The following is a 56,032-nucleotide window of genomic DNA, read 5'->3' as shown; positions in this document are numbered from 1 at the left end:
GCTTCTGCCCGCGCCCGCGCGAGGCCCGGCGCGCGCTTGGCGAGCCACACGCCGTGGCGCACGGGCCAGCGGCGGTAGGCGGGATCGACGCCGAGCTCGGCGGCGGCGTGGTGGGCCCAGTAGGGATCGAACAGCGCCTCGCGGCCCAGCGCGACCAGGTCGGCATCGCCGGCGGCGAGCACGGCCTCGGCCTGGCGCGCGTCGACGATCATGCCGACGGCCTGCGTGAGCACGCCGGCCTCGCGCCGGATGCGTGCCGAGAACGGCACCTGGAAGCCCAGGCCGCGCGGCACGGGCAGGGCCCGCGTCTCCTCGGTGAGGCCGCCCGAGGAGCAGTCGATGACGTCGACGCCGCAGTCACCGAGCGCGCGCGACAGCACCACCGAGTCGTCGAGACTCCAGCCGTCGAGCGTGCCGTCGACCGCCGAGAGGCGGCAGAACAGCGGCTTGTGCTCGGGCCAGGCGGCGCGCACGCGGCGCGCGATCTCGAGCGCGAGCGCCATGCGCTTGTCGCGGCTGCCGCCATAGGCATCGTCGCGCCGGTTGGCATTGGGCGAGAGGAAGCTCGCGACCAGGTAGCCATGGCCGAAATGCAGCTCGACCACGTCGAAGCCCGCCGCGTCGGCGCGCCGCGCGGCATCGACGAAGCGCTGCACCACGGCCTCGATCTCGTCGAGGCCGAGCGCGCGCGGCGCCGACCAGCCCGGGCCGGCCGCGAGCGCGCTCGGGCCCAGGCGCTCCCAGGGCTCCTCGTCGGCCGCCATGGTCTGCGCACTCAATGCCGCGCCGCCTTCCCACAGCGGCTCGCTGCCCGACTTGCGGCCCGCGTGCGCGAGCTGCACGCCGATGGCGCCGCCCTGCGCGTGCACGAAATCGACCACGGCCTTCAGCGGCGCGACCTGGCTGTCCTTCCACAGGCCGAGGTCGGCGGTGCCGATGCGCCCGCGCGGATCGACCGCGGTGCTCTCGGTGAGGATCAGCCCGGCGCCGCCGAGCGCGAACTTGCCCAGGTGCACCAGGTGCCAGGGCGTGGCATGGCCGCGCTCGGCCGCGTGCTGGCACATGGGCGAGATGACGACGCGGTTGGACAGCTCGAGCCCGCGCAGGCGCAGCGGCTGGAACAGCAGGGGAAGCGGATCGGACATGGATGAATCAGGAAGAGGACCTGGCCGGCCGCGTGCCGAGCCAGGTGCCGCCCATCACGGCGGCGAAGCCGAACAGGTGCCAGACGGTCAGCGTCTCGCCCAGCAGCAGCGCCGCGAAGCCGACGCCGAACACCGGCACCCAGTAGAGGAACACGGCGGTGCGCGCGATGCCGATGACGGAGATGGAGCGGTTCCAGATCAGGTTGCCGGCCGCGGTCGCGGCCACGCCCGAGAACAGCACCAGCACCCACGGCCACGCGCCCGGAAAGAGCTGGGCCGCGCCCAGCCGCGAAGGCCCGAGCGCGACATGCACGATCAGCATCGCGGTGCCGATCAGGTAGATGACCCAGCTCATCGACAGCGGATCGAGCTGCCGCGCGAGCCGCTGCACGCCGACGCCGCCGACCGCGAAGCTGATGACCGACAGCGCGAGCATCAGGTCGCCGAGGCCGGCATGCGAGAGCGTGGCGCCCGGATGGCTCAGCACCACGGCCGCCACGCCCGCGAAGCCCAGCGCCACGCCGAGCAGGCGGCGCGGCGTGAGCGGCTCGCGGAACACCAGCGCGGCCATCAGCGCCGACACCAGCGGGCTCAGCGCCATGATCAGCGCGCCGTTGGTGGCGGTGGAGCGCTGCAGCCCGTGCGCGAACAGGATCTGGTTGGCGTACACCATGAGGAAGGCGCAGCCGGCCATCGCGGCCAGCTGGCGCGCGCCGAGCAACGGCAGCCCGCCACGCCGCCACAGCACGACGGCGCTGAGCGCGACGCAGGCCACCGCCATGCGCAGCGCCGCCAGCGGCAACGCCTCGAAGGAGGCAGTGAGCGCCTTCACGGCCGAGACGTTGACGCCCCACAGCACCATGGCCAGCAGCATCCAGCCCTGCACCGAGGCCGGCGTGGCGACCGGCGCCGCCGCGCTGCGCTTCACCTCAGCTTTCCAGCGCGTTCCACATCTCGATGTCGCGCTCCGCGGTCCAGATGCGCGGATGCACGTGGCCCGTGGCCTCGTCGTAGGCGCGCGTCACGTCGAAGGGCATGCAGTGGTCGAAGATCACCCAGTGGCCATAGGTCGGGCGCAGCGCGGCCACGGTCTCCTTGTAGATGACGTTGAGCGTCTTGCCCTGCGCCACGCCGTTGTTGACCAGCGTGTAGACGTCGGAGATGAAGGCGCGCGTGGAGGCGATGGCCTTGCGCACGTCGGTGGCGTTCTCGAGCGCGGCGCCGCGGCCCGGCACCAGCTTCTCGAAGCCGAAGCCGGCCAGGCGGTCGAGCGTCGTGGGCCAGTCGCGGAAGTAGCAGTCGCCCGCGTAGGCGGTGCTCTGGTATTCGACCAGGTCGCCCGCGAAGCAGATCTTCTGGTCTTCCAGGTAGGCGATGGTGTCGCCCTTGGTGTGGCCGCGGCCGACCTGCGCGATCTTCACCTCGAGCTTCTTGCCGAGCCACACGCTCATGGTGCCGTCGAAGGTCATGGTGGGCCAGGTCAGGCCCGGCGGCACCGACTCGACGTTGCGGAACAGGCGCGGGAAGCGGCCGATCTCGCTGGCCTTGTCCTGCTCGCCGCGCTCGACGATGAGGTCGTAGGTGTCACGGCTGGCGATGATCTGCTCGGCGCCTTCCTTGAAATAGGCCGAGGCGCCGAGCACGCGCACCGCGTGGTAGTGCGACAGCAGCACGTACTTGATCGGCAGCGGCGTGACCTCGCGGATGCGGCGGATCACGTCCTGCGCCATCGCGGGCGTGGCCTGGGTGTCGACCACCATCACGGCCTCGTCGCCGATGAAGATGCCAGTGTTCGGGTCGCCCTCGGCCGTGTAGGCGTAGGCGTTCTCCGAGAGGCGCGTGAACGAGACCTTCTTCTCCTCGAGGTCGGCCTGGCTGGCGAATTTCTTGGTGGCGGGTGCGGTCATTGGTTTTCCTTGGGAAGGGTTGGACGTTGGGGTCAGTGCGTGCCGAGGTAGGCCGACTTCACCTTGGGGTTGTCGAGCAGCTCGCGGCCGGAGCCCTCGAGCGTGATGCAGCCGGTCTCGAGCACGTAGGCGCGGTCGGCCACGCCGAGTGCCTGCTTGGCCATCTGCTCCACCAGCAGGATGGTGAGGCCCGAGCTGCGTAGCTGGCGGATGGCATCGAAGATGTCCCGGATGATCAGCGGCGCGAGGCCCAGCGAGGGCTCGTCGAGCAGCAGCAGCCGCGGATCGCTCATGAGCGCGCGCGCGATCGCGAGCATCTGCTGCTCGCCGCCCGACAGGGTGCCCGCGGGCTGGTGCTGGCGTTCCTTCAGGCGCGGGAAGCGCGCGAACTCGCGCTCGATGCCGCGCTCGACGAAGGCCTTGTCGGCGCGGCGCGAGTAGGCGCCGAGCATCAGGTTCTCGCGCACGGTCTGGTCGGGGAACACGCCGCGGCCCTCGGGCGACAGCGCCACGCCCAGGCCCACGCGCTGGTGCGGCGGCACCTGCGTGCAGTCCTTGCCGTCGATCAGCACGCGGCCCTGGGCCACGGGCTCGAGGCCGACGATGCTCTTGAGCAGGGTGCTCTTGCCGGCGCCGTTGGCGCCGATGATGGTGACGACCTCGCCCGCGCGCACTTCGAGGCTCACGCCCTTGACGGCCTCGATGGCGCCGTAGGAGACCTTCACCGATTCGATCTTCAACATGATGGTGGGGGTCCTTTCGCTCAGGCGGGCTGCGGCTGCAGGCCGTGCGGCGCGCGATCGGCCTCGTCGTCGTCGACGCCCAGGTAGGCCTCGACCACGCGCGGATTGGCCTGCACCTCGGCCGGCCGGCCCTCGGCGATCTTGATGCCGTAGTCGAGCACGATGACGTGGTCCGAGATCGACATCACCAGGTCCATGTGGTGCTCGACCATCAGGATCGAGACGCCGCACTTGCCGATGCGCAGCAGCAGCTCGCCGAGCTCGGCGGTCTCCTGCGGATTGAGGCCGGCGGCCGGTTCGTCGAGCAGCAGCAATTGCGGCTCGGTGGCCAGCGCGCGCGCCAGCTCCACGCGCCGCTGCAGGCCGTAGGGCAGGCTGCCCGCGGGCCAGTGCGCGAGGTGGCCGAGGCCGACCAGGTCGAGCAGCTGCAGCGCGCGCTCGCGCGTCTCGCGCTCCTGCTTGCCGGCCGTGGGCCAGGCCACGAGCGAGGACAGGAAGCCGTTGCTCATGCGGCTGTGCCGGCCGAGCATCACGTTGTCGAGCACCGAGAGCTCGGCGAACAGCCGCAGGTTCTGGAAGGTGCGGCCCATGCCGAGGCAGCAGATGGTGTGCGCGGGCCGGCCCACGATGTTCTCGCCGAGGAAGCGGATCGCGCCGGCATCGGGCTGGATCACGCCCGTGAGCATGTTGATCATGGTGCTCTTGCCCGCGCCGTTGGGTCCGATCAGCGCATGGATGTGGCCGCGCTGCAGGCTGAACGACACGTCCTGCGCGGGCTTCACGCCGCCATAGGACTTGGTCACGCCCTGCACCACCAGCAGCTCGCCCTCGCCGCCGGGACCGATCTGCCCCGGCACGCCCTGGCCGCCGGCACCCTCGCCGCGGTGGCGCGAGCGGCTCACCCACTTGTCGACCAGCCCCACCACGCCGCCGGGCATCACGTAGAGCGCGAACAGCAGCAGGAAGCCGTAGAGGAAATGCTGCGCCGAGGGCCAGCGCGCGAGCAGCGCGTCGGTCAGCGTGAGCAGCACCGCGCCCACGATCGGTCCGTACATCGAGCCCGCGCCGCCGAACAGCACCAGCAGCAGGATGAAGATCGACAGGTGGAAGGTGATGAAGTCGGAGTTGATGTACTGGTTCTGCTGCGCCACCAGCGCGCCCGCGATGCCGCAGGTGACGGCCGCGACCACGAAGGCCATGACCTTGGCGCGGTAGACGCGCACGCCCACCGACGACGAGGCGATCTCGTCGGCCTGCAGCGACAGCAGCGCGCGGCCGAAGCGGCCCTGCAGCAGGTTGCGCAAGAGCAGGTGCAGCGCGGCGCTCAGCACGATGCCCAGCACCACCCATTGCGTGGTGTCGAGCGGCGCGCCGTTCCAGGTCAGCGGGCGGATGCCGTAGATGCCCTGCGCGCCGCCGAACACGTCGGTCCATTCGCCGACCAGCTTCTCGACCACGATGCCGAAGGCCAGCGTGACCATCGCGAGGTAGGGGCCCTTCACGCGCAGCGAGGGCAGCGCGATCAGCACGCCGCACAGGCCCGAGATCACGGCCGCGAGCAGCAGCGCGAGCCAGGGGTCCATGTCGGTGCGCGAGGTCAGGAGCGCAACGCCGTAGGCGCCGGCCGCGAACAGGCCGGCCTGGCCCAGCGACTTCTGCCCCGCGTAGCCCACCAGCACGTTCATGCCGGCCGCGCACAGGTAGTAGACGCACATCATGAAGGCGATGCGCAGGTAGTAGTCGTTGCCGAGCAGCGAGACGATGCCGATCAGCGCCGCGGCGACCGCCACCACGGCCAGGGGATGGACCAGGCGCTTCATACCTTCTCCACCGCGCGGCTGCCGAACAGGCCCGTGGGCCGAAAGGCCAGCACCAGGATCACGAGCGCGAACACCGCCACCTCGCGCCACTGCGCCTGCCAGAGATTGACCATCGACTCGAGCACGCCGAGCAGGAAGCCGCCGATGACGCAGCCGCGCGGATTGCTGAGGCCGCCGATCATCGCGCCCGAGAAGCCCTTGAGGCCGACCGTGAGCCCCATGAACAGCGAGGCCTGCGCGATCGGCGCGAGCAGGAAGCCCGACAGGCCCGCCAGCGCCGAGCTGACGACGAAGGCGCCGATCATCATGGCGTTGGTGTTGATGCCCATGAGGCTGGCCACGTTGCCGTTCTGCGCCACCGCGCGCATGGCCTTGCCGACCATGGTGCGGTTCATCACGCGGTCGAAGCCGAACATCACGACCACGGCCACGCCCAGGGTCAGCAGCTCCTGCGGCCGCACGCCGACGCCGAACATGCGGATCACGGTGTCGCCCACGGGCGCGGGCACCACCACCGGCTTCGGGCCCCAGATCGCGAGCCCCACGCTCTGCAGGATCACGCCGAAACCCAGCGTGCTCATCACCCAGGCCATGCCCGGGCGGCCCGCGAACGGACGCACGCCGAGCACGTAGAGCAGCCAGCCCAGCAGGCCCATCACGCCGAGCGCCGCCAGCAGCGCGAACAGCTGCGCGCCGGCGCCGGGCACGGCGTCGCCGAAGGTGGTGGAGGCCAGCGGCTTGCCCAGGACCAGGAACAGGGCGCTCATGCCGATGAAGGCGCCGGCCGAGACGAACTCGCCGTGCGAGAAGTTCAGCGTCTTGGTGGTCGTGAACGTGATGCTGAATCCCAGTGCCACCAGCGCATAGGCACCGCCGACGGCGAGCCCGCTGATGAGCGCCTGCAGGAGCGCTTCAACCATGTGTGTATCTCCGTTGCGAGGCGAGGCCGGGCGCCGCGCGGGCGCGTCGGCCTCGCTTCTTTTTTGCTCTTACTGCTTGAAGTCGGCCGGCTTCAGGCCCTGGATCAGCGCGTCGCTGTAGGGCAGCAGCTTGCCGTCCTTCCAGCGGATCCAGACCAGGTCCTTGGCGGTCAGCGCCTCGTGGTTGGTCTTGCTGAAGGGCTTCTCGTAGGTCTTGAGCACGCCCTGCACCGGGGTCTTGAGGTCTTCCAGCGCGGCGCGCACGGCGGCGCCGTCGGTGCCGTTGGCCTGCTTCATCGCCTGCGCCAGCAGCAGCACCGAGTCGTAGCCGTGCAGCGCGAACGAGAACGAACCCGGTGCCTTGAGCTTGCTGCCGATGCGGTCGAAGAGCTTCTGCTGCGCGGGCGTGCGGGTCTCGCTCACGGTGCGCATGAAGATCGGCTTCTCGGCCAGCGCCTTGCCGGCCGCGTCGTAGAAGGTGATGTTGTCGGCGGCCCAGGAGGTCAGCGTCAGCGGGAAGTAGTTGATCTTCTCCATGCTGCGCACCAGCTGCGCGATCGGCGTGCCCTGCGCCCACACCACCACGGTGTCGACGTTGGCGGCCTTCATCTTCGACAGCTGCGAGGTCATGTCGGTGTCGCCGACGCCGAAGCGCTCGGTGGCCGCGATCTTGATGTCCTGCAGCTTGGCGATCTCCTCCATGTCCTTGAGGCCGCCCTGGCCGTAGCCGGTGGTCTCGGCCATCAGGCCCACCACCTTCGAGGCGGCGGTGTTCTTCTTCACGTAGGCCATCAGCGCGGCGACCTGCTCGCGGTCGACCATCGAGACGCGGAACATGTAGTTGTCGGCGCCCGCGCTCATCGGCTTGGTGATGTCGGTGCCCGAGCCCACGTTGCCCAGCACCGGGATCTTCTTCTGGTTGGCGATGTGCTTCCACGCCATGGCGTTGCCCGAGTTGGTCGGGCCGAACACCGCCACCACCTTCTCGTTGTCGATCAGGTCGCTCATGTTCTGGATCGACTTGGGCGGCGCCGACACGTCGTCGCGCGTGACCAGCGTGAACTTGCGGCCGAGCACGCCGCCGGCGGCGTTGAGGTCGGCGATCGCGGCCTCCATGCCGAGCACCGCGGCCTGGCCGCTCTGCGCCGAGGGCGAGGCCGAGAGGTCGCCGTTGTAGCCGAGCTTGATGTCCTGCGCCGAGGCGCCGGCGGCGAAGGCGCAGAAGGCGGCGCTCGCGAGCAGGGTCTTGTACAGACGGAAGGTCTTCATTCTTTGTCTCCTGGAGGATTGACGGTCGGGAAAGCGAAAAGCGAAGGCGGGCTCAGACCGCGAGGAAGCCGCCGTCCACCGGCAGGGTGACGCCGGTGACGTAGCGCGACATGTCGCTCGCGAGGAAGATCACCGGGCCCACGAGGTCCTCGGTCTGGCCGACGCGGCCCATCGGGATGCGCGTCATGAAGGACTCGAGGCGCTGCGGGTTCTCGCGCGTGGCGGCGGTCATCGGCGTCTCGATCACGCCGGGCGCGAGCGCGTTGACGCGCACGCCGAAGGGCGCGAGCTCCTGCGCGAGCGACTGGGTGAACATCTTGATCGCGCCCTTGGAGGGCGAATAGCCGAGGCTCGCGCCCTGCCCCGCGTAGGCGGCGATGGAAGCGATGTTGATCACCGCGCCCTTCGTGGCCTTGATCGCGCCGAGCCAGGCGTGGGTGACGTTGAAGGTGCCGTGCACGTTGACGTCGAGCGTCTTCTTCCAGTTGGCCGCGGCGTTGGGGCTGGCGGTGCCTTCGCGGATGATGATGCCGGCGTTGTTCACCAGCAGGTCGATGGCGCCGATCTCCTCGCCCACGCGCAACGCGAGCGCATGGCAGGCCTCGGGCGAGGTCACGTCGAGCACGAAGGACCAGGCCTGGCCGCCTTCGTCGCGCACCAGTTGCGCGGTCTCGCTCACGGTGGCCTCGTTCATGTCGGTGACGACGACGCGCGCGCCGGCCTGCGCCAGGCCCAGCGCGAGCGCGCGGCCGTTGCCCTGGCCGGCGCCGGTGATCAGCGCGAGGCGGCCTTCGAGCAGGCGCGGCGCGACGTGGGGAGGAAAGGCCATCGGGAAGGTTCCTTCTGTGATGAATGCGTGGTTGAAGGGAAGAGGACTCAGGCGGTGCGGCGCACGGGCACTGCTTCGCGTTGCTCCACCTGCAGCGTGGCGGCCGCCGTGGCGCCCTGCGCCACCTGCAGGCCCGCGACGTAGCCGAAGGTCAGTGCCGGGCCGAGCGTGATGCCGGCGCCCGGGTAGTTGCCGCCCATCACGCTGGCCGCGTCGTTGCCGACCGCGTAGAGGCCCTTGATCGGCTGGCGGTTGGCGTCGAGCACGCGGGTCTTCTCGTCGACCACCAGGCCGGCGAAGGTGCCGATGTCGCCGATCACCAGCTTGATCGCGTAGTAGGGGCCGTGCTCCAGCGGCGCCACGCAGGGATTGGGCGTGACGTTGGCGTCGCCCTGGTAGCGGTTGTAGGCCTTGCTGCCCTTGCCGAACAGCGGGTCGTCGCCGGTGCGCGCGCCGTCGTTGAATTCCTTCACCGTGGCCTCGAGCACCTCGGGCGCGATGCCGATCTGCTTCGCGAGCTCGCCGACGCTGGCGCCGTGCTTCAGGTAGCCGCTCTTGAGGTGCCGGCCGATCGGCAGCGGCGCCGGTGCCACGCAGCCCAGGCCGTAGTCGCGCAAGGCCTTGTGGTCGCACAGCAGCCAGGCCGTGACCTCGGGCTCGCCGGCGCAGGCCTTGACCATGGCCTGCACGAAGTCGTGGTACGAGTTGCCTTCGTTGGCGAAGCGCCGGCCCTTGGGCGTGACCGCGATCACGCCGGGCTTGGCGCGGTCGATGAAGTGGGGCATCACGCCCTTGGTGCCGTCGGGGCGCGTGGTGACCGATGCGGGCACCCAGGCCGCCGCGTGCGGAATGGTGCCGTCGACGCGGCCGCCCACGGCTTCGGCCAGGCGCAGGCCGTCGCCGGTGTTGGTGGAAGGCGATGGCGAGTAGTGCTCCTTGCCGGTGGGCGCATGCGGAAACAGTTGCTTGCGGCGCTCCACGTCATAAGGAAAACCACCGCAGGCCAGCACCACGCCGCGCTTGGCCACCACGCGCATGCTCTTGCCTTCGTGCTGCACCACCGCGCCGGAAACGCCGTCGTACTCGACCACGAGTTTCTTCACGGGCGACGACAGCCACACGGGAATGTCCAGGTCCATCGCGGCCTTGGCCAGCCGGCCGGCCAGCGCATTGCCGTTGGTCAGCGTCATGCCGCGCCCGTGGCCCAGCACGTCGAGGAAGTGGCGGGTCAGCCGCTTGGTCACGTACCAGAACGAGGTCGGCGACTTGAAGGCCCGCATGAAGTGTTTGATCTCGGGGCCCGAGCCCAACATCATCCCGAACACGGTGAGCTCGGGCAGCGGCGGCGCCAGCAGCTTCACGCGCTTGCCGAGTTCGCGGCCATCGAACGGCCGCGTGACCATCGAGCGGCCGCCCTGCTGGCCGCCGGGCGCTTCGGCGTGGTAGTCGGGAAACACCGCCGGCATGTCGAACTGCACGCAGGTGTTGCGCGTGAAGAAGTCGATCGCCTTCGGGCCCATCTCGAGGAAGGCGCTCACGCGCGCCGCGTCGAAGTGGGTGGTGGTCTCGTGCTTCATGTACTCGAGCGCGGCGCCCGCCGGCTCGTGGATGCCCTGCTCCGTGGCCAGGCGCGTGCCCGGGATCCACAGCCAGCCGCCCGAGCGCGCGGTGGTGCCGCCGAAGCGCGGCTCCTTCTCGACCACCAGCACCTTCAAACCCTGCGACGCCGCGGTGATCGCGGTCGCCATGCCCGAGGCGCCGCTGCCGACGACGAGCACATCGCATTCCAACGTGTTCTGTTCCATCTCTGCCTGTCTGCCTTGTTTCTGTAGGACTTAAGTTGCGGCGGAGTGTAGGCAGCGATGTTGATATGGTCAAGTCGTTTAGTTACTATCAGATGATCAGTCATCGTCGATTGATCACGACAATATCAGTAGAAACCCTGATGGCTATACTCGCCCCCACTCTCAACCCCCACGCCGGGCGCCCCATGGAAAAGCCGAGACGTGGCATCCAATCCGTCGAAATAGGAACCCAGTTGCTCGTCGCCCTCGGGCGGCATGTCGCGCCCATGGCCTTGCGCGACCTCGGCAAGGCCGCCGGCGTGCCGGTGGGCAAGGCCCATCCGTACCTCGTGAGCTTTCTCAAGGTCGGCTTCGTGGTGCAGGACAGCGCGGGCCGCTACGAGCTGGGCCCGCTGGCGCTGCAGCTCGGGCTGGCCAAGCTGCAGCGGCTCGACCCGATCAAGGAGGCCTCGCCGCTGATCGAGGCGCTGGCCTCGGAAACCGAGCAGAGCATCGCGGTCGCGGTCTGGGGCAACTTCGGGCCGACCGTGGTGCGGCTCGAGGAACCGATCCATCCGCTGCACGTGAACCTGCGCACCGGCACCGTGATGTCGCTGGCCTACACGGCCACGGGCCGGCTGTTCGCGGCCTACCTGCCGCCCAAGGTGGTCGAGAAGATGATGGTGGACGACCTCGCGCGCCTGCGCGGCCCGGCCGGCGGCCGCGGCACCGAGGAGCTGTCGCAGTCGCAGCTCGAGGCGCTGCTGGTGGAGACGCGCATGCACGGCATGTCGCGCACCTTGGGCCAGCCGATCCCGGGCATCGACGCCTTCTGCGCGCCGGTGTTCGACTCCACGCACAACATCGTGCTGGGCATCACCGCGATGGGTCCCGAGGCCACCTTCGACAGCGACTGGGAAGGCCGCGTGGCGGTGCCGCTGCGCGCCTGCGCGCTCGAGATCTCGCGCCGGCTCGGCTACGTGCCGGCCGAGAGCAGCGTCTCCCGCGGCTGAGGCTGTAGGCACCTGCCCACGCACGGTGCATCGGTTCTCTTGCAATGCGCGGCCCTCGCCGCGTGTGAATCTGCAAGCCATTCACTACACAGGAGAACCTTCATGAAAAGCCTCATCCTCTGGGCCTGCGGCGTGCCGATCACCGTGATCATCGGCCTCAAGATCTTCGGGATCCTCTGACGCGCGCTCGCCTTTTTCCGTTTGCTCTTCCTCTACTCCTCCGGTGCCTCGCGCACCGATGCGCGTCCCTCGGGGCGCGCTTTTTTTTGATGAGGATGCACCCTTCAATCCGGCAAGGGCCGTGCGGGTACTGAACGGGCTTTGCTCGCATTCGGCCTAGACTCCGCCGCATGCATGCTCACCCGTCGCTCCACGCCGCGCCGCCCCGTATCGGCGGCTGCGCCCCGGCGTGCGCATGGATGACGGCAGCGACCCCGCAAACGCTCGCACATTCCTGAGCCCGGCGGTCCACCTCTTTCTCTTCACCTTCAACGCAACTCATCGACCGCCGGGCCCTTGCCCAGCGTGACTGCGCTCCCATCACATCGAGGGGGCGCTTCGAATGGAGTGCGTCATGCATCAACCCCAGGCTCAGCGGGAGCACGTGCGTCCCGGCGGCGATACCGCATCCGGCACGCCTTTCTTCCAATCCATCCTCGCCGTCACCGACCTGTCGGCACGCAGCCTGCACGCGGTCGAACGCGCCGCCCGGCTCGCGGCCGACCATGGCGCGCTGCTCAAGCTCATGTACGCGCCCGCGAACCTCGCACCGCTCGCGCATGCCGAGGCGGCCACCGCGCTCGCGGGCCTGGCCCGGGCCATGGGCGCGCGCTTCGGCGTGCTGGTCAAGCAGGTGGCGGCGGCGGGCGGCGGCCTCGCGCAGATCGTGGACGAGGCGCGCCACGCCGACCTCGTGGTGCTGCGGCACGAGCGCGACCGTTCGCCCGGCGCCTTCTTCGCGGGCCAGCCCGTGGAGCGCCTGCTGCGGCAGCTGCGCTGCCCGGTGCTGGTGACGCGGCTGGCCACGCGGCAACGCTACGGCCGCATCCTGGTGGCGGTGGACTTCACGCCCGCGTCGCGCGCGCTCGTGAGCCTGGCCCATGGCCTCGACGCCGACGCTTCGCTGGAGCTGTTCCACGCACTCAACACGCTGCACGAAAGCAGGCTGCGCTATGCCGAGGTCTCGGACCACGCCATCCGGACCTACCGCCACGACTGCCAGCGGCAGGCGCGCGAACGGCTGCTCTCGCTGACCGATTCGTCGAGCGCGCGGCGCAACCGCGTGCTGTCGACCCTCGGCCGCGGCGACCCGGCGCGGCAGGCCACGGTGCAGCAGCAGCACGCGCGCGCCGAGCTGCTCGTGGTCGGCAAGCGCCGCGCCCATGCGCTGGCCGATTTCCTCCTCGGCAGCATCGCGCAGCGCGTGCTGTGCTGGGCCACGGCCGACGTGCTGGTGGTGCCCGGCGAGCGGCGCGAAGACGCCCCGCCGGTCGTGGTTTCGCGCAAGCTGCGCGAGGCCCGCTGACGGAAGACCCGCTCAGTGCGTGTCGCGACGCAGCTGCTGCACGTCCTCGTGCAGCGTCTGCGCCCAGGTGCGGCGCTCGCGGCTGTACGAGGACTGCGGCTCGCCGAAGCGCACGATGGCCAGGAGCGGCGGCGCGCGCAGCGTGTTCCACAGCGAGGTGGCGAGGTTGTCGTCGTCGATGTAGCGCGGCGCCTGGCTGGTCTCGCCGGTGGCGGCATCGGCGAAGCGCAGCGCGGCCGGCACCACGGGCGCGCCCGAGGAGATCGCGGCCTGCAGCAGATTGGCATGAAAAGGCAGCAGGCCGCGGCCGTCGCTGGTGGTGCCCTCGGGGAACACCGCGATCATGTCGCCGTTGCGCAGCGCGTCGGTCATGTGGTGCACCACGCGCAGCGCGTCGCGGCGGCGTTCGCGCTCGATGTAGAGCGTACCGGCGCCGCTCGACAGCGTGCCGATCAGCGGCCAGTGCTTGACGTCGGATTTCGACACGAAGCGCACGTGGCGCGCCGCGTGGATCACCGTGATGTCGAGCCACGAGAGGTGGTTGCAGATCAGCAGCACCGGCCCGTGCGCGGGCGGCGTGCCCTGCACGCGCAGGGTGATGCCCATGATCTCGAGCATGCGCGCGGCCCAGGCCTGCACGCGCGCGTTGCGCTCGGCTTGCGACAGGCTCGGGAAAGTGAAGCGGATGGTCCACCAGCCGCCGACCGCATGCGCGATCGCATGCAGCAGCCGGCGCAGTGCCTTGAGTGAATGCAGCATCGGCCCGACCGCCTTCTTCCTGTTGTTGTCGTCGTCGCGCGCCGTGAGGCGGCTCAGCCGTGCACCACGCGCCCGGCCACGAGGGTGTGGCGCACGCGGCCCTGCATGGCGTAGCCGCCGAAGGGCGTGTACTTGCCCTGGCTGCGCAGCGCCTCGGGCGTGACCTGCCATTCGAGGGACGGATCGAAGACGCACAGGTCGGCCGGACCGCCGACGGCGATGCGGCCGATGCCGGCGCAGGCTTCGGTCGCGGGCAGCAGCCGCGCGGGCGCGCTCGTGATCGCCTCGAGCGCGCGCGCAAGGCCCGCGCCGCTGCGCTCGCCCCATTGCAGCGCCAGCGGCAGCAGCAGCTCGAGCCCGGTGGCGCCGGGCTCGCTCTCGGCGAACGGCAGGTTCTTGGCATCGGCCTCGACCGGCGTGTGGTCGGACACCAGCGCGTCGATGGTGCCGTCGGCCAGCGCGGCCGAGAGCGCGTCGCGGTCGCCCTGCTGGCGCAGCGGCGGGCTCAGGCGCGCGCGGCTGTCGAAGTAGCCGATGTCGGTGTCGGCCAGGTGCAGCGAATTGATGCTGACGTCGCAGCTCAGCGGCAGGCCCTCGGCCTTGGCGGCGCGCACCAGCGCGAGCCCGGCGGCGCTCGAGAGGCGGCACAGGTGCACGCGCGCCTTCGTGCTGCGCATCAGCTCGACGATGGTGAAGATGGCGATGGTCTCGGCCGCCACCGGCACGCCCGAGAGGCCGAGCCGGGTGGCGAGCGCGCCGCTGGCGGCCACGCCCTTGCCGAGGTCGCGGTCCTGCGGGCGCAGCCACACGGTGTAGCCGAAGGTGCTCGCATAGAGCATCGCGCGCTGCAGCACCTGGGTGTCGGCCAGCGGCACATCGGCCTGGCTGAAGCCCACGCAGCCGCGCTCGGTGAGCTCGGCCATCTCGGTCAGCACGCCGCCGGCCAGGCCGCGCGTGAGCGCGCCGAGCGGGAACAGGCGCGCGCCCGGCAGCTTGCCGGCGCGGAAGGTCAGCATCTCGACCAGGCCGGGCTCGTCGAGCACGGGGTCGGTGTCGGGCGGGCACACCAGGCTGGTGACGCCGCCGGCCACGGCCGCGGCCATCTCGCTGCCGAGCATGCCTTCGTGCTCGTAGCCGGGCTCGCGCAGCCGCGCGGCGAGGTCGACCAGGCCGGGCGCGACGATGCAGCCCGCGGCGTCGATGGTGCGCTCGGCGGTGAAGCCCGCGGGAATGGCGCCGATGCCGACGATGCGGCCGTCGGCGATGGCGATGTCGGCCTGCTTGTCGGTGCCCGAGGCGGGGTCGACCACGCGGCCGTTGGAGATCAGTATGTTCATGCTTCGTTACCTGCGACGATGCTCATCACGGCCATCCGCACGGCGATGCCGAAAGTGACCTGCGGGAGGATGACGCTCTGGCGGCCGTCGACCACGGCCGAGTCGATCTCGACGCCGCGGTTGATCGGGCCCGGGTGCATCACGATGGCGTCGGGCTTCGCGAGCTGCAGCTTCTCGGGCGTGAGGCCGTAGGTCTTGAAGAACTCCTGCGACGAGGGCAGCAGCGCGCCGCTCATGCGCTCGTTCTGCAGCCGCAGCATGATGACCACGTCGCAGTCCTTGATGCCCTCCTCGAGCGTGTGGCACACGCGCACGCCCATGCCGGCCATGTCGCCGGGCACCAGGGTCTTGGGGCCGACCACGCGCACCTCGGCGCAGCCCAGCGTGGTGAGCGCGTGGATGTCGGAGCGCGCCACGCGCGAATGCAGCACGTCGCCGACGATCGCCACCGTGAGGTTGGCGAAGTCCTTCTTGTAGTGGCGGATGGTGTACATGTCGAGCAGCCCCTGCGTCGGGTGCGCGTGGCGGCCGTCGCCGGCATTCACCACGTGCACGTGCGGCGCGACGTGCTGCGCGATCAGGTAGGGCGCGCCCGACTCGCTGTGGCGCACCACGAACAGGTCGGCCGCCATCGCGCTGAGGTTGGCGATGGTGTCGAGCAGCGACTCGCCCTTGCTCGCCGAGGAGCGCGCGATGTCGAGGTTGATGACGTCGGCCGACAGCCGCTTGGCCGCGATCTCGAAGGTGGTGCGGGTGCGCGTGCTGTTCTCGAAGAACAGGTTGAACACGCTCTTGCCGCGCAGGAGCGGCACCTTCTTCACCTCGCGGTCGCTCACGCTCGTGAAGTTGGCGGCGGTGTCGAGGATGTGGGTGAGGATGTCCCTGGGCAGGCCCTCGATCGACAGCAGGTGGATGAGCTCGCCGTTCTTGTTGAGCTGGGGATTGCGCTTGTAGAGCATGGCTTACTTGCTTTCCTCGACCTGGAGGCTGAAGGCGCCGTCGTCGGCACGCGCCAGCGCCAGCGACTGCGAATGGGGCAGCGCGAGCGTGGTGGCGGCGAAGTCGGCCGCCACCGGCAGCTCGCGCCCGCCGCGGTCGACCAGCACGGCCAGGCGCACGCAGCCCGGGCGGCCGAAGTCGAACAGCTCGTTGAGCACGGCGCGGATGGTGCGGCCGGTGTAGAGCACGTCGTCGAGCAGCAGCACATCGGCGCCGTTGACGTCGAAGGGCAGCGCGGTCTGCGCGCTGGCCGAGAGGCCGCGGCGCGCGAAGTCGTCGCGGTGCATGGCCGAGGAGATCACGCCGGGCGCGCCGGCCAGGCCCAGGTCCTTCTGCAGCCGCTCGACCAGCCAGGCGCCGCCCGAGGTGACGCCCACCAGCCGGGTGTCGGGGCGCAGCAGCGCGCGGACGCCGGCCAGCAGTTGCGTGTAGAGCGCCTCGGCGTCGGGAATGGCGGGGGTGGAACTCACGGAAGACTCCTCAAGAATTGCTCCAGGATGATGCAGGCCGAGGCGGCATCGGCATCGCGCGCGCCCTGGGAGAGCGCCTCGGTGGTGCTGTAGCGCTCGTCGACCTCGAACACCTGCAGGTTGAAACGGCCGCGCAGCTGGCGCGCGAACTTCTGCGCGCGCCGGGTGTTCTCGTGCGCGGCGCCGTCGGGATGGAAGGGCACGCCCACCACCAGCGCGTCGGGCTGCCACTCGCGGATGCGCGCCTCGACCTGGGCGAAGCGGGCATCGGCGCCCTCGGCCTTGATGGTGGCCTGCGGCGTGGCGCCGCGCAGCAGCCGGTTGCCGCTCGCCACGCCGGTGCGCTTCTGGCCGAAATCGAAGGCCAGGAAGCTCTGGAAATGGGCGGGAACGGGAGGGGGAACGGGGCTGGAAGCTGGCGCGTCGGGCATGGCCGTGGCGTTCACGCATGCCCCGCGTCGGGCGAGAGCTTCCAGGCCTCCAGGCCCAGCAGCAGCAGCGCCTTGTCGTAGCGCTGGTCGATCGGGGTGTCGAAGATCACGGCCGGGTCGGCGCCGCCCGTGAGCCAGCTGTTCTCGGCCAGTTCGGACTCGAGCTGGCCCTCGCCCCAGGCCGCGTAGCCCAGCGAGACCAGCACCTTGCGCGGGCCGGCGCCGGTGGCCAGGGCCTCGAGCACGTCCTTCGAGGTGGTCATCTCGAGGCCGCCGGGGATGGTCATGGTCGAGGCGTAGACCGATTCCTCGGGTTTCTCGGACTCGGTGAAGACCGGCTCGTGCAGCACGAAGCCGCGCTCGGTCTGCATCGGGCCGCCCTGGAACACCGGGGCCTCGCCGATCTCGGGGCGCGCGAGGTGCAGCTCGATCTTCTCGAACAGCACCTTGAGGTTGATGTCGCTGGGTTTGTTGATGACCAGGCCCAGGGCGCCGCGCTCGCTGTGCTCGCACAGGTAGACGACGCTGCGGTTGAAGGTCTTGTCTTCCAGGCCCGGCATCGCTATCAAAAAGTGATGCGTCAGGTTCATCGGGGCAGAATCGGAAGCCATATGCCTCCGATTTTACTGGCCGTCGACAAGACCTACCCCAAAGGGCTCATGTGGTTCCGCCGCGACCTGCGCGTGGACGACAACGCGGCCCTCTACCACGCCCTGCGAAGCTGCCGCCAGGTGGTCTGCGTGTTCGTGTTCGACAGCACGATCCTCGACCCCCTGCCGCGGGTCGACCGGCGGGTGGAATTCATCCGCGAATCGCTGCTGGAGCTCGACGAGGAACTGCGCGCGCTCGGCGGCGGGCTGATCGTGCGGCATGCGGCGGCGGCCGAGGAGATTCCGGCGCTGGCGCGCGCGCTCGAGGTGCAGGCGGTGTTCGCCAACCGCGACGACGAGCCCGAGGCGCTGGCGCGCGACGCCGGCGTGTTCGGCGCGCTGGCCAACGCGGGCGTGAGCTTCCACACCCACAAGGACTCGACGATCTTCGAGCGCGACGAGCTGATGACCAAGACCGGCCAGCCCTACACGGTCTTCACGCCCTACAAGCGGGCCTGGCTGGCCAAGGTCGACGACTTCTTCCTCAAGTCCTACCCGAGCCGCGGCCATGCCGACGCCCTGGCGCCGCCGCCCGAGGGCTGGCGCGCGCCCGTGCCCTCGCTCGAGGCGCTGGGCTTCGCCAAGAGCAACCTCGGCACGCTCGAAATACCGACCGGCACGCGCGGCGCGGCGATCCTGTTCGAGGACTTCTTCGAGCGCATCGACCGCTACGAGGCGGCGCGCAACTATCCGGCGGTGCGCGGGCCCAGCTACCTGGGCGTGCACCTGCGCTTCGGCACGGTGTCGATCCGGCAGGTGGCGGGCGTGGCGCGCCAGCTCTCGCTGCAAGGCGACGCGGGCGCCGCAACCTGGCTCAGCGAGCTGATCTGGCGCGACTTCTACTTCCAGATCCTGGCCCACTTCCCGCACGTGCACGAGAAGGGCGAGTCGAAGAGCTTCCGCCCCGAGTACGACCGGATCCAGTGGCACCACGGCAAGCATGCCGACCAGCTGTTCGAGGCCTGGTGCCAGGGCCGCACCGGCTATCCGCTGGTCGACGCGGCCATGCTGCAGATCAACCAGAGCGGCTACATGCACAACCGGCTGCGCATGGTGGTGGCGAGCTTCCTGTGCAAGGACCTGGGACTCGACTGGCGCCGCGGCGAGGCCTACTTCGCGCTGCACCTCAACGACTTCGAGCTGGCCTCGAACAACGGCGGCTGGCAATGGGCCAGCTCGAGCGGCTGCGACGCACAGCCCTATTTCCGCATCTTCAACCCGGTGACGCAGAGCGAGCGCTTCGACCCCGACGGCAAGTTCATCCGGCGCTACCTGCCGCAGCTCGCGGGGCTGTCGAACGGCGCGATCCATGCGCCATGGACCGCGACGCCGGTGGAACTCGAGGCCGCCGGCGTGAAGCTCGGCGAGAACTACCCGGTGCCGGTGGTCGACCATGCCGAGGCGCGCGAGCGCACGCTGCAGCGCTACGCGGTGGCGCGCAGCAAGACGCTGGCGAAGAAGTAGCGCCGGCAGCCCCAAGGGGAAAGCCCGGAGGCTCCTCGCCGTCCGGGCTTTTTTCGTGGGGCGCGCGCCTCAGGCGGCCGCGAGCGTCGCCGTGTCGCTGGTGTAGGCCCGCACCAGCCGCAGCAGCTCTTCTTCGGAGTAGGGCTTGCCGAGGTAGTGGTTCACGCCGAGGTCGCGCGCATAGTCGCGGTGCTTCTCGGCGATGCGCGAGGTGATCATGATGATCGGCAGCTCGGCCAGCGCCGCGTCGCCGCGGATGTTGCGCGCGAGGTCGAAGCCGTCCATGCGCGGCATCTCGATGTCGGACAGCACGACCGCCGGGCGTTCCTGCTGCAGCCGCTCGAGCGCCTGCAGGCCGTCGGCCGCGAGCGAGACCCGGTAGCCTTCGCGCTGCAGCAGGCGCTGCGTGACGCGGCGCACGGTGATGGAGTCGTCGACCACCAGCACCAGCGGGATCTGCGGCACCACCGGCGCCAGCGCGGCGGCCGGGTCCTGGCCGTGCGGGCCGCGCGCCTCGGCGAGCGGGGTCGCGACCGCCGGCTGCGCCAGCGCGGCGGCCTGGCGCGCGCGCGCCTGTTCGCCATGCACCGCGGCCAATGCCACCGGGTTGTAGATCAGCGCCACCGCGCCCGAGGCCAGCACCGAGATGCCCGCCAGGCCCGGCAGACGCGCGAGCTGCGGCCCGAGGTTCTTGACCACCACTTCCTGGTTGCCCAGCACTTCGTCGACGTGCAGCGCCACGCGCTGCGCGGCGCTGCGCACGATCACGAGGGTGTTGGTGCGGCCCGCGATGTGCTCGCTGCGCGGCGAGGCCTGCAGCAGCGCGCCGCCCCAGTAGAACGGCACCTGTTCGCTGCCGAACGGATGGGTGTCGTGCAGGTAGGCCGACTCGAGGTCGGTGGCGTTCACGCGCTGCACCAGCTCGACCAGGTTCGACGGCACGCCGATCGACACCTCGCCGAAGCGCAGCATGACCACGTGCGTCACCGCGGTGGTCAGCGGCAGCACCAGCTTGAAGGTGGTGCCCTGGCCCGGCTGGCTGCGCGTCTCGATGCGGCCGCCGAGCGCGGCGACCTGCGCACGCACCACGTCCATGCCGATGCCGCGGCCCGCGAGTTCCGACACCTGGCCGGCCGTCGAGAAGCCGGGCCGGAAGATCAGCTCGGTGGCTTCCTCGGGCGTGAGTGCCTGGTCGGCCGCGAGCAGGCCCAGCGAGCGGGCCCGCTCGGCGATGCGCTCGTGGTCGAGGCCGGCGCCGTCGTCGCGGAAGCTCACCGACACGTCGTTGCCCTCGTGCGCGAGGTCGATCACGATCAGGCCGCTGGCGTCCTTGCCCGCGGCCTCGCGCCGCGCGGCATCCTCGATGCCGTGGGCCACGCAGTTGCGCAGCAGGTGCTCGAAGGCCGGCGTCATCCGGTCGAGCACGCCGCGGTCCATTTCGATCGAGCCGCCGGTGATGTCCAGGCGCACCTGCTTGCCGGTGTCCTTGGTGGCCTGGCGCACCACGCGGTAGAGGCGGTCGGAGATGCCCTCGAACTCCACCATGCGCGTGCGCAGCAGGCCGCGCTGCAGTTCGCGCGTCTGGCGCGCCTGCACGCTGAGGTCGTCTTCCGTCGCCTGCACCGTCTTCTGCAGGGTGCGCTGCACGGTCGCCACGTCGTTCACCGACTCGGCCATCATGCGCGTGAGCTCCTGCACGCGGGTGAAGCGGTCGAACTCCAGCGGGTCGAAGCCCTGCTGCGAATCCTTGGCCTGGGCCAGCCGCGACTGCATCTGGCTCTCGGCCTGCACCTCGATGTCGCGCAGCTGCTGGCGCAGGCGGTCGAGGTTGCCCGTGAGGTCGGCCAGCGAGCCGCGCAGCGAACCGAGTTCGGCCTCGAGGCGCGAGCGCGTGATGATGACCTCGCCGGTCTGCGCCATCAGGCGGTCGAGCAGCTGGGTGCGGATGCGCACGGCCTGGCCGACCGGCGCGCGCAGCGGCGCGAGCGAGGCGGGGGCCGGGCGCACCGGCGCGGGCGTGGCGGCCGACGCCGGCTCGGCGTCGGCATCGACCGCGGCGATGGCGTCGTTGGCGGGCTCGGGGTGCTCGGTGGGCACGGGCGCCGCGGTGGCCTCGGCCACGCGCTGCGCGAGTTCGACCTGGGTCGCGTCGTCGGCCGCGCGCAGCGCATCGAAGGTGGACTGCAGCGTGTCGAGCCGCACCAGCAGCTTCTCGATGTCGGAACGGTCGACGTGGCCCTGCGTGCCCAGCAGTTCGATCTCGGATTCCATGCGGTGCGCGCGCTCGCCCAGGCGCATCGCGCCGGCCAGCCGGGCACTGCCCTTGAGCGTGTGCAACGTGCGCAGCACCGAGGTGCGCGGCGCGCCGTCGTCAGGATGGTGCGACCACTGGCGCAGCGCCTCGCCGAGCTGCGGCAGCAGTTCGGCCGCCTCTTCCTCGAAGATCGGGAACAGGTCGACGTCGACCGCGTCGGCCAGGTCGATGGCGTCCTCGGTGTCGTCGAGCGCGACGTCGGCACCGCCCTGCGGCGGCACCACCACCTGCAGCGGCGCGCGCGGCTCGTCGTGCGCGAGTTCCTCGGCGTAGGGCGAGGGCATCGGCGACGCCGCGATGTCGCGCAGCGCCTGCAGCGTCTGCTGCGAGGGGTCGCGCAGCAGGCCGACCGCGAACTGGTGCAGCAGCCGGCGCAGCTCGTCGGCCGCGGCGACCAGCACCATGCCCTGCTCGCGCGTGCCGCTGCCCTGCATCTGCAGGTGCTGCAGCGCGGCCTCGAAATAGCGCGCCATGCCCGACAGGCTGTGGAAGCCGACCGTGGCCGAGCTGCCGGCCAGCGAATGGGCCAGCGCGATGGTCGAGTCGGCCACGCGTTCGTAGGGCTGCAGCGCCCACTCGCCGACCTCGGTGGCGAGCTGGCGCGACCACTCGTCGGCCTCGTTGAGGTAGACGTTGTAGAGCGCGATGCCGATGCGCAGCGGGCCGATCACCTTGACCTGGTCGTCGGCGCTGCCGCCCACGGCCACTTCCAGCGGTTGCACCGGTGCGGCCACGGGTTCGGGTTCGGGTTCGGATTCGGCGACGGGCGCAGCCTCGGCTTCGGCCTGCCCCGCTTCTTCGGGCTCGGCAGGCGCCTCCAGCGGCAGGGCCTCGGCCGCGACATCGACCAGCGCGGCGGTCTCGGGCGCGGCCGGCTCGGGCGCGACCGTGGCGGCCTGGGCGAACTCGGCCGATGCTTCCACGGGCTCGAGCCGGATCTCGGGGAAGTCCATCGGCACGGCCGTGCCGGCATCGCCGGCTTCGCGCAGCGGCAGCGGCTCGGGCGTCCAGTCGAGGTCGGGCAGCGCCGGCGCGGGGGCTTCGGCGCGTTCCGCCGAGGCTTGCGCGGCGTCGATCGACAGCGCGGAGGACGGCAGCTCGGACAGGCCGGCGGCCTCGATCGCGGCCTCCTCGGCCGGCGCGCTCGCCTTGGCGGTGGCGCCGATCGGCGCCAGGAAGTCGAAGTCGATGCCGTCGCCGAGCGCGGTCGGCAGCGGTGCCGGCGCGGTGGACGAAGGCTCGCGGGTCTCGAAATCGAGGAAGTCGGTGGAGACGAAGTCGTCGTCTTCCGGGCCGGCGGTGCGCGCCTCGGCCTGCGGCACGTCGGAGACGTCGGTGGCGTCGGCCGGTTCGAGCGACAGGTCCGGCAGGTCGGGCAACTCGGGCAGCGCGAGCGCGGCGGCGGTCGACAGCGAAGGCTGCGGCGGCAGTTCCTCGAGCGGCGCCGGCGAGGTCGGCACGGGATCGGCGGCAATCTGGCGCGCCGCGATCGCGAGTGCCTCGGCATCGGCCACGCGCGGCGGCGCGGTCGGCACCGGTTCGCCGGCCAGCAGGGCCTCGGCCAGGCGGCTGAACGGGGCCGACTGCCAGCCGTGCGGCGCCGAGGCCGCGATGTCCTCGACCCACAGGCCGAAGTCGCGCAGCGCCTGCTGCGTGCCGGCCAGCAGCTCGGGGGTGGCGGGGCGCTGGTCGGCGAGCCAGGTGTTGAGCACCTGCTCGAGCGACCAGGCGGCATCGCCGAAGTCGGTGAGGCCGACCATGCGCGAGCTGCCCTTGAGCGTGTGGAAGGCGCGGCGCAGGACCGTGAGCGCGTCGGTGTCGTCGGGGCGGCCGCCGAGCGCGACGATCGCGTTCTGGCCGTTGTGCACCACCTCGCGCGCCTCGTCGAGGAAGATGTTCTGCAGGTCGTCTTCCTCGAGCTCGGTGACCTCGGTGTCGGGCAGCGCGGCCGGGCCGACGATCTTGGCGGTCCAGCTGTCGGCCTTGCTGCTGAATTCCTCGATCGGCGAGGGCTTGGTCTTGCGCGCCGGCGTGGCCAGCGCGGCCAGCCTGGAAGCGATCTGCGCGTCGACCTCCTCGATGCTCAGCAACGGCTCGGCGGCCGGCGCGGCCACGTTCTCGGCGTCCTCGGCGTCGGCGGCCTGGCGGCCCATCAGCGGCTTGAGTTCACCGATCTCGGCGTCGAAGACGAACAGGCGCTTGGCCAGCGCCGGCTGATAGCCCAGCATGTCGATCAGGAAGCCGAGCGCGCCGAGGTTGTTGCCCAGCGCATCGAAGCCGGCCATCTCGTCGGCCGGCGAGGCGCTGCCCACCATGGCTTCGACCTCGTCGCGCATGCGCTGCACGGTGTGCGCGGCCTGGTCGAGGCCGAGCACCGAGAACACGCCGCGCATCTGCTGCAGCTGGCTCGGTACGGTGCGCAGCAGGCCCTTTTCGCCGGGGCGGCGGAAATACTGGTCGAGCGACTTCTCGAGTTCGCTCAGGTGGCTGCGCAGCTCGTCGACCACGGTGCCCATGGTCTGGCGGTCGCTGACGCGGCGGTACAGGTCCTCCATCCAGGGCTCGAGCGGCTCGGAGTGGCCGCCCGCGCGCACGCGCTCGATGCGCCCGGCGAGCTTGAGCATGCGCTGGGTGAGCTGCGGATCGCTGGGGTCGAGGTCTTCGAGCGCGGCCTCGAGGTAGAGCACGGAGGTCGCGACTTCCATCGCGAGCTCGGTGTCGGGCGGCTGGCCGCTGCGCACCGAGGCGTCGACGGCATGCGCGAGCGCCTGCACCATCGGCTCGCTCGGCGGATGCAGCCGGTGCAGCGATTCGCCGAGCTGGGCGAAGGTGTCGGCCACCTGGCGGGTGCGCGAGATGTCGCCGCCCGAGAGGCCGGACCACATCTCCTTGGCGGTCTCGATGCGCTTGCGGGCCTGGGCCAGCACCAGCGGATCGAAGCGGCCGAACTGCTCGACCGTGTAGTCGACGCGCTGCTCGTGCGCGATGCCCCAGGCCGTGCGCACGCTGCGCAGGGTGGCGGCTTCGTCGCGCGCGGTGGGCATGGCCTGGGCGCAGAAGAAGAGCAGGTCCTGGCCGAGCCGGTCGGACACCACGCTGTCGCCGCGCGCGAGCGTGGCGTACTGCAGCAGCACGCGCGAGGCGGCGCGCTTGACATAGCTGTCGGCGGGCACGAGGCCCAGCGCCAGCGCCTCGAAGAAGCCGGCCGCCAGGGTCCAGAAGCTGGCCACGCGCGGCAGCAGCGCGCCGCGGCCGAGCCCCAGGCACAGCGCCTGCAGGCGGCGCGCGGCCTGCGGGTCGCCGGTCTTGACCAGCTGCAGCACCTCGCGGTCGAGCCGCGAGCGCACCGAGGGATCGTAGGCCAGCGAGGCCTGCGTGAGCGCGGGACGGATCTCGACCCAGCGCCAGCTGGCGCTCCAGAGATCGGCCGGATGCACGCGCTCGTTGCCGACCAGCTCGAGCACCTCGCGGTACTGCGGGAACAGCGCGATCGAGGACACGTTCTTGCCGGCCAGCAAGGCCTGCAGGAAATCGGTGACGGCGAAGCCGGCGCGCTCGATCTTCAGCGCGGCGCTGTCGGTGCAGCGCTGCGGTTCGGCCACGAAGCCCTGCACCGCGAATTCGATCGAGCCGAGCACCAGCGCGGGCGCGTTGTGGCCCACCATCTGCAGCGCACCGACGGCCTGGTGCAGTTGCTGGCGCGCCATCTGCAGCGGGCCGCTCTCGATCTCGGCCGCATTGCCGACGTCGCGCGCAAAGCGGCGCAGCGACTTGCCGACGTTCTCGAGCGACTTCTGGATTTCTCCGAGCACCCAGGCCAGCGGCCCGAGGTCTTCGGTGGCCGGCGGATTGCCGGCGAGGGGGGCCGCGACGGGGGATTGGATAGCCACCTTGGATGCTCGCCGTTCTTCTGTGTCAGGCAATCTTGAAACGGGCCACCGAACGACGCAGTTCCTCGGCCATCTGCGACAGCTCGCGCACCTGCTGCGCGGTGGTCCGCGTGCCTTCGCCGGTCTGCTCGGTCACGGCGAAGATGTGCTGGATGTTGGCGGCCACCACGTTGGCCGAATCGGCCTCGCGAGACGCGGACTGCGAGATCTGCTCGATCAGCTCGGCGAGGCGGCGCGACACGCGGTCGATCTCGGACAGCGCGGTACCCGCGTTGTCGGACAGCTTGGCCCCCTCGACCACGCCCTGCGTGGAGCGCTCCATGGCGCCCACCGCGTCCTGCGTGTCGGTCTGAATCGCCTTCACCAGCGCCGAGATCTGGCGCGTGGCGTCCGCGGAGCGTTCGGCCAGCCGCTGCACTTCTTCCGCCACCACCGAGAAGCCGCGACCGGCCTCACCGGCCGACGCGGCCTGGATGGCGGCGTTCAGTGCCAGCACGTTGGTCTGTTCGGTAATGTCCGAGATCAGCTCGGTGATTTCGCCGATCTCCTGCGAGGATTCGCCCAGCCGCTTGATCCGCTTGGAGGTTTCCTGGATCTGGTCGCGGATGGCGTTCATGCCGCCGATGGCGTTCTGCACGGCCTGCAGGCCCGAGGACGCGGCCTGCAGCGACTGGCGCGCCACCGTGGCGGATTCCTGCGCCTGCGAGGACACGCCGTTGATTCGCTCCGCCATCGTCAGCACCGACTGGCCGGTTTCGCGGATCTCGCGCAGCTGTTCGGTCGAGGCCGCCAGCAGCTCGGTCGAGGTGCTTTCCACCTGCGAGGTGGTCAGCGCCACGCGGGTGGCCGTGTTCTGCACGTTGCCCACCAGCAGCCGCAGTTCTTCCACCGTGTAGTTCACCGAGTCGGCGATGGCGCCGGTGATGTCCTCGGTCACGGTGGCTTCCTGCGTCAGGTCGCCCTCGGCCACCGTCTGCAGTTCGTTCATCAGCCGAAGAATGGCGGCCTGGTTGGCGTTGTTGATGCGGCTGGCCTCCTCCGAGGCCTGCTCGGCCGAGAGACGTTCGCGCTCGGCGTTGGCGGCGCGTTCGCGGCCTTCGCGCACCTGCACGAAACCGATGGCGCCGGCCAGTGCGAGGGCGGCCAGCGAGAGCACGAACAGCAGCACGATGGTGCCGGCGCCCAGGCCGGTGCGCGCGGAGAGCTTGTCCTGCAGCTCGCCCAGCGATTTGCGCAGCGGTTCGCTGTCGGTCAGGATCGACGCCTGCGCTTCGCGCGCCGCCACCAGGCCCTGCAGGTTGCCCAGAATGGCCGAGGCCTGCGTGCGCATCTGCTCGTAGGTCTTCAGGATGGCTTCGAGCTGCTGGCGCGTCTGCGGGTCCTTCGAGCCGGGAAAGCGCTGCTGCGCATTGCCGTCGAGCAGGCCGCGCGTGGTTTCCTGGAAGGTGTTCAGGTCCTTGCCGAGCAGGAACACGGCGTCGGGGTTCACGCCCTCGACCGTGAAGAACTCGTTGGTCGACTTGCCGATGCGCTGCGTCAGCATCACGAGCTGGCCGGCGGCCGAGATCTCGGGCAGCGTGGCGTTCTGCTGCATCTTGAGCGAGGCGACGGTCTCGGTCATCTCGAGCAGCGTGGACGACTGCTGGTTGATGTCGCGCAGGGCGGCGCCCACCTGGGTCAGGATCTGGCGCTGGGCCAGCACGGCCTTGGCGCTCGCGTCGGCGCGGGCGACCAGCGGGTTGATCTTGCCCATGTCCTCGCCGTAGGCCTCGCCCACGGCCTCGAGGCGCAGCGCCTCGTCGCCATTGGTCAGGCCGTTGACGCGGCGCGTGAGGTCGTCGGCGCTGTCCTTCACCTCGGTGAAGGCCGGCGCGCTGCCCACCAGGGCCTGCGAGATCGACTTGGCGAGGCGCTGCGACTGCATCAGCGACTGGCCGGTGGCCGCCACCTGCTGCGCGAGCCGTTCGGCGCGCAGGATGGCGAGGCCGGCGACCAGCAGCAGCGCGAGCACCACCACCGCCAGCAGGATCGCGAGCACGCGCTGCTGACGCGCGGGGCTCTGGCCGGCGCGGCCGTCGTCCGCGAGCAGGTCGGCGCTGGCATCGGGCCGGCCGGGCTCGTTGGCGGCCTCGCCGCCGTCGACCAGGGCACCGCCCTCGCTGAACGAGCTGGCCGCCGGCGCGCCGCCGAACGACGTGTCGCCCGGCGCGCGCGCGATGCGCACGGTTTTTTCGTCGGGGACCTGCACCGTGTCGACGTTGTCGATCGCGAGCGAACCCGAACCATCGACGCGGGCCTTGTCGTTGCCGCTGGCGGGCAGTAATTTCTTGAACTTGTCGGCGATCGAGCTCACGGTCGGTCCTTCAGGTGGTGGTCGGGTGCACAGGCGCCTGTGACAGCTAGGCGCCGATACTCAGAAACTGGGGCTGCTGCGACAGCGCCTGCAGGTTGACTTCCTGCCAGCGTTCGCCGGCGGCGTCGGTGTAGAGATGCCCGGCCCAGGGCGGCGCATCGGCGCCCGGGGGCTCGGAGGCCGCGAAGGCCTCGACGCCGCGCAAGCCCGCCAGCCGGTCGACCAGCAGCGCGCAGTTGACGTCGAGCAGCTCGTTGAGCGCGACCAGCCGCGACTGGATGCGGGCCGCTTCGCTGGCGGCCGGACCGCTGGGCGCGCCGCCCGCGAAGGCCGACAGCTGCACCACGCCGTAGAGGCCGCCGCGCAGGTTGGCCACGCCGAGGAACCACGGCGCCGTGTAGGGCACGGGCTGCGGCGGCGTCCAGGGAAAGATTTCGCCGGCATGGCCGAGCGGGAACAGGTACTTGCCCTCGCCCGCCTCGACCGCGAGCCAGGTCGCGGCCACGCCGGTGGTGCGCGCGGCCTGCAGGCGGCTCGCCAGCCGGGACTGGAAGGCTCTCAGTGCGTCGCGATTCGCCATGGGCTCGGCAGATCCGCGCTCAGTTCAGCGCGCTGATCTTCGACATCAGCTCCTGCGCGTTCACGGGCTTCACGATGTAGTCGCGCGCGCCCTGGCGCATGCCCCAGACACGGTCGGTTTCCTGGTTCTTGCTCGTGCACAGGATGATCGGGATCGCGGCGTACTGCGGATCGCGGGCGATCGCGCGCGTGAGCTGGAAGCCGTTCTGGCCGGGCATGACCACGTCCATGAGGATCAGGTCGGGCTGGTCTTCCTCGAGGCGGCGCATGGCGTCCTCGGCGTTCTCGGCGGTCTTCACGGCGAAGCCGTTCTTGTGGAGCAGGTCGGACAGGAACACCAATTCAGTCTTGGAGTCGTCGACGACGAGGATTTTTCGAATGGGCATTTACTGCACTTCCTGTGAAACGTTGCCGAACTGCTGCACGGCCTGCAGCAGCTGGTCTTTGGTGAAAGGCTTGGTCAGGTAGTCTTGCGATCCGACCATGCGGCCGCGCGCCTTGTCGAACACGCCGTCCTTCGACGACAGCATCACGACCGGGACCTTGGAGAAATGGGCGTTGCGCTTGATGATGGCGCAGGTCTGGTAGCCGTCCAGCCGCGGCATCAGGATGTCGCAGAAAATCAGGTGCGGCTTGTGGTCGTTAACCTTGGAGAGCGCGTCGAAGCCGTCTTCGGCGAGGAGAACCTCGTGACCACCCTGCTTCAAAAAAATCTCGGCACTGCGCCGGATGGTGTTGCTGTCGTCGATGACGAGCACCTTGTAACCTGATCCATTCGGGCCCATTGCAAAAGCTCCTGCTCATGAGACTTGGATGCCCGCCGCGCCGTACACCGGCGCAGATCGCGTAGCTCTATGCCATGCTTTTCAGATTTCAACCATTTCGAAGTCTTCCTTGCGCGCACCGCACTCGGGACAGGTCCAGTTCATCGGAACGTCGGCCCAGGCCGTGCCTGCCGCAATCCCGTCCTCCGGTACACCTACCGCTTCGTCATAGATCCACCCACAAATCAGGCACATCCAAGTTTTCGTATTCATCGGAGCTTAAAGTCCTTGTTCATTAAATGCAACGAGTGTATCTATGCGTATCTCACTGGCGCCCTGTAAACGTCGCGCCCATGCCACCATCCAGCGGATTCCGCCCGGCGTATGACCTTCCACTTACATCCAGCAGACAGCGTTGACAAACCGGGCGATCTTAACGATCCCCTGCCCGACGACGGCGCATTGGCGGATCAGGACCTGAATCCCCCTTGCGTCCTGGTGTTCAATGCCAGCGACCCGAGCGGCGCCGGCGGCCTGGCCGGCGACGGGCTGGCCATGGGATCGGTGGGCGCCCACATGCTGCCGGTGGTGACCGGTGCCTACGCCCGCGACACGGCCGAGATCTTCGACCACTTCGCCTTCGACGAGGAGGCCATCGCCGAGCAGACCCGCTCCATCCTCGAGGACGTCGAGGTGCAGCTGATCAAGGTCGGCTTCGCCGGCACGCCCGAGGCGCTGAGCACCATCGCCGAGACCGCCGCCGACTACCCCGAGGTGCCGGTGGTGGCGTACATGCCCAACCTCTCGTGGTGGGACGAGAACGAGATCGATGCCTACCTCGACGCCTTCCGCGACCTGGTGCTGCCCCAGACCACGGTGCTGGTCGGCAACCACAGCACGCTGTGGCGCTGGCTGCTGCCCGACTGGAGCGGCGAGCGCCCGCCCGGCGCGCGCGACATCGCGATGGCGGCCGGCGAGTTCGGCGTGCCCTACACCCTGGTCACCGGCCTGGTGCTGCCCGACCAGTTCATCGACAACGTGCTGGCCTCGCCGCAGTCGGTGCTGACCAGCGAGAAGTACGAGCGCCTCGAGGCCGTGTTCTCGGGCGCCGGCGACACCCTGTCGGCCGCGCTGGCCGCGCTGCTGGCCAGCGGCACCGACCTGGTGGCCGCCACCACCGAAGCGCTGGCCTACATGGACCGCTGCCTCGACGCGGGCTTCCGCCCCGGCATGGGCCACGTGCTGCCCGACCGCCTGTTCTGGGCCGAACCCGAGCCCGAGGAGGACGATGGCGAGCCCGGCGACGACGTGCCCGACTTCGCCCTGCCGCCCCACGACACCCGCCACTGATTCCACTTCCCCCGTTCCAGATGCCCACTTCCGATCGCAACGACATCCTCTTCGAGCGCGCCCGCGCCGTGATTCCCGGCGGCGTGAACTCGCCCGTGCGCGCCTTCAAGGCCGTCGGCGGCACGCCCCGCTTCATCCAGCGCGCCCAGGGCGCCTATTTCTGGGATGCCAACGACAAGCGCTACATCGACTACATCGGCTCCTGGGGCCCGATGATCCTGGGCCACGGCCATCCGGCGGTGGTCGAGGCGGTGCAGAAGGCCGTGCTCGAGGGCTTCTCTTACGGCGCACCGACCGAGCGCGAGATCGAGCTGGCCGAGGCCATCCTCGCGCTGGTGCCGTCGATGGAGATGGTGCGCCTCGTGAGCTCGGGCACCGAGGCCGCGATGAGCGCGCTGCGGCTGGCGCGCGGCGCCACCGGCCGCAAGACCATCGTCAAGTTCGAGGGCTGCTACCACGGCCATGCCGACGCGCTGCTGGTCAAGGCCGGCTCGGGCCTCGCCACCTTCGGCAACCCGACCTCGGCCGGCGTGCCGAGCGAGGTGGTGCAGCACACGCTGGTGCTCGAGTACAACAACCTGCAGCAGCTCGAGGAGGCCTTCGCGCTGCACGGCGGCGACATCGCCTGCCTGATGATCGAGGCCATCGCCGGCAACATGAATTTCGTGCGCGCCACGCCCGAGTTCGCCCAGCGCTGCCGCGCGCTGTGCACGCAGCACGGCGCCCTGCTGATCTTCGACGAGGTGATGACGGGCTTTCGCGTCGGCCTGCACGGCGCGCAAGGCGTGCTGGGCATCACGCCCGACCTCACGGTGCTCGGCAAGGTCATCGGCGGCGGCATGCCGCTGGCGGCCTTCGGCGGGCCGCGCGCCATCATGGAACAGCTCGCGCCGCTGGGCCCGGTCTACCAGGCCGGCACGCTCTCGGGCAACCCGGTGGCCACGGCCTGCGGCCTGGCCACGCTCAAGGAGATCGCCAGGCCCGGCTTCTACGAGGCACTGGGCCGCAAGACCCGCGCGCTGGTCGACGGCCTGAAGGCCGCGGCCGCCGCCGAGGGTCAGCCCTTCAGCGCCGACAGCGAGGGCGGCATGTTCGGCTTCTTCCTGATGAACGAGCTGCCGCAGAACTACGCCAAGGTGATGACCACCGACAACGCGCGGTTCAACGCGCTGTTCCACGGCCTGCTGGAGCGCGGCGTGTACATCGCGCCCGCGCTCTACGAAGCCGGCTTCGTGAGCGCCGCGCACAGCGACGCGGACATCGCGGCCACCGTCGAGGCGGCGCGCGAGATCTTCAGCAAGCGCTGAGCGGGAGGCTCAAGCCGGGTCGATGGCCGCTATGGGCCCGGCCTCGGCCTCGAGCACCTCGGCCGCCGCCAGGCACAGGTCTTCGCGGAAGCGATCGCTCACGAGCTGCACGCCCGTGGGCAGGCCTTGGCGCAGCCCCATCGGCACCGACAGCCCCGGCAGCCCCAGGATCGCGGTCGCCAGCAGCGGGCTCTGCGCATCGAGCAGCTCGCGCATCGCGTCCGCTCCGCGCTGGTCGGCATCAACCGGGAACGGGTGGCGCCACGACACCGGCATCAGCAGCAGCGGATGGCGCTGCAGGAACAGCGCCCAGTCGCGCATCAAGCCCGTGCGCGCGGCCAGCGCGCGCATGTAGGCCTCGGTGTCGAACGACGGCGCATGCGCGTCCATCGCGCGGTAGGCCTGGCGGATGGTCTGGTCGCCGTCGCGCAGCAGCGCCGGTTCCACCAGCAGCCGGCTGTCGGCCATGGTCAGCGCGAGCCACAGCTCGGCCGCCTCGCGCAGCCGCGGCGGCTCCACCGGCTCGACGCGGTAGCCCGCGCCCTCGAGCCGGCGCGCGGCGCGCTGCAGGGCATCGGCCACCTCGGGATCGCAGGCGTAGCCGGGCAGCGCGGTGCACAGCGCCACGCGCAGCGGACCGGCCGGCGGCGTGCCCTCGAGCGGCGCGGGCACCCACCACGGGTCGCGCGCGTCGCGCGCGGCCATAGCGGCGAAGGCCAGCCGCAGGTCGCGCACGCTGCGCGCCAGCGGCCCCTGGACCGAGCTGAGCTGCACCACCGGCGGCCGCTCGCCGCTGCCCGACGGGTTGAAGGCCGGCACGCGGCCGAAGCTCGGGCGCAGGCCGTAGACGCCGCAGGCATAGGCCGGGTAGCGGATCGAGCCGCCCTGGTCGTTGCCGTGCGCGATCGCGCCGATGCCGACCGCGACCGCGGCCGCCGCGCCGCCGCTCGAACCGCCAGGCGTCAGCGCCGCGTCGTGCGGATTGAGGGTGCGCCCGTGGGCCGCGTTGTCGGTGAACCAGCGCATCGAGAACGCGGGCGTGTTGGTGCGGCCGATCGGAATCGCGCCCGCGCGCCGCAGGTTCGCGACCACCGGGCTGTCCTCCGCGGCCACGACCTTGCGATAGGCCTCCACGCCGTTGGTGGTGGCATGCCCGCGCTGGTCGACGTTGACCTTGATGGTGACCGGCACGCCATGCAGCGGCCCGGTGGCCTCGCCGCCGGCCAGCGCGGCGTCGGCCTGCCGCGCGGCCTGCAGCGCTTCCTCGGCGCCGCCGTCGACCACGGCATTGATGCGCGGATTGACGGCCTCGAGCCGTTCCAGGCTGCTGCGTACCGCCTCCACGCACGAGAGTTCGCGTGCCGCGATGCGCCGCGCGAGTTCGGCGGCCTCCAGTTGCCAGGGTTGCATGGCTTGTCTCCTCGAAAAAGATGGATGGATCAGTCGCCCTTGACGCCCGCGCGCCGCACCGCCTCGGCCCAGCGCGGCTTCTCGCGCTTCATCAGCGCGCTGAGCTCCTCGGGGCTCGAGGGCAATGCCTCGATCGACAGCGCGGCATTGGCACGCACCACGGCCGGGTCGGCCAGCGCGGCGCGCAGCGCGGTGTTGAGCCGGTCGACCGTCTTGCGCGAGGTGCCCGCGGGCGCTATCAGCGCACCCCAGGCCACCACCTCGAAGCCCGGCACGCCGCTCTCGGCCACGGTCGGCACCTCGGGCAGCACCGCGGCGCGCTTCGCGCTGGTCACGGCGATCGCCTTGACCCGGCCCTGCTGCACGAAAGGCAGCACCGCCGAGATGTTCTCGATGGTCACGTCGAGCTGGCCGTTGACCATGTCGGCCACCGCCTGGGTGCCGGTCTTGTAGGGCACCTGCACCATCGTGAGCCCGGTCTCGGTCTTCAGCAGCTCGCCGGTCAGGTGGCCCGCGCTGCCGATGCCGGGCGTGCCGACCGACAGCTTGCCCGGATGCTCGCGGCCGTAGGCGACCAGTTCCTGCAGGCTGCGCACCGGCAGGTCCTTGCGCACGATCAGCACGTAGGCGTTGCTCGAGATCAGGCCGACCGGCACCAGGTCCTTCTCGGGCACGTACGACAGCTTCGAGAAGAAGGCCGGGTTGATGCTCAGGGTCACGAGGTTGCCGTAGCCGACCGTGTAGCCGTCGTTCGCCGAGCTCACCAGGGCCTGCGTACCGACGATGCCGCCCGCGCTGGGCCGGTTGTCCACGATCATGGCCTGCCCCAGTTCGCGCGCCATCGCGTCGGCTACCGGCCGCATCGCCACGTCGACGCCGGAACCGGCGGCATAGGGCACGATGAATTTCACCGGGCGCTCGGGGTACTGGGCCGAAGCGGCCAGCGCGGCCGTGGCCAGGGCGGCCAGGAAGGCCACAGCGGCGCGGCGGGTCCATGCGAATGACAGGGCAGGCACGAAGCATCTCCTCTTGGGGAATCCCGCCGTTCACCACGAGCCGGCTGGTGGCCGAAGTCTAGGAACCGGGCCCGCGCCGCAAAAGACAATCGCTTGTCGCGATGACAACCTGCGTTTGTCGGTAGATTCCCGCGCCGGGCCGCGCGGCAGAATCGGCCGCATGAAGGATCACCAGCTCAAGGCCTGGCTGCGGCTGGCCGACACCGGCAGCATCCGCGCCGCCGCGCGCAGCCTGCACCTGAGCCAGGCCGCGGTGACCAAGGCGATCCGCGAGCTCGAGGCCGAGGTCGATGCGCAGCTGGTGCTGCGCAGCTCGCGCGGCATCGAGTTCACCGAGTCCGGTCGCCAGCTCACGGTGCGCGCGCGGCTCGCGCACCAGCAGCTCGAGCTCGCGCGCCAGGACATCCGCATCCTGCAGGGCAGCCAGCACGGCCGCGTGGCGGTGGCGGTGACGCCGATGGTGTTCCTCGGCGTGCTGCCCGAGGTGGTGCGCGCCTTCCGCAAGGCCATGCCACAGGCGCAACTCAAGCTGTTCGACGGCCTGATCCCGCAGGTGCTGCCGCTGCTGCGCGAGGGCGCGGTCGACTTCGCCGTGGCGGGGCCGGTGGCCTCGGCCCTCGATGCCGACTTCGCGTTCGAGCGGCTCGACATGATCGAGATGGCCGTGCTGTGCCGGCGCGGCCATCCGCTGCGCCATGCCACGCGCTGGGAGGAGATCGCGGGCGCCGAATGGCTGATGCACCTGGCACCGGGCAGCCAGCACAGCTTCCTGCTCGAGCAGTACGCAGCGCAGGGCCTGCCGCTGCCCGAGCACCGCATCGAGGTCGCCTCCTTCGGCGTGAGCTGGGGCCTGTTGACGCGCAGCGACGCGCTGATGGTGGGGCCGGCCGGCATGCTCACGATGCCGCCCTATGACGCGCTGGTGGAGCGCGTGCCGCTCGCGATGCCGGTGCCGCCGCTGGAACTGGGCATCGTCTCGCCGCGCGGCAAGCCGCTGTCGCTGGCCGCGCTGCGGCTGGCCGAGCTGTTTCGCAAGTACCTGGCGCGGCCGGCCTGAGCGGCGGCCCGCCCGCATGCGCACGGGCATGTGCCACGGCGATGACAGCGGCGGCGTGTATATTGCGCCCGCGCTTCGCGGAGCGCGACACCAGGGAAGAAGCCATCGCGGCCAGCCTCGAGCCGCACGAGATCTCCAGAACGTCCAAGCCATGAAATTCCTGCGCCAGTTGCCGGTCCTGAGTGCCGCTCTCCTTCTCTGTGGCCCGGCGCTCGCGCAGTCGGTGGACTTCACGCTCCCGACCTTCGACCAGCCCTTCGAGATCCAGAAGACCTGGATCAACGTCGGCTTCTACTCGGCCCACTTCGACCGCGACAAGGGCCTCGAGAACAAGAACCCCGGCCTGGGCTTCGAGTACCCGCTCAACGACGTCTACCGCGTCACGCTGGGCACCTTCCACAACAGCGACCGGCGCCAGTCGCACTACCTCGGCCTCTACGTGCTGCCCTTCGAATTCCACGGCGTGCGCTTCGGCGCCGTGGTCGGCGGCTTCGACGGCTACCCCAACTACCGCAACGGCAACTGGTTCCCGGCGCTGATCCCCACCGCGGCGATCGAGGGCAAGAACTGGGGCCTCAACATCGCCTACGTGCCGACGATCAAGAACCGGCTCTATGGCGCGCTGAGCTTCCAGCTCAAGTACCGCTTCGAATGAGCGGTCGCCCGGGCCCATGAAAAAAGGCGGCCATCGGCCGCCTCAGGCTGCTGACGAACCCCATGTTTTCCGGAACATGGGGTTTTGTCTTTCAAGCGAAGCCGATTTCTGCGCGGCGCTCGCCCCATCGAGCTGCAACGAGGTCCGAGCAGGCCTGGATGCGCTGTTGCGCAGTCAGAACGCGCCTGCGATGACGTAAAAGCGCCCTCAGACGCGCCAGCAGCAGCGCGATCTTCTTGATGTTCTGCGCAGCCGCCGCCAGCAAGCACTGCTCGGCCACCTTGCGCAGCCCTCGCATGCGTGCGTAGCGATGCCCGTGCAGCTGCTTGGCATCGGCGAAGCTGCGCTCCACCGTCTCCTTGCGCCGCGCATACAGGCGCTTGCCCTCTTCGGTCAGACGCCTGGTGTCCACCCGCTCCTTGGCCCACTCCCAGACGTGGCGCACCACCACCTTCACCGCATTGGCGCTGCTCGTGCACTGCCCGCGCAGCTCGCAGCGTCGGCAGATTGCCGGATCGGACTTGTACTCGCGATAGCCCACCCGGCTGGTCGTGCTGTACGCCAGCGCCTGCCCCGCCGGGCAGACATACTCGTCGCGGTAGCGGTCGTATTCGTACTGGCGCTTGTAGAAGGTGCCCGGCTTGTGGGTCGGCGTGCGGTAGCCCATTACCCCGGCGATGCCACGCGTCTCCAGTCCCTGGCAGATCGCCGGTGTGAAGTAGCCCGCATCCAGGCCCACGGCCTGCACCTGCAGGCCGAAGCGCTCTCGCTGATGGTCCAGCCGCCCCAGGTACGGCTGGCTGTCGTGCACCGAGGCCGGCGTGACGTGGGTGTCGGTGATGATGGCGTGCTTGGCGTCGACCGTGCGGTGGTCCAGGTAGAAGAAGCCTCGAGGCTTGTCGTCGCGCACCATGAAGCCGCTGTCGGGATCGGTGCGGCTGCGCTTGACTTCCTTGCTCGGCGGCGGGGTATCGTCGTCATCACGCTTCAAGGGCTTCTTGCCCTGCGCGGCGCGATCCGCATCGACCGCCGCGTCCAGCGCTCCCAGGTAGGCCGAGGGTGTCTGCTGGACCTGCACGAGGTCGAACTTGTTCTTGTTGGCGTTGGCCTTCAGGTGGGTGCTGTCGGTGTACAGCACCCGGCCATCGACCATGCCGTGGCCGATGGCCTGGCGCACGATCTCGTCGAAGATCTCCTGGTACACGGTGGTGTCGCTGTAGCGGCGGCGCCGGTTCTGCGAGAAGGTGGAAGCGTCGGGGACCTTGTCGGTCAGGCGAAAGCCGGCAAACCAGCGGTAGGCCACGTTGACCTGCACTTCGCGCATCAGCTGCCGCTCGCTGCGTACGCCGAACAAGTAGCCCACCAGCAGCAGCTTGAACATCACGACCGGATCGAGCGCCGGGCGGCCGTTGTCGGCGCAGTACAGGTGAGCGACCTTGGCCCGGATGAACTCGAAATCGATCGCCGCTTCGATCTTGCGCAGCAAGTGGTCCTGCGGCACCAGCATCTCCAGCGTCACCATCTCGAGTTCTTGCTGCGCGGGGGTGGGGCTCTTGAGCATCCCGCCATTTAAAAGCACAAAGCCCTCGCCGGGGGCGAGGGCTTGGGGTTTGTCAGCAATCTGAGGCGGCCATCGGCCGCCTTTGTTTTTTGGAACCGCGCCCGGCTCAGTGCCGGAAGTGGCGCACGCCCGACAGCACCATCACCACGCCGCGCTCGTCGGCCGCGTCGATCACTTCCTGGTCGCGCATCGAGCCGCCCGGCTGGATCACGCAGCCCGCGCCCGCGTCGACCACCACGTCGAGGCCGTCGCGGAACGGGAAGAAGGCATCGCTGGCCACGGCCGTGCCCTGCAGCGACAGGCCCGCATGCTCGGCCTTGATGCTCGCGATGCGCGCCGAATCGAGGCGGCTCATCTGGCCCGCGCCCACGCCCATGGTCATGCCGTCGGCGCAGAACACGATCGCGTTGCTCTTCACGTACTTGGCGACCTTCCAGGCGAACAGCAGGTCCTGCAGCTGCTGCGGCGTGGGCTGCTTCCTGCTCACGACCTTGAGGTCGGACAGCGCGAGCTCGTGGTTGTCGGCGGTCTGGATCAGCAGGCCCGAGCCGACGCGCTTCACGTCCATCGCGTTGCGGCCGTTGTCCCAGTCGGTGGCGCCGCCCGGCGGCAGCGCGATCTCGAGCACGCGCACGTTGAGCTTGGCCTTGCTGGCCTGGAACACCTCGAGCGCCTCGTGCGTGTAGCCCGGGGCCATCAGCACCTCGACGAACTGCTTGGCCACGGCCTGCGCGGTGGCGGCGTCGACGGTGCGGTTGAAGGCGATGATGCCGCCGAAGGCCGAGGTCGGGTCGGTCTTGAAGGCCTTGGCATAGGCCTCGGCCGCGTCCTTGCCGACCGCCACGCCGCAGGGGTTGGCGTGCTTGACGATCACGCAGGCAGGCACGTCGAAGCTCTTCACGCATTCCCATGCCGCATCGGCGTCGGCGATGTTGTTGTAGCTGAGCTCCTTGCCCTGCAGCTGCCTGGCCGACACCAGCGAACCGGGCGCCGGATGCAGGTCGCGGTAGAACGCGGCCTGCTGGTGCGGGTTCTCGCCGTAGCGCAGGTCCTGCACCTTCACGAAGCGGCCGTTGCTCTGCGCCGGGAACAGCGAGCGCGTGGGCGTCGATTGGCCCTGGCTGGTCTCGAAGTCGATCGCCGAGAGGTAGTCGCTGATCGCGCCGTCGTAGTCGGCGATGCGGTTGAAGGCGGCCACCGAGAACGCGAACTTGGTCTTGTCGCTGAGCTTGCCGTCGGCCTTGAGCTCGGCCAGTGCCACGGCGTACTGCGAGGCGTCGGTCAGCACGCCCACGTCCTTCCAGTTCTTGGCGGCGCTGCGCACCATGGCCGGGCCGCCGATGTCGATGTTCTCGATCGCGTCTTCGAGCGAGCAGCCGGGCTTGGCCACGGTGGCCTCGAACGGATAGAGGTTGACGATCAGCAGGTCGATGGTGTCGATGCCGTGCTGCTCGATGGCCGCCACGTGCGCCGGCAGGTCGCGCCGCGCGAGCAGGCCGCCGTGGATCTTCGGATGCAGCGTCTTCACGCGGCCGTCGAGCATCTCGGGAAAGCCGGTGTGGTCGGCCACCTCGGTCACCGGCAGGCCGGCATCGGCCAGCAGCTTGGCGGTGCCGCCGGTGGACAGCAGCTTGATGCCCAGCGCATGCAGCGCCTGCGCGAATTCGAGGATGCCGGTCTTGTCGGAGACGGAAATCAGTGCGGTCTTGGCCATGGTGTCGTTACGCCGTGCGTTCTCGTTCATTTCAAAAGTTTGTGTTCGACCAGCTTCTTGCGCAGCGTGTTGCGGTTCAGGCCCAGCCATTGGGCGGCCTTCGACTGGTTGCCCTCGGCGCGCGTCATCACGACATCGAGCAGGGGTTTCTCGACCACGCGCACGAGCATCTCGTACATGCCGTCGGGTTCGGTGCCGCGCAGGTCGCGGAAGTAGCTCTCCAGACTGGTGCGCACGCAGTCCTCGATGTGTTTCTTGCTCATGCTTTTCTTCTCTTCTCTCAATCGGCGGCGCAGGCCGCCTCCTCTTCGCCGGACAGCTCTTCGGCCGCCTGGTACTGCGGGATGCGGTCCATCTGGTCCGCGAGCCCATCGAAATACTCGCCGACCGCGCGCAGCTGCGCCTCGCAGTCCTCGATGGCGTTCATGCGCGAACGGAATTCCTCGCCGCCGGGCAGCGCGCGCACGTACCAGCCGATGTGCTTGCGCGCGGTGCGCACGCCGCTGTAGTCGCCGTACAGCGCGTAGTGCTCCACCAGGTGGTCGAGCAGCAGCCGGCGCACCTCGGCCACCAGCGGCGGCGCGCGGTGCGTGCCGGTGTCGAGGAAGTGCGCGATCTCGCGGAAGATCCACGGCCGGCCCTGGGCCGCGCGGCCGATCATCACCGCATCGGCGCCGGTGGCCGCGAGCACCTCGCGCGCCTTCTCGGGCGAACGCACGTCGCCGTTGGCCACCACCGGCACGCGCACCGCGGCCTTCACGGCGGCGATGGTGTCGTACTCGGCCTGGCCCTTGTAACCCTGCTCGCGCGTGCGCCCGTGCACCGTGAGCATCTGCACGCCGGCCGATTCGAAATCGCGCGCGAGCTTGACCGCGTTGCGGTGCTCCATGCTCCAGCCGGTGCGCATCTTGAGCGTGACCGGCACGCCGTGCGGCTGCGCGGCATCGACCACCGCGCTCACGATCTCGAGCGCCAGCGGCTCGTCGCGCATCAGCGCCGAACCGGCCCACTTGTTGCAGACCTTCTTGGCCGGGCAACCCATGTTGATGTCGATGATCTGCGCGCCGCGCTCGATGTTGTAGACCGCGGCCTCGGCCATCATGGCCGCGTCGGTGCCCGCGATCTGCACCGCGATGGGGCCCGGCTCGCCGTCGTGGTTGGCGCGGCGCGAGGTCTTGAGCGAATTCCAGAGGTCCTTGCGCGAGGTCACCATCTCGCTGACCGCGTAGCCCGCGCCGAGCGCGCGGCACAGCATGCGGAAGGGCCGGTCCGTCACGCCGGCCATGGGCGCGACGAACAGGCGGTTCTCCAGCGTGTGGTTGCCGATCTGCAAGGTCATGACGGAGGAAGGCTGTGCGCGTCGGCTGCTGAAAAATGAGGCACGATTGTAGCCACCTGCCATTTCAGTGACTGAAACGATTTGCGCCGATTCGCGCCGCTGGTACGGGTGTAAACACGGGTGGAAATCCCATGCGCGGCGGCGCCTTTTCCGACCCGGCCTCGCGAACGCGCTGCCTATACTGCGCCGACCTTATGCAAGCCTGGCTCGACGCACTCCTCGCGCTTCTCGCGCTGCCGCAATACGGCCTCTCCACGCTGTTCATCGCCGCCTTCATCTCGGCGACGCTGCTGCCCGTGGGCTCGGAACCCGTGCTGTTCGGCCTGCTCAAGCTCAACCCCGAGCTGTTCTGGCCCGCGATCGCGGTCGCGACCGTGGGCAACACGCTCGGCGGCGCGGTCGACTGGTGGATGGGCTACGGCGCGCACAAGGTGGCCGACAAGTACTCGCACTCGAAGCACCACGTGCGCGTGCTCGGCTGGCTCGAGCGGCTCGGCCCGAAGGCCTGCCTGCTGAGCTGGCTGCCGCTGGTCGGCGATCCGCTGTGCGCGGTCGCGGGCTGGCTGCGGCTGCCGTTCTGGCCCTGCCTGGCCTACATGGCGATCGGCAAGTTCCTGCGCTACGTCTGCATGACGGTGGCGCTGCTCTACATCTTCCCGTCCTGAGCGAGGGACTCAGTTCAGCAGTTCGTACGGGCCGCCGCGCTCGAGCGCCTGCCGGTAGGCGGGGCGTGCATGGATGCGTGCGAGCCAGGCCATGAGCTTCGACCGTTTCGCATCGAGCCCGCCGCGCGCATGCGCGGCCTCGACCACGAAGCTCATCTGGATGTCGGCGCCGCTGAAGGCATCGCCCGCGAACCATTCGCTCTTGCCGAGTTCGGCCTCCATGTAGTTGAGGTGGCTCGCGATGTTCGGCAGGATGAACGCCGACTTGGCCTTGGCGGCGATGGCCTTGGCCACCGGCTTGGCGAAGAAGGGCATCTTGCTGCTCTCGATGCGGTCGAACACCAGCTTGAGCAAGAGCGGCGACATCGCCGTGCCCTCGGCGAAGTGCAGCCAGTAGCGGTAGCGCAGCGCCTCGGGCGTGAGCGGCGCGGGCGCGAGGCGACCCTGGCCGTAGCGCTCGATCACGGTCTCGATGATCGCGCCCGACTCCGCGAGCACGAGCCCGTCCTCGGTCGTCACCACCGGCGACTTGCCCAGCGGATGCACCGCGCGCAGCGAAGCGGGCGCCAACATGGTGTTCGGATCGCGCTGGTAGTGGACGATCTCGTAGGGCAGGCCCAGTTCTTCGAGCAGCCAGAGCACGCGCTGCGAACGCGAGTTGTTGAGGTGGTGGACGGTGAGCATGGCGAGGGTTGGAATGAAGCGAGGGCGACGGGGCGCGGCAGTCTAGCGTGACGCGCGGCAAAGCGCAGCCCTGTCAGCGCGGTCGCCTACAGGCGCGCTCGAAGCCGCGTCCTACACTGGCCGCATGACACCGACCACCACGCCGACCCCGCCGCGCCGCATGCACGGGGGCTGGCGCGGCGCGATGTTCGCGCTGTTCTTCGCGGCGGCCGCCGTTGCCCACCGCCCGGCGCAGGCCGCGCTCGATCCCGAGGCGCTCTACCAGCATGCCTCGCCCGCGGTCTGGACCGTCAAGGGCGACCGCGGCGACAACCAGGTGACCGTGGGCAGCGCCGTGGCGGTCACGCCCACCGCGCTGGCCACCGCCTGCCACGTGATCGACGGTGCCGCGGCCGTGACCGTGATGCAGGGACAGACCACGATCAAGATCGGCAGCATCCTGCGCGACCCCGATGCGACGCGCGACCTCTGCGTGCTGATGACCGAGACACCGTTGCAATTGCATGCCGTCGAGATCGCGCCGGCCGACAGCCTGCGCGTGGGCCAGCGCGTGTTCGCCATCGGCAGCCCGCACGGCCTCGAGCGCACGCTCAGCGAGGGCCTGATCTCGGCGCTGCGGCCGCGCGCGCCGGGGCAGTTGCCGATCGTCCAGACCTCGGCGCCCGTGTCCTCGGGCTCGAGCGGCGGCGGCCTCTTCGACACCGACGGCCGGCTGATCGGCGTCACCGACCGCGTCTCGCCCGGCGGCTCGAACCTGGGCTTCGCCTATCCGGCGCAATGGGTGATGGAACTGCCGCAGCGCGTGATGGCCGAGCGCGAGACCTGGCGCGAGCTGCTCAAGACCGTGGGCGTGGTGCTGCAGTCGAACGGCGAGCCCGTGCCCTCTGGCCATGCCGACATCGCCGACGAAGCCGCGCTGCCGGTGGTCGGCGCCGATCCGCGGCAGATCCGCGTCGCCTACCGCCAGTTCCTGCTGCAGGCGCGGCCGCGCGCCTTCCTGATCACCAGCGACAGCCGCTTCGGCACCGCCACCAGCTCGGCCGCGCTGACCGAGCATCTCAAGGGCTGCACGCAACGCAAGGTGGTGTGCGCGGCCTACGCGGTGGACAACACGGTGGTGTGGGGCAAGCAGCAGGCGGCGCGCTGAGATCAGCGCGCAAGGACGGACGCCGCGATGCGGTGAGGGAACGGCTCCCAGCTGTCCGAGACGGTCCACACGCCATTCACCCTCGCCACGGGAAAGGCCAGCGGCTGCAGCATCGCGCCGGGAAACTCGACCTGGACATGGACCCGTCCCCGGTCCCGCCGGTACAGGAGGGTCGAGACGGCGACGACATCGTCGCGCCGGCCGGCGATGGCGCAAAGACGCCGATGCACGCGCTCCCGCAGCCGCTCGCCATCGAGATCTTGCGCCCCCTCCTCTTCGAGCGGATTGACCACCTGGCCGTCGACGGCCTCGCCGAGGAACGCGATGCCCAGTGGCGGGAGCACGCCGTCCCTGCGCATGATCCGTTCGCTCGCCTGGATCGAGGCAAGCACGACCCGGGCGAAGAGCTCGTCGTTGAAGTTCGAGGCCATGGCCGTGCGCGCCGATGTCAGCCGCCGGTGCTTTCCTTGCGGATCAGCCACTGGTTGCCCGAGCGTTGCAGCTCCAGCACCTTGCGGCTCACTTCCTTGAGCTTGTCCGCGCGGTAGTTCTGCCGGAACCGGGCCGTCGCGGTCCGGTCGTTGATGCTGATCACCAGGTCTTCGAGGGTGACGCCGATGCTCGACTTGCCGGTGATGCGGACACGGCGCTCTTCTTCCCATTTGCCGCGGCTCTGGCCGCGGGCCGGCGTGAACTCCGGCGCATAGGCCGCCAGGTAGCGATCCATGTCCTGGGCCGACCAGGCCGAGGCCCAGCCGCGCACGGCGGCTTCGACCTCGGCAACGGCGGCACTTGGCGCCGAAGGCATGGAAGGCGCCGAAGGCACGGAGGGCACTGGTGGCTGCGATGGCCGGATCGCGGGCTTGGCCGGCATCGTGTACATGTCCGGCGCCTCGCGCGCGATCGCATACCCGGTGAAGATCCAGTGGTTGTTCTCCATCGCGAAGCTGATTCTTTCGGAGGCCTTCCTGCCGCTGTCCAGCTCGGTGGAGAACACGACATTGGCATAGAGACCCGCGGGAAAGCCGTCCTCGTTGTCCTTGCGGTACTTGAGACGCGTCACGCTCGACCAGTCGCGGCTGGCCACCGGTCCCATCGACTGCCGCGCCTTTCTCGTGGCCTGCATGAAGGCGGTCTTGTTCATGCGGGCCTTCAGCACGTTGGAGCCCGAATCCCAGAGTTCGCTCACCCGGTCGGTGTCGGTTTTCCGAAGCACTTCGGCCGCGACGCCGAGCAATTCGTCGGACACCGCATCCGACGCCGCCGGCGCCGCGGCGGCCATTTGAAAACCCGCGGCCATGAGACATGCGGCCAGCCACCGCACGGCGATTCGATTCATTGAATTCCTCCTTTTTTATTCCCGGATGCTTGTTCGACCGGCTTGCCTGGCGGGAAATCTCGCAGCCACGCTGGCTGGAGCCACGCGAATTTCAAATCAATCCAATTTAAAAACAATTGGATAATTTGATTTCGATTTCAATCAGAAATCGACGGATTTCAAAGGAAATCCATCCGGCAAGACGAAAAAGCGCCCGGAATAATACACAAGCGGAATTTCATGATTTCCCGATCAATTCGGAGACATCCAAATTTCCGAGAAACAAATCACGCTCGCCGGTCGAACCGGTTTTGCAGCGAGAAGGGAATCGGCCCGATGCGCTGGCAGGCGCGAAGCGGGGGAGGCGTCGACGGGGTCGGACCCGCGACGCGGCGGCCCGGCATCCCGGCCCGCGGGCACCGGGGCCGGCCGGCCCCGATGCCGAAGCTGCCGCTGCTGCGGCTTCTTCTCAGGAACTGAAGAGGAAGTTCATCACGTCGCCATCCTTGACGACGTATTCCTTGCCTTCCGAGCGCATCTTGCCCGCGTCCTTCGCGCCCTGCTCGCCCTTGAAGGCGATGTAGTCGTCGAAGCCGATGGTCTGGGCGCGGATGTAGCCCTTCTCGAAATCGGTGTGGATCACGCCGGCCGCCTGCGGGCCGGTGTCGCCGACGTGGATGGTCCAGGCGCGCACTTCCTTCACGCCGGCGGTGAAGTAGGTCTGCAGGCCCAGCAGCTTGAAGGCGGCGCGGATCAGGCGGTTGAGGCCCGGCTCGTCCTGGCCGATCTCGGCCAGGAACATCTTCTTGTCCTCGTCGTCCATCTCGGACAGGTCGGCCTCGATCTTGGCGCAGATCGCCACCACGGGCGCGTTCTGCCTGGCGGCGTACTCGCGCAGGCGGTCGAGGTAGGGGTTGTTCTCGAAGCCGTCCTCCGCCACGTTGCCCACGAACATCGCGGGCTTGGCGGTGATCAGCGTGAAGCTCTTGACCAGCGGCAGCTCTTCCTTGGTGAACTCGAGCGCGCGCACGGGCTTGTTCTCGTTGAGCGCGGCCTGGCAGCGCTCGAGCAGGCCGACCAGCTTCTGCGCGTCCTTGTCGCCCGAGCGGGCCACCTTGGTGTGGCGCTGCAGCGCCTTCTCGACCGTCGACAGGTCGGCCAGGCACAGCTCGGTCTGGATCACCTCGATGTCGGAGATCGGGTCGACCTTGCCGGCCACGTGCACCACGTTGTCGTCGTCGAAGCAGCGCACCACGTTCACCGTGGCGTCGGTCTCGCGGATGTGGGCCAGGAACTTGTTGCCCAGGCCTTCGCCGGTGCTGGCGCCGGCCACGAGGCCCGCGATGTCCACGAACTCGACGATGGCGGGCACCACGCGCTCGGGCTTGACGATGTCGGCGAGCTGGGCGAGCCGCGGATCGGGCACCTCGACGATGCCCACGTTGGGCTCGATGGTGCAGAAGGGATAGTTTTCCGCTGCGATGCCGGCCTTGGTCAGCGCATTGAAAAGGGTGGATTTACCGACGTTGGGCAGGCCGACGATGCCGCACTTCAAGCTCATGGGGGGTCCTCAGGTGAACCGGCGATTTTAGGCGAGGCGCCCCGCCCGGCGGTTCGGGCAGGCGGCTAAACAGGGCCGGCGGGTCAGGGTAAAACCCGATGAAAACCCCATAAGCAAACGTTTGCGCAAACGTTTTCGTCCAGTACCATCGGCGCCGGGCCGCCAGATCGGTCATCGTTCGTTCCAACACACCTCAGGAGACACGCACCATGAAGTTCACCCGCCGCACCGTGCAGACCGCCGCCGCCCTCGCCCTGCTGGGCACCTTCGCCGCCTCGCCGGCGCTCGCGCAGGACAAGCCCAAGGTCGCGCTGGTGATGAAGTCGCTGGCCAACGAGTTCTTCCGCACCATGGAAGACGGGGCCAAGGCGCACCAGAAGGCGAATTCGGGCAAGTACACGCTGGTGACCAACGGCATCAAGGACGAGACCGACACCGCCGCGCAGATCAAGATGGTCGAGCAGATGGTGGCGCAGAAGGTCAATGCGCTGGTGATCGCGCCGGCCGATTCGAAGGCGCTGGTGCCGGTGGTCAAGGCCGCCATCGACAAGGGCATCCTGGTGGTCAACATCGACAACCGCCTCGACGCGGCCGCGCTGAAGGAGAAGAACATCCAGGTGCCCTTCGTCGGCCCCGACAACCGCGCCGGTGCCAAGCTGGTGGGTGACTACCTGGCCAAGAGCCTGAAGTCGGGCGACAAGGTCGGGATCATCGAAGGCGTGTCGACCACCTTCAATGCGCAGCAACGCACGCTCGGCTACCAGGACGCGATGAAGGCCGCCGGCATGACCGTGACCGGCGTGCAGTCGGGCCAGTGGGAAATCGACAAGGGCAACACGGTGGCCGCCGGCATGATGCGCGAGAACCCCGACCTCAAGGCCCTGCTGGCCGGCAACGACAGCATGGCGCTGGGCGCGGTGGCGGCGGTGAAGGCCGCGGGCAAGACCGGCAAGGTGCAGGTGGTGGGCTACGACAACATCGGCGCCATCAAGCCGATGCTGGCCGACGGCCGCGTGCTCGCCACGGCCGACCAGTTCGCCGACAAGCAGGCCGTGTTCGGCATCGAGACCGCGCTGAAGGCGATCGCCGACAAGAAGAGCCAGGCCGACATGCCGGCCGAGATCAAGACCGACGTGGTGCTGGTGACCAAGGACTCGAAGAAGTAAGCACCGCGCCTCTTTCACCGCTGTCACACACCTCAAGAAACCACCCTTGCCGGCGCCCATGTCCGCAACCCCCGCCACGCCGCTCTTCGCGCTCCACGACATCGGCAAGGACTACGCCGCGCCGGTGCTCGACGGCGTGACCCTCACGCTGGAGGCCGGCGAGGTGCTCGCGCTGACCGGAGAGAACGGTGCCGGCAAGAGCACCCTCTCCAAGATCGTCTGCGGCCTCGTCACGCCGACGCGCGGCACGATGCTGCTGGGCGGCGCGCCGTTCCAGCCGGGCTCGCGCCGCGACGCCGAGGCGCACGGCGTGCGCATGGTGATGCAGGAACTCGGGCTGGTGCCCACGCTCACGGTGGCCGAGAACCTGCTGCTCGACCGGCTGCCGCAGCGCATGGGCTGGCTGCAGCGCGCCGAGCTGCACGCGGCCGCGCGGCTGCAACTGGCCAAGATCGGCCTCTCGCACATCGATCCGGCCGTGCCGGTCTCGCGCCTGGGCATCGGCCAGCAGCAGATGGTGGAGATCGCGCGCAACCTGCTCGACGACACCCGCGTGCTGATCCTCGACGAGCCGACCGCGATGCTGACGCCGCGCGAGACCGAGCACCTGTTCGAGCAGATCGCGCTGCTGAAGGCACGCGGCGTGGGCATCGTCTACGTCTCGCATCGGCTCGAGGAGCTGCAGCGCATCGCCGACCGCGTGGCGGTGCTGCGCGACGGCCGTCTGGTCGACGTGCGGCCGATGGCCGGCGTGCGCGAATCCGAACTGGTCGAGCGCATGGTCGGCCGCGCGGTGCACGAGCACGATGGCCGCCCGCGCCGCGTGGCCGGCGCGCCGATGCTGAGCGCGCACGGCATCGGCCGCGGCAGCGCGGTGCGCGATGTCGACCTGCAACTGCGCGCGGGCGAGGTGATGGGCATCGCCGGGCTCGTGGGCTCGGGCCGCACCGAGCTCGTGCGACTGCTGTTCGGCGCCGACAAGGCCGAGCGCGGCACGATCGAACTCCACTGGCCCGGCGCGCAACAACCGGCCGCGGGCCGCTGGCGCTCGCCGATGCAGGCGATCCGTGCCGGCATCGGCCTGGTCACCGAGGACCGCAAGTCGCAGGGCCTGCTGATGACGCAATCGATCCGCGTCAACGCCACGCTCAGCGACCTCGGCGCGGTCTCGCGCCTGGGCTGGCTGCGCGCGGCCGCCGAGCGCGGCATCGCGCGCCGGCTGGTGCAGACGCTGCGCATCCGCTCGCGCAGCGAGGAGCAGAGCGTGGCCACGCTCAGCGGCGGCAACCAGCAGAAGGTGGTGTTCGCGCGCTGGCTGCACCGCGAATGCAAGGTGCTGCTGCTCGACGAGCCGACGCGCGGCGTCGACGTGGGCGCGCGCGCCGACCTCTATGCCGAGCTCGACCGCATGGCCGAGGCCGGCAAGGCGCTGCTGATGGTGTCGAGCGACCTGCGCGAACTCATGGCCATGTGCGACCGCATCGGCGTGATGCACGCCGGCCGCCTGGTGGCGGTGTTCGAGCGCGGTGCCTGGGACCAGCAGTCGATCCTGGCCGCGGCCTTCGGCGACACCGGCCGCGCCACCTCCGCAGCCCCCACCGCCCACGCTCTCGCGGCCGCCGCCTGAGCCTCATCCTCCTTCGCCCCATGACGACCACCACCGCTTCCGCTCCCCCCGCCGCCGGCGCCGGCTCCCTCAAGGGCCAGCTCGGCACCTACATCGGCCTGGCCGTGGTGCTGCTCGGCATGATCGGGCTGTTCGGCAGCCTCAGCGAATACTTCCTCACGGTGGAGACCTTCGTCACCATCGCCAACGAGATCCCCGCGCTGGCCGTGATGGCCGTGGGCATGACCTTCGTGCTGATCATCGCGGGCATCGACCTCTCGGTGGGCTCGGTGCTGGCGCTCAGCGCGGCGGTGGCCGCCGCCGCCATCCTGCAATGGCACCTGCCGGTGCCGCTGGCCGCGCTGCTGGGCCTGGCCACGGGCCTGATCTGCGGCGCGATCACCGGCGCCGTGTCGGTGGCCTGGCGGCTGCCGAGCTTCATCGTCTCGCTCGGCATGCTCGAGGCCGTGCGCGGCGGCGCCTACCTCGTGACCGACTCGCGCACCCAGTACGTGGGCGATGCCATCTCGGGCCTGGCGGCGCCGTGGATCGGCGGCATCTCGGCGGCCTTCGTGCTCGCGGTGGTGCTGGTGATCGTGGGCCAGCTGGTGCTGTCGCGCACCGTGTTCGGCCGCTACGTGGTGGGCATCGGCACCAACGAGGAGGCGATGCGCCTCGCGGGCATCGACCCGCGGCCGATCCGCATCGTGGTGTTCGCGGTCACCGGCCTCTTGGCCGGCCTGGCGGGGCTGATGCAGTCGGCGCGCCTCGAGGCGGCCGATCCGAACTCGGGCGTGGGCATCGAGCTGCAGGTGATCGCCGCGGTGGTGATCGGCGGCACCAGCCTGATGGGCGGGCGCGGCTCGGTGGTCAACACCTTCTTCGGCGTGCTGATCATCGCGGTGCTCGAGGCCGGCCTGGCGCAGGTCGGCGCCAGCGAGCCGAGCAAGCGCATCATCACCGGCGCGGTGATCGTGGTTGCGGTGATCATCGACACCCTGCGCCAGCGTCGCGCCGACCGCCGGCTGGCCTGACGCTCCCCTCCCCACGAAGCAGCACCCGCAACAGGAACACCCAGGCCATGGCCACCATCAAGGACGTCGCACTGCGCGCGGGCGTGTCGGTCACCACCGTCTCGCACGTGGTCAACGACACGCGCCACGTCAGCGCCAAGGGCCGCGAGCGCGTCGAGCTCGCGATCCGCGAACTCGGCTACGTGCCCAACGCGATGGCGCGCAGCCTCAAGAGCAACACCACCTCGACGCTCGGGATGCTGATCCCGAACAGCTCGAACCCCTACTTCGCCGAGATCGTGCGCATCATCGAGGACCGCTGCTTCGGCGCCGGCTACACGCTGGTGCTGTGCAACACCGACGACGAGCCGCACCGCCAGAGCGTGTACCTGCAGGTGCTGGCCGAGCGCCGCATCGACGGGCTGATCGTGGTGTCGACCGGCGACGACGACACGCTGGCCCGGCAGCTCAACGGCCTCAAGGTGCCGACCGTGCTGCTCGACCGCGAGATCGCCGACCCGCACTGCGACCTGGTCGAGACCGCCCACATGCAGGGCGGCCTGCTCGCGGTGCGCCACCTGCTGTCGCTGGGCCACCGCCGCATCGCCTGCATCGGCGGGCCGCAGGGCGTGTCGCCGAGCGAACAGCGCATCGCGGGCTGGCGCATGGCGCTGGCCGAGAGCGGCCACGGCACCGGCGACGCCGACGCGCTGCTGTGGCGCGGCGGCTTCACCAGCCAGGGCGGCTACGAGGCGATGCACGCCATCCTGCGCGCCGGCACCAACGACATTCCCTCGGCGGTCTTCGTCTGCAACGACCTGATGGCGATCGGCGCGCTGCGCGCTGCGCACGAGAGCGGCGTGCGGGTGCCCGACGAGCTCTCGATCGTCGGCTTCGACGACATCGAACTCTCGGCCTACACCAGCCCGCCGCTCACCACCGTGGCCCAGCCCAAGGAGCGCATCGGCGCGCTGGCGGTCGACATGCTGCTCGAGCGCGTGGGCGGCCGCCGCCGCGATGCGCGCAAGGTGGTGCTGCAGCCCGAGCTGCACGTGCGCGCCTCGACCGCGCGCTATTCCGGAGCGCCCGCGGCTGTACCGGTATCCGTCCCCTCTTCCGCCGACACCCGAAAGTCCCGCACCCCGTGAGCCCGACGTCTTCCTCCCGCCCCGCGGCACCGCGCATCGTGGTGCTCGGCAGCCTCAACATGGACCTGGTGCTGCGCGTGCCGCATGCGCCCGCCGCGGGCGAGACCCTGCTGGGCCGCTCCTTCGCCACCATCCCCGGCGGCAAGGGCGCCAACCAGGCCGTGAGCTGCGCGCGCGAGGGCGCGCAGGTGCGCATGATCGGCTGCGTGGGCGACGACGACCACGGCCGCGCGCTGCGCCAGGCGCTTGAACGCGACGGCATCGACACCGAGGCCCTGCGCACCGATGCCGCCGAACCCACGGGCACCGCGCTGATCATGGTCGAGGACAGCGGCCAGAACCGCATCGTGATGATCGCGGGCGCGAATGCCGGCGTCGACCTCGACGCGGCGGACCTGCGCACCCGGCTCGCGGGCGCGGCCTTCCTCGTGACCCAGTTCGAGACCCCGATGGCGCAGGTCGAGCGCGCGATCGCGGTGGCGCACGAGGCCGGCTGCAAGGTGCTGCTCAATCCCTCGCCGGTGCAGGCCATCGCCGAGCCCCTGTGGCCGAAGATCGACACGCTGGTGGTCAACGAGATCGAGGCGCGCACGCTCAGCGGCCTGGGCGCCGACAGCCCGCAGGAGGCCGCGGCCGCCGGGCAGGCGATGCGCGCGCGCGGCATCGCGCGCGTGGTGGTCACGCTCGGCGCGCGCGGCGCGGTGGCGGTCGATGCCGACGGCGCGCGCCACCATCCGGCGCTGGTGGTGCAGGCGGTCGACACCACGGCCGCCGGCGACACCTTCCTCGGCGCGCTCGCCACCGCGCTCGGCGAGGGCCAGTCCTTCGACGAGGCCGTGCGCCTGGGCATCCGCGCCGCCGCGCTGTGCATCCAGCAGCCCGGCGCCCAGCCTTCCATCCCGCAGCGCGAGGCCGTGCTGCGCAGCCCCCTGCCTCCCGACTGGATTCCGCTGTGAAACGTACCGCCCTGCTGCACTCCGAACTGTCCCAGGTCATCGCCACCATGGGCCATGGCGACATGCTCGTGATCGGCGATGCCGGCCTGCCCATTCCCGACGGCCCGCGCCGCATCGACCTCGCGCTCACGCCCGGCGTGCCGCGCGTGGCCGAGGTGCTGAAGGCGGTGCTGAGCGAACTGCAGGTCGAGCGCGCGCTGCTCGCGCGCGAGGCGGTCGAGGGCCGCGCCACGGGCGAACTGCCCGAATGGTGCGCGGGACAGCTCGCGGTCGTGCCCGAGACGGTGTCGCACGAGGAACTGAAACGCCTGAGCGCGCGCGCCAGGGCCGTGGTGCGCACGGGCGAATGCACGCCCTACGCGAACATCATCCTGTGCGCGGGCGTGACCTTCTAGCCGTTCATTCGAACTTGTAGTTCGCCCCCACCGGCTGCCCGACCTTGAGCATCTGCTCCACGCCCTGGATCACGATGCAGTTCATGCCGAAGGTGATGGCGCCGTCGACGCGCGGGTCGGCGCGGTAGGTGCGCAGCGTGTCGTTGACCTCGGGGCTGCTGAGCGCGGTGGCCGGGTCGATGTCGGGAATGGGGCAGCGGGAGCAGGGCTTGACCGGCTGCAGCTGCGCGCCGTCCGCCGAACCGTCGGCGCCGCTGGCCACGTGCAGCATCTCGACGCGGTCCTCGTCGTGCGACTCGATGCCGGCCAGCACGATGTTGGGCCGGAAGCGCTCGATGCCCACCGGGCCATGGCCGTCGCGCGCCAGCCGCTCGTTGAGCTCGGCCAGCGAGCCCTCGCTGGCCACCAGCAGCGCATAGCCATCGGCGAACTGGGTCTGGGCCTCGATGCCGCCGGTCCACTTGAGGCTCGACAGCCGCTTCACCTCGGGATCGAAGCGCACCAGCCGCAGCTTCCGCGGCTTGCCGGGCTCGGAGAGGAAGTCGCTGAACCACTGGGCCGCGATGTCGCCCATGTCGTAGGCATCGACCTCGTCCTTCCAGACCCGCACCCGCATCGGCTGCTCGACCCGGTCGAAGGCCAGGTGCAGCGCCAGCATGCCGGGCGCGCGCAGCACCACCTCGGTGTGCTTCATCTGCGGCTTGATCAACGCCATGCGCGGCAGCTGCCGCTGCGTGACGAACTCGCCCTCTTCGTCGACCACCATCCAGGCCCGGTCGAACTCGAGGCCGGTCTCGGTCAGCAGCGCTTCGGGCAGCTCGACGCCGGCGCACGACTTGACGGGGTACACGAACAGGCGCGCGATGGTGGCCTGGAGATCGAAATCTGTCACGGGGGCTCCTCGGATGGGGGCTCGATTGTCCTCGCTCCGGGCATACCCCCAATGGCCGGTTTCCCCACGGGGTCGGCCGCGGGAGCCTCCTCCTACAATGCCGCGATGGCCCTCCCCCCCGAAGTCTGTATCCGCGGCGCCGGCATCGTCGGCCGCACGCTGGCCCTGCTGCTCGCGCGCGAACGCGTGCGCGTGGCGCTGGTGGCGCCGCCCGTCGCCGCCGAGCGGGAAGATGTCCGCGCCTATGCGCTCAACGCCGCCTCGCGCGAGCTGCTGGCCTCGCTGCGCGCCTGGCCCGAGGGCATCAGCGCCACGCCGGTGCGCGAGATGGTGGTCGACGGCGACGAGGGCGGCCGCGTGCAGTTCAGCGCCGCGCGCCAGAAGGTCGAGGCGCTGGCATGGATCGTCGACGTGCCGGCGCTCGAGAAGCAGCTGGCCGACGCGGTGCGCTTCCAGCCCCAGATCGAGGTGGTGAGCGAACCGGTCGCCGCGCCGCTCACCGTGGTCTGCGAAGGCAAGGCCAGCGCCACGCGCGAAGCGCTCGGCGTGAGCTACGCGGTCACGCGCTATCCGCAGCATGCGATCGCGGCACGGCTCGAGGCCGAGCAGTCGCACGAGGGCACGGCGCGCCAGTGGTTCAACGACAAGGGCGAGGTGTTCGCGCTGCTGCCGCTCGACGGCGTGCACGGCCGCCGGCTGGCGCTGGTGTGGTCGGTCGACCAGCTGCGCGCGCCGGCGCTGCTTGCGCAATCGGCCGAGGAATTCAACGCCGCCGTGACCGAGGCCAGCCACCAGGCCTTCGGCGCGCTGCGGCTGGCGAGCGAGCGCGGCGCCTGGCCGCTCGCTCGCGCCATCGCCGACCGCTGGACCGGCACCCTGCCTGCCTCCGCACAGACTGCGGCGCAAACCAGCGGTCAGGCGCCACGCACCTGGGCATTGGCCGGCGACGCGGCCCACACCGTGCATCCGCTCGCGGGCCAGGGCCTGAACCTCGGCCTGGCCGACGCGGCCGCGCTGGCCGCCGTCATCAAGGAACGCGACTACTGGCGCAGCGTGGGCGATCCGCGCCTGCTGCGCCGCTACGAACGCGCGCGCCGCACCGAGGTGCTGCAGATGAGCCTGGCCACCGACGGGCTGCAGCAACTCTTCTCGCACGGCCTGGGCCCGCTGCCCGCGCTGCGCAACTGGGGCATGCGCGGTTTCGACCGCACGCGCCTGGTCAAGCACTGGGTCACGCGGCAGGCCATGGGCCTGAAAGCCTGACGCCGCACGATCCGAACAACGACTCCCTCGAACCCATGAAGACACTCGCACGCCACCTGCTTCCCGCCGCCTTCGCGTCGCTCGCGATCCTCGCGGCCTTCGGCGCCCATGCCGGCGAAGCCGAGATCCGCAAGAACCTCAAGGAACGCATCCCGCAGTTCCCGGCCATCGAGGAAATCACCAAGACGCCGATGCCCGGCCTCTACGAAGTGCGCGTCAACGGCGCGCAGATCTACTACACCGACGAGCAGGGCAACTACCTGCTCGAGGGCAACATGATCGACGTGAACGCGCGCCGCAACCTCACCGAGGAACGCGTGGCGAAGCTGTCGGAGGTGGCCTTCGACAAGCTGCCCGTGAAGGACGCGATCAAGATCGTGCGCGGCAACGGCAAGCGCAAGCTCGCGGTCTTCGAGGACCCGAACTGCGGCTACTGCAAGCGCTTCGAGAAGGACATGAAGTCGGTCGACAACGTCACCGTCTATCTGTTCCTCTATCCGGTGCTGGGTCCCGATTCGACCGTCAAGTCGCGCGACATCTGGTGCAGCAAGGACAAGGGCAAGGCCTGGAGCGACTGGATGGAATCGGGCACCCGGCCGGCCACCGCCCCCGGCAGCTGCGACGTGACCGCGCTGCAGCGCAACGTCGAATTCGGCCGCCGCTACAACATCACCGGCACGCCAACCCTGATCTACAGCAACGGCACCCGCACCCCGGGCGCCGTGCCCGCCGAGCAGGTCGAGAAGCAACTCGCCGCCTCCGCCAGCTGATGGCGACGAAGTCCCCCTCGCGGCGCGCGGCCGCGGCGCCCGCGGCCGTGGCCGCGCCCGGCGTGCACTACCGCGTGGAATGCGCCGACCTGCATGCGCGCCTGTTCGAGGTCACGCTCACCATCGATCGCCCCGCGGCCGAGCAGCAGCTGACCTTGCCGGTGTGGATCCCGGGCAGCTACCTCGTGCGCGAGTTCGCCAAGAACCTGCAGGGCCTGCAGGCCTCGCAGGGCCGGCGCAAGGCGCCGGTGCTGACGCAGCTCGACAAGTGCAGCTGGCGCGTCGAATGCGCGGCCGGCCAGCCGCTGGTGCTGCGCTACAAGGTCTGCGCCTACGACAACTCGGTGCGCACCGCCTGGCTCGACGCCGAGCGCGGCTTCTTCAACGGCACCAGCCTGTGCCTGCGGGTCGAGGGCCAGACCGATGCGCCGCATGCGCTCGAGATCGTCGCACCCGCCGCCTCGGCGCTGCCCGAGGGCGCCGCGCCCTGGTCCTGCGCCACCGCGCTGCCGCCGCTGAAGACCGACCGCCACGGCTTCGGCCGCTACCTCGCGGCCGACTACGACGAGCTGGCCGACAGCCCGGTCGAGCTCGGCGCCTTCTGGAGCGGCGAGTTCGAGGCCGGCGGCGTGCCGCACCGCTTCGTGGTCGCGGGCGCCGCGGCCTCGTTCGACGGCGAGCGGCTGCTGGCCGACACGAAGGCCATCTGCGAAGCCGAGATGCGCTTCTGGCACGGCGACAAGGTCGGCAAGCGCGGCGGAGCGAAGCCGCCGATCGACCGCTATGTGTTCATGCTCAACGCGGTCGACGACGGCTACGGCGGCCTCGAGCACCGCCATTCGACGGCGCTGATCTGCAACCGCCGCGACCTGCCGCAGCTCGGCATGAAGAAGGCCGCAGACGGCTACGTCACGCTGCTGGGCCTGATCAGCCACGAGTACTTCCACACCTGGAACGTGAAGCGGCTGCGGCCCGCCGAGTTCGCGCGCTACGACTACGGCCGCGAGAACTACACGAAGCTGCTGTGGTTCTTCGAGGGCTTCACCAGCTACTACGACGACCTGCTGCTGCGCC

Annotated in this window: 50 protein-coding genes (2 of these 50 cut by a window edge); 18 read left to right on the top strand and 32 right to left on the bottom strand. The window is 70.0% G+C overall.

Going from position 1 to position 56,032, the window contains the following annotated elements:
• The 9 genes from ACEN9J_RS24715 to ACEN9J_RS24675 all read right to left on the bottom strand — a co-directional run.
• Positions 1 to 1,145, bottom strand: partial view of an NADH:flavin oxidoreductase/NADH oxidase gene (locus ACEN9J_RS24715; protein ID WP_413762313.1) — the 5' portion only. 40 nt of this gene lie to the left of the window's left edge; the window shows 1,145 of its 1,185 coding nt (coding positions 1-1,145); its start codon is at positions 1,143 to 1,145; its stop codon lies beyond the left edge, outside the window.
• Between the two features lie 7 nt (positions 1,146 to 1,152).
• A complete protein-coding gene (locus ACEN9J_RS24710; protein WP_413762312.1) occupies positions 1,153 to 2,073 on the bottom strand; it encodes a DMT family transporter in 921 nt (306 codons plus the stop codon).
• A gap of 1 nt (position 2,074) precedes the next feature.
• Entirely contained in the window at positions 2,075 to 3,052 is a 978-nt protein-coding gene (locus tag ACEN9J_RS24705) for an MBL fold metallo-hydrolase (RefSeq protein WP_203202902.1), read from the bottom strand.
• A gap of 32 nt (positions 3,053 to 3,084) precedes the next feature.
• Positions 3,085 to 3,795: an ABC transporter ATP-binding protein gene (locus ACEN9J_RS24700; protein WP_413762311.1), complete on the bottom strand. Its 711-nt coding sequence runs from the start codon at positions 3,793 to 3,795 to the stop codon at positions 3,085 to 3,087.
• A gap of 20 nt (positions 3,796 to 3,815) precedes the next feature.
• Positions 3,816 to 5,615, bottom strand: a complete 1,800-nt coding sequence (locus ACEN9J_RS24695) for an ABC transporter permease subunit (RefSeq protein ID WP_413762310.1) — start codon at positions 5,613 to 5,615, stop codon at positions 3,816 to 3,818.
• Positions 5,612 to 6,535 (bottom strand): branched-chain amino acid ABC transporter permease, encoded by a 924-nt coding sequence (locus ACEN9J_RS24690; RefSeq protein ID WP_057590834.1) that lies wholly within the window; start codon positions 6,533 to 6,535, stop codon positions 5,612 to 5,614. The genes ACEN9J_RS24695 and ACEN9J_RS24690 overlap by 4 nt, the downstream gene beginning before the upstream one ends.
• A gap of 69 nt (positions 6,536 to 6,604) precedes the next feature.
• Positions 6,605 to 7,804 (bottom strand): ABC transporter substrate-binding protein, encoded by a 1,200-nt coding sequence (locus ACEN9J_RS24685; RefSeq protein ID WP_057590833.1) that lies wholly within the window; start codon positions 7,802 to 7,804, stop codon positions 6,605 to 6,607.
• A gap of 52 nt (positions 7,805 to 7,856) precedes the next feature.
• Positions 7,857 to 8,633 carry an SDR family NAD(P)-dependent oxidoreductase gene (locus tag ACEN9J_RS24680; protein ID WP_413762309.1) on the bottom strand — a complete coding sequence of 259 codons (777 nt, stop codon included), beginning with the start codon at positions 8,631 to 8,633 and terminating at the stop codon, positions 7,857 to 7,859.
• Positions 8,634 to 8,680: 47 nt separating this feature from the next.
• Complete coding sequence (locus ACEN9J_RS24675; protein WP_261211500.1) at positions 8,681 to 10,438, bottom strand: FAD-dependent oxidoreductase; 1,758 nt, start codon at positions 10,436 to 10,438, stop codon at positions 8,681 to 8,683.
• A 185-nt stretch (positions 10,439 to 10,623) separates the two neighbouring features.
• Between ACEN9J_RS24675 and ACEN9J_RS24670 the strand changes: the two genes are divergently transcribed.
• Positions 10,624 to 11,430: an IclR family transcriptional regulator gene (locus tag ACEN9J_RS24670; protein ID WP_057590830.1), complete on the top strand. Its 807-nt coding sequence runs from the start codon at positions 10,624 to 10,626 to the stop codon at positions 11,428 to 11,430.
• A gap of 574 nt (positions 11,431 to 12,004) precedes the next feature.
• The gene (locus tag ACEN9J_RS24665; protein WP_413762308.1) at positions 12,005 to 12,955 is read left to right on the top strand and encodes a universal stress protein; all 951 of its coding nucleotides are present in this window, start codon (positions 12,005 to 12,007) and stop codon (positions 12,953 to 12,955) included.
• A gap of 12 nt (positions 12,956 to 12,967) precedes the next feature.
• On the opposite strand, the gene ACEN9J_RS24660 is transcribed toward ACEN9J_RS24665, so the two are convergent.
• From ACEN9J_RS24660 to ACEN9J_RS24635, 6 genes are read right to left on the bottom strand one after another with little or no spacing between them, the layout of a single operon-like run.
• Positions 12,968 to 13,714: a lysophospholipid acyltransferase family protein gene (locus ACEN9J_RS24660; RefSeq protein ID WP_413762307.1), complete on the bottom strand. Its 747-nt coding sequence runs from the start codon at positions 13,712 to 13,714 to the stop codon at positions 12,968 to 12,970.
• 53 nt (positions 13,715 to 13,767) lie between these two features.
• Entirely contained in the window at positions 13,768 to 15,051 is a 1,284-nt protein-coding gene (locus ACEN9J_RS24655; protein ID WP_413762306.1) for a dihydroorotase, read from the bottom strand.
• On the bottom strand, positions 15,048 to 16,010 hold the full coding sequence (locus ACEN9J_RS24650) for an aspartate carbamoyltransferase catalytic subunit (protein ID WP_057590825.1): 963 nt from the start codon (positions 16,008 to 16,010) through the stop codon (positions 15,048 to 15,050). The genes ACEN9J_RS24655 and ACEN9J_RS24650 overlap by 4 nt, the downstream gene beginning before the upstream one ends.
• Before the next feature lie 3 nt (positions 16,011 to 16,013).
• The gene (pyrR, locus tag ACEN9J_RS24645; protein ID WP_057590824.1) at positions 16,014 to 16,520 is read right to left on the bottom strand and encodes a bifunctional pyr operon transcriptional regulator/uracil phosphoribosyltransferase PyrR; all 507 of its coding nucleotides are present in this window, start codon (positions 16,518 to 16,520) and stop codon (positions 16,014 to 16,016) included.
• Entirely contained in the window at positions 16,517 to 16,951 is a 435-nt protein-coding gene (ruvX, locus tag ACEN9J_RS24640; protein ID WP_057590892.1) for a Holliday junction resolvase RuvX, read from the bottom strand. The genes pyrR and ruvX overlap by 4 nt, the downstream gene beginning before the upstream one ends.
• 11 nt (positions 16,952 to 16,962) lie before the next feature.
• The gene (locus tag ACEN9J_RS24635) at positions 16,963 to 17,562 is read right to left on the bottom strand and encodes a YqgE/AlgH family protein (RefSeq protein WP_413762305.1); all 600 of its coding nucleotides are present in this window, start codon (positions 17,560 to 17,562) and stop codon (positions 16,963 to 16,965) included.
• Here ACEN9J_RS24635 and ACEN9J_RS24630 point away from each other — a divergent pair, their 5' ends adjacent.
• On the top strand, positions 17,563 to 19,065 hold the full coding sequence (locus ACEN9J_RS24630; RefSeq protein WP_413762304.1) for a cryptochrome/photolyase family protein: 1,503 nt from the start codon (positions 17,563 to 17,565) through the stop codon (positions 19,063 to 19,065).
• A gap of 69 nt (positions 19,066 to 19,134) precedes the next feature.
• Here ACEN9J_RS24630 and ACEN9J_RS24625 read toward each other — a convergent pair whose 3' ends face one another.
• The 6 genes from ACEN9J_RS24625 to ACEN9J_RS24600 all read right to left on the bottom strand — a co-directional run bounded on the left by ACEN9J_RS24625 (position 19,135) and on the right by ACEN9J_RS24600 (position 29,238).
• Complete coding sequence (locus tag ACEN9J_RS24625) at positions 19,135 to 25,269, bottom strand: Hpt domain-containing protein (protein ID WP_413762303.1); 6,135 nt, start codon at positions 25,267 to 25,269, stop codon at positions 19,135 to 19,137.
• A gap of 25 nt (positions 25,270 to 25,294) precedes the next feature.
• Positions 25,295 to 27,622 (bottom strand): methyl-accepting chemotaxis protein, encoded by a 2,328-nt coding sequence (locus ACEN9J_RS24620; RefSeq protein WP_057590820.1) that lies wholly within the window; start codon positions 27,620 to 27,622, stop codon positions 25,295 to 25,297.
• 46 nt (positions 27,623 to 27,668) lie between these two features.
• Complete coding sequence (locus ACEN9J_RS24615) at positions 27,669 to 28,202, bottom strand: chemotaxis protein CheW (protein WP_057598084.1); 534 nt, start codon at positions 28,200 to 28,202, stop codon at positions 27,669 to 27,671.
• A 19-nt stretch (positions 28,203 to 28,221) separates the two neighbouring features.
• Entirely contained in the window at positions 28,222 to 28,587 is a 366-nt protein-coding gene (locus ACEN9J_RS24610) for a response regulator (RefSeq protein ID WP_057590818.1), read from the bottom strand.
• Positions 28,588 to 28,986, bottom strand: coding sequence for a response regulator (locus ACEN9J_RS24605; protein ID WP_057590817.1), 399 nt, complete (start codon positions 28,984 to 28,986; stop codon positions 28,588 to 28,590).
• An 81-nt stretch (positions 28,987 to 29,067) separates the two neighbouring features.
• Entirely contained in the window at positions 29,068 to 29,238 is a 171-nt protein-coding gene (locus ACEN9J_RS24600) for a rubredoxin (RefSeq protein ID WP_007838397.1), read from the bottom strand.
• A 111-nt stretch (positions 29,239 to 29,349) separates the two neighbouring features.
• Between ACEN9J_RS24600 and thiD the strand changes: the two genes are divergently transcribed.
• Both thiD and hemL read left to right on the top strand, forming a co-directional pair.
• A complete protein-coding gene (thiD, locus tag ACEN9J_RS24595; protein WP_057590816.1) occupies positions 29,350 to 30,315 on the top strand; it encodes a bifunctional hydroxymethylpyrimidine kinase/phosphomethylpyrimidine kinase in 966 nt (321 codons plus the stop codon).
• 20 nt (positions 30,316 to 30,335) lie between these two features.
• The gene (gene hemL, locus ACEN9J_RS24590; protein WP_413762302.1) at positions 30,336 to 31,622 is read left to right on the top strand and encodes a glutamate-1-semialdehyde 2,1-aminomutase; all 1,287 of its coding nucleotides are present in this window, start codon (positions 30,336 to 30,338) and stop codon (positions 31,620 to 31,622) included.
• Positions 31,623 to 31,631: 9 nt separating this feature from the next.
• Here the strand turns inward: hemL and ACEN9J_RS24585 are convergent, their stop codons facing one another.
• The gene (locus tag ACEN9J_RS24585; RefSeq protein ID WP_413762301.1) at positions 31,632 to 33,032 is read right to left on the bottom strand and encodes an amidase family protein; all 1,401 of its coding nucleotides are present in this window, start codon (positions 33,030 to 33,032) and stop codon (positions 31,632 to 31,634) included.
• Between the two features lie 29 nt (positions 33,033 to 33,061).
• Positions 33,062 to 34,048 (bottom strand): Bug family tripartite tricarboxylate transporter substrate binding protein, encoded by a 987-nt coding sequence (locus tag ACEN9J_RS24580; RefSeq protein ID WP_413762300.1) that lies wholly within the window; start codon positions 34,046 to 34,048, stop codon positions 33,062 to 33,064.
• A gap of 160 nt (positions 34,049 to 34,208) precedes the next feature.
• On the opposite strand from ACEN9J_RS24580, the gene ACEN9J_RS24575 reads away from it, so the two are divergent.
• On the top strand, positions 34,209 to 35,105 hold the full coding sequence (locus ACEN9J_RS24575) for a LysR substrate-binding domain-containing protein (RefSeq protein ID WP_093347924.1): 897 nt from the start codon (positions 34,209 to 34,211) through the stop codon (positions 35,103 to 35,105).
• A 151-nt stretch (positions 35,106 to 35,256) separates the two neighbouring features.
• A complete protein-coding gene (locus ACEN9J_RS24570) occupies positions 35,257 to 35,760 on the top strand; it encodes a hypothetical protein (protein ID WP_057590812.1) in 504 nt (167 codons plus the stop codon).
• Positions 35,761 to 35,851: 91 nt separating this feature from the next.
• On the opposite strand, the gene ACEN9J_RS24565 is transcribed toward ACEN9J_RS24570, so the two are convergent.
• From ACEN9J_RS24565 to dusB, 4 genes are all read right to left on the bottom strand, one after another.
• Positions 35,852 to 37,321, bottom strand: coding sequence for an IS1182 family transposase (locus tag ACEN9J_RS24565; protein WP_413761731.1), 1,470 nt, complete (start codon positions 37,319 to 37,321; stop codon positions 35,852 to 35,854).
• A gap of 106 nt (positions 37,322 to 37,427) precedes the next feature.
• Positions 37,428 to 39,035, bottom strand: a complete 1,608-nt coding sequence (purH, locus tag ACEN9J_RS24560; RefSeq protein WP_057590890.1) for a bifunctional phosphoribosylaminoimidazolecarboxamide formyltransferase/IMP cyclohydrolase — start codon at positions 39,033 to 39,035, stop codon at positions 37,428 to 37,430.
• 26 nt (positions 39,036 to 39,061) lie between these two features.
• Entirely contained in the window at positions 39,062 to 39,298 is a 237-nt protein-coding gene (locus ACEN9J_RS24555; protein ID WP_057590811.1) for a Fis family transcriptional regulator, read from the bottom strand.
• A 17-nt stretch (positions 39,299 to 39,315) separates the two neighbouring features.
• Positions 39,316 to 40,374 (bottom strand): tRNA dihydrouridine synthase DusB, encoded by a 1,059-nt coding sequence (gene dusB, locus ACEN9J_RS24550; protein ID WP_057590810.1) that lies wholly within the window; start codon positions 40,372 to 40,374, stop codon positions 39,316 to 39,318.
• A gap of 194 nt (positions 40,375 to 40,568) precedes the next feature.
• Between dusB and ACEN9J_RS24545 the strand changes: the two genes are divergently transcribed.
• Entirely contained in the window at positions 40,569 to 41,039 is a 471-nt protein-coding gene (locus tag ACEN9J_RS24545; RefSeq protein ID WP_057590809.1) for a YqaA family protein, read from the top strand.
• A gap of 9 nt (positions 41,040 to 41,048) precedes the next feature.
• On the opposite strand, the gene ACEN9J_RS24540 is transcribed toward ACEN9J_RS24545, so the two are convergent.
• The gene (locus ACEN9J_RS24540) at positions 41,049 to 41,723 is read right to left on the bottom strand and encodes a glutathione S-transferase family protein (protein ID WP_413762299.1); all 675 of its coding nucleotides are present in this window, start codon (positions 41,721 to 41,723) and stop codon (positions 41,049 to 41,051) included.
• 124 nt (positions 41,724 to 41,847) lie between these two features.
• Between ACEN9J_RS24540 and ACEN9J_RS24535 the strand changes: the two genes are divergently transcribed.
• Positions 41,848 to 42,870, top strand: a complete 1,023-nt coding sequence (locus ACEN9J_RS24535; RefSeq protein WP_413762298.1) for a trypsin-like peptidase domain-containing protein — start codon at positions 41,848 to 41,850, stop codon at positions 42,868 to 42,870.
• Positions 42,871 to 42,872: 2 nt separating this feature from the next.
• On the opposite strand, the gene ACEN9J_RS24530 is transcribed toward ACEN9J_RS24535, so the two are convergent.
• The 3 genes from ACEN9J_RS24530 to ychF all read right to left on the bottom strand — a co-directional run bounded on the left by ACEN9J_RS24530 (position 42,873) and on the right by ychF (position 45,749).
• A complete protein-coding gene (locus ACEN9J_RS24530; RefSeq protein WP_413762297.1) occupies positions 42,873 to 43,301 on the bottom strand; it encodes a hypothetical protein in 429 nt (142 codons plus the stop codon).
• A 17-nt stretch (positions 43,302 to 43,318) separates the two neighbouring features.
• Positions 43,319 to 44,209 (bottom strand): DUF4019 domain-containing protein, encoded by an 891-nt coding sequence (locus ACEN9J_RS24525; protein ID WP_413762296.1) that lies wholly within the window; start codon positions 44,207 to 44,209, stop codon positions 43,319 to 43,321.
• A gap of 448 nt (positions 44,210 to 44,657) precedes the next feature.
• Positions 44,658 to 45,749 (bottom strand): redox-regulated ATPase YchF, encoded by a 1,092-nt coding sequence (gene ychF, locus ACEN9J_RS24520; protein ID WP_057590805.1) that lies wholly within the window; start codon positions 45,747 to 45,749, stop codon positions 44,658 to 44,660.
• Between the two features lie 209 nt (positions 45,750 to 45,958).
• Here ychF and ACEN9J_RS24515 point away from each other — a divergent pair, with 209 nt between their 5' ends.
• The 6 genes from ACEN9J_RS24515 to rbsD are packed head-to-tail and all read left to right on the top strand — an operon-like array spanning position 45,959 to position 52,033.
• Complete coding sequence (locus ACEN9J_RS24515) at positions 45,959 to 46,915, top strand: sugar ABC transporter substrate-binding protein (RefSeq protein ID WP_057590804.1); 957 nt, start codon at positions 45,959 to 45,961, stop codon at positions 46,913 to 46,915.
• Between the two features lie 58 nt (positions 46,916 to 46,973).
• Positions 46,974 to 48,542: a sugar ABC transporter ATP-binding protein gene (locus tag ACEN9J_RS24510; RefSeq protein ID WP_413762295.1), complete on the top strand. Its 1,569-nt coding sequence runs from the start codon at positions 46,974 to 46,976 to the stop codon at positions 48,540 to 48,542.
• 20 nt (positions 48,543 to 48,562) lie between these two features.
• Positions 48,563 to 49,555 (top strand): ABC transporter permease, encoded by a 993-nt coding sequence (locus ACEN9J_RS24505; RefSeq protein ID WP_057590803.1) that lies wholly within the window; start codon positions 48,563 to 48,565, stop codon positions 49,553 to 49,555.
• A 47-nt stretch (positions 49,556 to 49,602) separates the two neighbouring features.
• Complete coding sequence (locus ACEN9J_RS24500; protein ID WP_413762294.1) at positions 49,603 to 50,682, top strand: LacI family DNA-binding transcriptional regulator; 1,080 nt, start codon at positions 49,603 to 49,605, stop codon at positions 50,680 to 50,682.
• Positions 50,679 to 51,638 (top strand): ribokinase, encoded by a 960-nt coding sequence (rbsK, locus tag ACEN9J_RS24495; protein ID WP_261211528.1) that lies wholly within the window; start codon positions 50,679 to 50,681, stop codon positions 51,636 to 51,638. Before ACEN9J_RS24500 ends, rbsK begins: the two co-directional genes overlap by 4 nt.
• The gene (gene rbsD, locus ACEN9J_RS24490) at positions 51,635 to 52,033 is read left to right on the top strand and encodes a D-ribose pyranase (RefSeq protein ID WP_093347953.1); all 399 of its coding nucleotides are present in this window, start codon (positions 51,635 to 51,637) and stop codon (positions 52,031 to 52,033) included. Before rbsK ends, rbsD begins: the two co-directional genes overlap by 4 nt.
• 4 nt (positions 52,034 to 52,037) lie before the next feature.
• On the opposite strand, the gene ACEN9J_RS24485 is transcribed toward rbsD, so the two are convergent.
• Positions 52,038 to 52,925 (bottom strand): MOSC domain-containing protein, encoded by an 888-nt coding sequence (locus ACEN9J_RS24485; protein WP_057590800.1) that lies wholly within the window; start codon positions 52,923 to 52,925, stop codon positions 52,038 to 52,040.
• Between the two features lie 105 nt (positions 52,926 to 53,030).
• Here ACEN9J_RS24485 and ACEN9J_RS24480 point away from each other — a divergent pair, with 105 nt between their 5' ends.
• The 3 genes in view from ACEN9J_RS24480 to ACEN9J_RS24470 are tightly spaced (at most 35 nt apart) and all read left to right on the top strand, a layout consistent with a single transcriptional unit that may run on beyond the window.
• A complete protein-coding gene (locus tag ACEN9J_RS24480) occupies positions 53,031 to 54,188 on the top strand; it encodes an FAD-dependent monooxygenase (RefSeq protein ID WP_413762293.1) in 1,158 nt (385 codons plus the stop codon).
• 35 nt (positions 54,189 to 54,223) lie between these two features.
• A complete protein-coding gene (locus ACEN9J_RS24475; protein WP_261211534.1) occupies positions 54,224 to 54,958 on the top strand; it encodes a DsbC family protein in 735 nt (244 codons plus the stop codon).
• Positions 54,958 to 56,032 carry the 5' portion of a M61 family metallopeptidase gene (locus ACEN9J_RS24470; protein ID WP_413762292.1) on the top strand. The gene runs 800 nt beyond the window's last position, so 1,075 of the gene's 1,875 nt are visible here — the first part of the coding sequence; the start codon lies at positions 54,958 to 54,960; its stop codon lies off the right edge, out of view. The genes ACEN9J_RS24475 and ACEN9J_RS24470 overlap by 1 nt, the downstream gene beginning before the upstream one ends.

Origin of the sequence: Variovorax sp. Varisp41 (genome assembly GCF_047325085.1) — a bacterium.
Taxonomy (GTDB): Bacteria; Pseudomonadota; Gammaproteobacteria; order Burkholderiales; family Burkholderiaceae_C; genus Variovorax.
The sequence above is the reverse complement of the archived record's forward strand: the minus strand, read 5'-3'. Positions and strand labels throughout refer to the sequence as shown.

Excerpts from the sequence above, each read along its gene's own strand:
- ACEN9J_RS24530 (WP_413762297.1), bottom strand. The coding sequence starts at position 43,301 with ATGGCCTCGAACTTCAACGACGAGCTCTTCGCCCGGGTCGTGCTTGCC.
- ACEN9J_RS24605 (WP_057590817.1), bottom strand. The coding sequence starts at position 28,986 with ATGGGCCCGAATGGATCAGGTTACAAGGTGCTCGTCATCGACGACAGC.
- hemL (WP_413762302.1), top strand. The coding sequence starts at position 30,336 with ATGCCCACTTCCGATCGCAACGACATCCTCTTCGAGCGCGCCCGCGCC.
- ACEN9J_RS24500 (WP_413762294.1), top strand. The coding sequence starts at position 49,603 with ATGGCCACCATCAAGGACGTCGCACTGCGCGCGGGCGTGTCGGTCACC.
- ACEN9J_RS24665 (WP_413762308.1), top strand. The coding sequence starts at position 12,005 with ATGCATCAACCCCAGGCTCAGCGGGAGCACGTGCGTCCCGGCGGCGAT.
- thiD (WP_057590816.1), top strand. The coding sequence starts at position 29,350 with ATGACCTTCCACTTACATCCAGCAGACAGCGTTGACAAACCGGGCGAT.
- ACEN9J_RS24505 (WP_057590803.1), top strand. The coding sequence starts at position 48,563 with ATGACGACCACCACCGCTTCCGCTCCCCCCGCCGCCGGCGCCGGCTCC.
- ACEN9J_RS24690 (WP_057590834.1), bottom strand. The coding sequence starts at position 6,535 with ATGGTTGAAGCGCTCCTGCAGGCGCTCATCAGCGGGCTCGCCGTCGGC.
- ACEN9J_RS24615 (WP_057598084.1), bottom strand. The coding sequence starts at position 28,202 with ATGGCGAATCGCGACGCACTGAGAGCCTTCCAGTCCCGGCTGGCGAGC.
- ACEN9J_RS24680 (WP_413762309.1), bottom strand. The coding sequence starts at position 8,633 with ATGGCCTTTCCTCCCCACGTCGCGCCGCGCCTGCTCGAAGGCCGCCTC.
- ACEN9J_RS24650 (WP_057590825.1), bottom strand. The coding sequence starts at position 16,010 with ATGCTCTACAAGCGCAATCCCCAGCTCAACAAGAACGGCGAGCTCATC.
- dusB (WP_057590810.1), bottom strand. The coding sequence starts at position 40,374 with ATGACCTTGCAGATCGGCAACCACACGCTGGAGAACCGCCTGTTCGTC.
- ACEN9J_RS24565 (WP_413761731.1), bottom strand. The coding sequence starts at position 37,321 with ATGCTCAAGAGCCCCACCCCCGCGCAGCAAGAACTCGAGATGGTGACG.
- ychF (WP_057590805.1), bottom strand. The coding sequence starts at position 45,749 with ATGAGCTTGAAGTGCGGCATCGTCGGCCTGCCCAACGTCGGTAAATCC.
- ACEN9J_RS24535 (WP_413762298.1), top strand. The coding sequence starts at position 41,848 with ATGACACCGACCACCACGCCGACCCCGCCGCGCCGCATGCACGGGGGC.
- ACEN9J_RS24480 (WP_413762293.1), top strand. The coding sequence starts at position 53,031 with ATGGCCCTCCCCCCCGAAGTCTGTATCCGCGGCGCCGGCATCGTCGGC.
- ruvX (WP_057590892.1), bottom strand. The coding sequence starts at position 16,951 with ATGCCCGACGCGCCAGCTTCCAGCCCCGTTCCCCCTCCCGTTCCCGCC.
- ACEN9J_RS24705 (WP_203202902.1), bottom strand. The coding sequence starts at position 3,052 with ATGACCGCACCCGCCACCAAGAAATTCGCCAGCCAGGCCGACCTCGAG.
- ACEN9J_RS24525 (WP_413762296.1), bottom strand. The coding sequence starts at position 44,209 with ATGAATCGAATCGCCGTGCGGTGGCTGGCCGCATGTCTCATGGCCGCG.
- ACEN9J_RS24660 (WP_413762307.1), bottom strand. The coding sequence starts at position 13,714 with ATGCTGCATTCACTCAAGGCACTGCGCCGGCTGCTGCATGCGATCGCG.
- ACEN9J_RS24610 (WP_057590818.1), bottom strand. The coding sequence starts at position 28,587 with ATGCCCATTCGAAAAATCCTCGTCGTCGACGACTCCAAGACTGAATTG.
- ACEN9J_RS24630 (WP_413762304.1), top strand. The coding sequence starts at position 17,563 with ATGCCTCCGATTTTACTGGCCGTCGACAAGACCTACCCCAAAGGGCTC.
- ACEN9J_RS24510 (WP_413762295.1), top strand. The coding sequence starts at position 46,974 with ATGTCCGCAACCCCCGCCACGCCGCTCTTCGCGCTCCACGACATCGGC.
- ACEN9J_RS24515 (WP_057590804.1), top strand. The coding sequence starts at position 45,959 with ATGAAGTTCACCCGCCGCACCGTGCAGACCGCCGCCGCCCTCGCCCTG.
- purH (WP_057590890.1), bottom strand. The coding sequence starts at position 39,035 with ATGGCCAAGACCGCACTGATTTCCGTCTCCGACAAGACCGGCATCCTC.
- ACEN9J_RS24570 (WP_057590812.1), top strand. The coding sequence starts at position 35,257 with ATGAAATTCCTGCGCCAGTTGCCGGTCCTGAGTGCCGCTCTCCTTCTC.
- ACEN9J_RS24670 (WP_057590830.1), top strand. The coding sequence starts at position 10,624 with ATGGAAAAGCCGAGACGTGGCATCCAATCCGTCGAAATAGGAACCCAG.
- ACEN9J_RS24540 (WP_413762299.1), bottom strand. The coding sequence starts at position 41,723 with ATGCTCACCGTCCACCACCTCAACAACTCGCGTTCGCAGCGCGTGCTC.
- ACEN9J_RS24695 (WP_413762310.1), bottom strand. The coding sequence starts at position 5,615 with ATGAAGCGCCTGGTCCATCCCCTGGCCGTGGTGGCGGTCGCCGCGGCG.
- ACEN9J_RS24585 (WP_413762301.1), bottom strand. The coding sequence starts at position 33,032 with ATGCAACCCTGGCAACTGGAGGCCGCCGAACTCGCGCGGCGCATCGCG.
- ACEN9J_RS24600 (WP_007838397.1), bottom strand. The coding sequence starts at position 29,238 with ATGAATACGAAAACTTGGATGTGCCTGATTTGTGGGTGGATCTATGAC.
- ACEN9J_RS24655 (WP_413762306.1), bottom strand. The coding sequence starts at position 15,051 with ATGAACATACTGATCTCCAACGGCCGCGTGGTCGACCCCGCCTCGGGC.
- ACEN9J_RS24475 (WP_261211534.1), top strand. The coding sequence starts at position 54,224 with ATGAAGACACTCGCACGCCACCTGCTTCCCGCCGCCTTCGCGTCGCTC.
- ACEN9J_RS24700 (WP_413762311.1), bottom strand. The coding sequence starts at position 3,795 with ATGTTGAAGATCGAATCGGTGAAGGTCTCCTACGGCGCCATCGAGGCC.
- ACEN9J_RS24555 (WP_057590811.1), bottom strand. The coding sequence starts at position 39,298 with ATGAGCAAGAAACACATCGAGGACTGCGTGCGCACCAGTCTGGAGAGC.
- ACEN9J_RS24675 (WP_261211500.1), bottom strand. The coding sequence starts at position 10,438 with ATGGAACAGAACACGTTGGAATGCGATGTGCTCGTCGTCGGCAGCGGC.
- ACEN9J_RS24635 (WP_413762305.1), bottom strand. The coding sequence starts at position 17,562 with ATGGCTTCCGATTCTGCCCCGATGAACCTGACGCATCACTTTTTGATA.
- ACEN9J_RS24685 (WP_057590833.1), bottom strand. The coding sequence starts at position 7,804 with ATGAAGACCTTCCGTCTGTACAAGACCCTGCTCGCGAGCGCCGCCTTC.
- ACEN9J_RS24545 (WP_057590809.1), top strand. The coding sequence starts at position 40,569 with ATGCAAGCCTGGCTCGACGCACTCCTCGCGCTTCTCGCGCTGCCGCAA.
- ACEN9J_RS24575 (WP_093347924.1), top strand. The coding sequence starts at position 34,209 with ATGAAGGATCACCAGCTCAAGGCCTGGCTGCGGCTGGCCGACACCGGC.